Annotated in this window: 47 protein-coding genes, 2 tRNA genes, 3 pseudogenes and 1 other annotated feature (1 of these 53 running past the window's edge); of the genes and pseudogenes, 23 read left to right on the forward strand and 29 right to left on the reverse strand. The window is 69.3% G+C overall.

From position 1 onward, the window contains the following. Window positions 1-196 precede the first annotated feature (196 nt). Together KPL60_RS18520 and KPL60_RS18525 are read left to right on the forward strand one after the other, a co-directional pair. Complete coding sequence (locus KPL60_RS18520) at window positions 197-1,168, forward strand: DUF3048 domain-containing protein (protein ID WP_226366619.1); 972 nt, start codon at window positions 197-199, stop codon at window positions 1,166-1,168. A gap of 418 nt (window positions 1,169-1,586) precedes the next feature. Then, window positions 1,587-3,062: an SLC13 family permease gene (locus tag KPL60_RS18525; RefSeq protein ID WP_226364772.1), complete on the forward strand. Its 1,476-nt coding sequence runs from the start codon at window positions 1,587-1,589 to the stop codon at window positions 3,060-3,062. Between the two features lie 6 nt (window positions 3,063-3,068). On the opposite strand, the gene KPL60_RS18530 is transcribed toward KPL60_RS18525, so the two are convergent. Next, on the reverse strand, window positions 3,069-3,926 hold the full coding sequence (locus tag KPL60_RS18530; protein WP_226364773.1) for an alpha/beta fold hydrolase: 858 nt from the start codon (window positions 3,924-3,926) through the stop codon (window positions 3,069-3,071). Between the two features lie 509 nt (window positions 3,927-4,435). On the opposite strand from KPL60_RS18530, the gene mbhE reads away from it, so the two are divergent. From mbhE to KPL60_RS18560, 6 genes are read left to right on the forward strand one after another with little or no spacing between them, the layout of a single operon-like run. After that, window positions 4,436-7,261, forward strand: coding sequence for a hydrogen gas-evolving membrane-bound hydrogenase subunit E (gene mbhE, locus KPL60_RS18535; RefSeq protein WP_226364774.1), 2,826 nt, complete (start codon window positions 4,436-4,438; stop codon window positions 7,259-7,261). After that, entirely contained in the window at window positions 7,258-7,680 is a 423-nt protein-coding gene (locus KPL60_RS18540) for a sodium:proton antiporter (protein ID WP_226364775.1), read from the forward strand. Before mbhE ends, KPL60_RS18540 begins: the two co-directional genes overlap by 4 nt. Beyond that, window positions 7,677-9,188, forward strand: coding sequence for a monovalent cation/H+ antiporter subunit D family protein (locus tag KPL60_RS18545; protein WP_226364776.1), 1,512 nt, complete (start codon window positions 7,677-7,679; stop codon window positions 9,186-9,188). Before KPL60_RS18540 ends, KPL60_RS18545 begins: the two co-directional genes overlap by 4 nt. Beyond that, window positions 9,185-9,538, forward strand: a complete 354-nt coding sequence (locus KPL60_RS18550) for a Na+/H+ antiporter subunit E (RefSeq protein ID WP_226364777.1) — start codon at window positions 9,185-9,187, stop codon at window positions 9,536-9,538. Before KPL60_RS18545 ends, KPL60_RS18550 begins: the two co-directional genes overlap by 4 nt. After that, on the forward strand, window positions 9,535-9,792 hold the full coding sequence (locus KPL60_RS18555; RefSeq protein ID WP_226364778.1) for a monovalent cation/H+ antiporter complex subunit F: 258 nt from the start codon (window positions 9,535-9,537) through the stop codon (window positions 9,790-9,792). Before KPL60_RS18550 ends, KPL60_RS18555 begins: the two co-directional genes overlap by 4 nt. Next, window positions 9,789-10,130: a monovalent cation/H(+) antiporter subunit G gene (locus KPL60_RS18560; protein ID WP_226364779.1), complete on the forward strand. Its 342-nt coding sequence runs from the start codon at window positions 9,789-9,791 to the stop codon at window positions 10,128-10,130. Before KPL60_RS18555 ends, KPL60_RS18560 begins: the two co-directional genes overlap by 4 nt. 20 nt (window positions 10,131-10,150) lie before the next feature. Here KPL60_RS18560 and KPL60_RS18565 read toward each other — a convergent pair whose 3' ends face one another. After that, the gene (locus tag KPL60_RS18565) at window positions 10,151-10,315 is read right to left on the reverse strand and encodes a hypothetical protein (protein ID WP_226364780.1); all 165 of its coding nucleotides are present in this window, start codon (window positions 10,313-10,315) and stop codon (window positions 10,151-10,153) included. A 344-nt stretch (window positions 10,316-10,659) separates the two neighbouring features. Here KPL60_RS18565 and KPL60_RS18570 point away from each other — a divergent pair, with 344 nt between their 5' ends. Further along, complete coding sequence (locus tag KPL60_RS18570; RefSeq protein ID WP_226366900.1) at window positions 10,660-11,523, forward strand: alpha/beta fold hydrolase; 864 nt, start codon at window positions 10,660-10,662, stop codon at window positions 11,521-11,523. A 278-nt stretch (window positions 11,524-11,801) separates the two neighbouring features. Here the strand turns inward: KPL60_RS18570 and KPL60_RS18575 are convergent, their stop codons facing one another. The 5 genes from KPL60_RS18575 to KPL60_RS18595 form a co-directional block, all read right to left on the reverse strand. After that, window positions 11,802-14,456: a LuxR family transcriptional regulator gene (locus KPL60_RS18575; RefSeq protein WP_226366620.1), complete on the reverse strand. Its 2,655-nt coding sequence runs from the start codon at window positions 14,454-14,456 to the stop codon at window positions 11,802-11,804. Between the two features lie 70 nt (window positions 14,457-14,526). Further along, window positions 14,527-17,325 (reverse strand): benzoate 1,2-dioxygenase electron transfer component BenC, encoded by a 2,799-nt coding sequence (benC, locus tag KPL60_RS18580; protein ID WP_226366621.1) that lies wholly within the window; start codon window positions 17,323-17,325, stop codon window positions 14,527-14,529. 14 nt (window positions 17,326-17,339) lie between these two features. Beyond that, on the reverse strand, window positions 17,340-17,882 hold the full coding sequence (benB, locus tag KPL60_RS18585; protein WP_305080695.1) for a benzoate 1,2-dioxygenase small subunit: 543 nt from the start codon (window positions 17,880-17,882) through the stop codon (window positions 17,340-17,342). Window positions 17,883-17,888: 6 nt separating this feature from the next. After that, window positions 17,889-19,433: a benzoate 1,2-dioxygenase large subunit gene (gene benA / locus KPL60_RS18590; protein WP_305080696.1), complete on the reverse strand. Its 1,545-nt coding sequence runs from the start codon at window positions 19,431-19,433 to the stop codon at window positions 17,889-17,891. A gap of 181 nt (window positions 19,434-19,614) precedes the next feature. Continuing rightward, window positions 19,615-19,845: a hypothetical protein gene (locus KPL60_RS18595; protein WP_226366622.1), complete on the reverse strand. Its 231-nt coding sequence runs from the start codon at window positions 19,843-19,845 to the stop codon at window positions 19,615-19,617. 888 nt (window positions 19,846-20,733) lie between these two features. Here KPL60_RS18595 and KPL60_RS18600 point away from each other — a divergent pair. From KPL60_RS18600 to KPL60_RS18610, 3 genes are all read left to right on the forward strand, one after another. After that, window positions 20,734-21,237 carry a hypothetical protein gene (locus tag KPL60_RS18600; RefSeq protein WP_226366623.1) on the forward strand — a complete coding sequence of 168 codons (504 nt, stop codon included), beginning with the start codon at window positions 20,734-20,736 and terminating at the stop codon, window positions 21,235-21,237. Window positions 21,238-21,585: 348 nt separating this feature from the next. Then, the gene (locus tag KPL60_RS18605) at window positions 21,586-24,273 is read left to right on the forward strand and encodes an ATP-binding protein (RefSeq protein WP_226366624.1); all 2,688 of its coding nucleotides are present in this window, start codon (window positions 21,586-21,588) and stop codon (window positions 24,271-24,273) included. A 107-nt stretch (window positions 24,274-24,380) separates the two neighbouring features. Beyond that, entirely contained in the window at window positions 24,381-24,836 is a 456-nt protein-coding gene (locus KPL60_RS18610; protein WP_226366902.1) for an SLATT domain-containing protein, read from the forward strand. 774 nt (window positions 24,837-25,610) lie between these two features. Here KPL60_RS18610 and KPL60_RS18615 read toward each other — a convergent pair. Further along, window positions 25,611-26,867: pseudogene (locus tag KPL60_RS18615) on the reverse strand (IS3 family transposase). Continuing rightward, window positions 26,452-26,583, reverse strand: a sequence feature (AL1L pseudoknot). Its footprint overlaps the pseudogene before it by 132 nt. A gap of 53 nt (window positions 26,868-26,920) precedes the next feature. Here KPL60_RS18615 and KPL60_RS18620 point away from each other — a divergent pair. From KPL60_RS18620 to KPL60_RS18630, 3 genes and pseudogenes are all read left to right on the forward strand, one after another. After that, a pseudogene (locus KPL60_RS18620) lies at window positions 26,921-28,090 on the forward strand (DUF3631 domain-containing protein); the annotation flags it as partial. Further along, entirely contained in the window at window positions 28,087-28,296 is a 210-nt protein-coding gene (locus KPL60_RS18625) for an excisionase family DNA-binding protein (RefSeq protein WP_226366625.1), read from the forward strand. The pseudogene KPL60_RS18620 and the gene KPL60_RS18625, both read left to right, overlap by 4 nt. A 41-nt stretch (window positions 28,297-28,337) precedes the next feature. Continuing rightward, entirely contained in the window at window positions 28,338-29,504 is a 1,167-nt protein-coding gene (locus tag KPL60_RS18630; RefSeq protein WP_226366626.1) for a site-specific integrase, read from the forward strand. A 98-nt stretch (window positions 29,505-29,602) separates the two neighbouring features. Here the strand turns inward: KPL60_RS18630 and KPL60_RS18635 are convergent. Further along, window positions 29,603-29,673 (reverse strand) — tRNA-Gly (locus tag KPL60_RS18635). A gap of 119 nt (window positions 29,674-29,792) precedes the next feature. Here KPL60_RS18635 and KPL60_RS18640 point away from each other — a divergent pair. Next, window positions 29,793-30,362: a sigma-70 family RNA polymerase sigma factor gene (locus KPL60_RS18640; protein WP_226366627.1), complete on the forward strand. Its 570-nt coding sequence runs from the start codon at window positions 29,793-29,795 to the stop codon at window positions 30,360-30,362. After that, a complete protein-coding gene (locus tag KPL60_RS18645) occupies window positions 30,359-31,027 on the forward strand; it encodes an anti-sigma factor (protein WP_226366628.1) in 669 nt (222 codons plus the stop codon). Before KPL60_RS18640 ends, KPL60_RS18645 begins: the two co-directional genes overlap by 4 nt. Here the strand turns inward: KPL60_RS18645 and KPL60_RS18650 are convergent. The 6 genes and pseudogenes from KPL60_RS18650 to KPL60_RS18675 all read right to left on the reverse strand — a co-directional run bounded on the left by KPL60_RS18650 (window position 31,020) and on the right by KPL60_RS18675 (window position 41,521). Further along, window positions 31,020-32,186 (reverse strand): FtsW/RodA/SpoVE family cell cycle protein, encoded by a 1,167-nt coding sequence (locus KPL60_RS18650; protein ID WP_226366629.1) that lies wholly within the window; start codon window positions 32,184-32,186, stop codon window positions 31,020-31,022. The two genes, KPL60_RS18645 and KPL60_RS18650, sit on opposite strands and share 8 nt — an antisense overlap. A 67-nt stretch (window positions 32,187-32,253) precedes the next feature. Then, window positions 32,254-32,862 carry a sortase domain-bontaining protein gene (locus KPL60_RS18655; protein ID WP_226366630.1) on the reverse strand — a complete coding sequence of 203 codons (609 nt, stop codon included), beginning with the start codon at window positions 32,860-32,862 and terminating at the stop codon, window positions 32,254-32,256. Between the two features lie 193 nt (window positions 32,863-33,055). Next, window positions 33,056-33,550, reverse strand: a pseudogene (locus KPL60_RS18660) (CHRD domain-containing protein); the annotation flags it as partial. A 73-nt stretch (window positions 33,551-33,623) separates the two neighbouring features. After that, entirely contained in the window at window positions 33,624-34,502 is an 879-nt protein-coding gene (locus KPL60_RS34290) for a ChuX/HutX family heme-like substrate-binding protein (protein WP_308016777.1), read from the reverse strand. 15 nt (window positions 34,503-34,517) lie between these two features. Further along, a complete protein-coding gene (locus KPL60_RS18670) occupies window positions 34,518-36,248 on the reverse strand; it encodes a sulfite reductase flavoprotein subunit alpha (RefSeq protein ID WP_226366632.1) in 1,731 nt (576 codons plus the stop codon). Next, window positions 36,245-41,521 carry a glutamate synthase-related protein gene (locus KPL60_RS18675; RefSeq protein WP_226366633.1) on the reverse strand — a complete coding sequence of 1,759 codons (5,277 nt, stop codon included), beginning with the start codon at window positions 41,519-41,521 and terminating at the stop codon, window positions 36,245-36,247. Before KPL60_RS18675 ends, KPL60_RS18670 begins: the two co-directional genes overlap by 4 nt. A 144-nt stretch (window positions 41,522-41,665) precedes the next feature. On the opposite strand from KPL60_RS18675, the gene KPL60_RS18680 reads away from it, so the two are divergent. Further along, window positions 41,666-41,739 (forward strand) — tRNA-Pro (locus KPL60_RS18680). A 110-nt stretch (window positions 41,740-41,849) separates the two neighbouring features. On the opposite strand, the gene KPL60_RS18685 is transcribed toward KPL60_RS18680, so the two are convergent. The 4 genes from KPL60_RS18685 to KPL60_RS18700 form a co-directional block, all read right to left on the reverse strand. Continuing rightward, entirely contained in the window at window positions 41,850-43,076 is a 1,227-nt protein-coding gene (locus KPL60_RS18685) for a protein rep (protein ID WP_308016778.1), read from the reverse strand. Beyond that, window positions 43,073-43,873, reverse strand: coding sequence for an FtsK/SpoIIIE domain-containing protein (locus KPL60_RS18690; RefSeq protein ID WP_226366635.1), 801 nt, complete (start codon window positions 43,871-43,873; stop codon window positions 43,073-43,075). The genes KPL60_RS18685 and KPL60_RS18690 overlap by 4 nt, the downstream gene beginning before the upstream one ends. A gap of 371 nt (window positions 43,874-44,244) precedes the next feature. Continuing rightward, window positions 44,245-44,616, reverse strand: a complete 372-nt coding sequence (locus KPL60_RS18695) for a hypothetical protein (protein WP_226366636.1) — start codon at window positions 44,614-44,616, stop codon at window positions 44,245-44,247. Between the two features lie 240 nt (window positions 44,617-44,856). Then, window positions 44,857-45,387, reverse strand: a complete 531-nt coding sequence (locus KPL60_RS18700; RefSeq protein ID WP_226366637.1) for a hypothetical protein — start codon at window positions 45,385-45,387, stop codon at window positions 44,857-44,859. Between the two features lie 145 nt (window positions 45,388-45,532). Here KPL60_RS18700 and KPL60_RS18705 point away from each other — a divergent pair, with 145 nt between their 5' ends. The 3 genes from KPL60_RS18705 to KPL60_RS18715 all read left to right on the forward strand — a co-directional run bounded on the left by KPL60_RS18705 (window position 45,533) and on the right by KPL60_RS18715 (window position 47,539). After that, a complete protein-coding gene (locus KPL60_RS18705; protein ID WP_226366638.1) occupies window positions 45,533-45,724 on the forward strand; it encodes a helix-turn-helix domain-containing protein in 192 nt (63 codons plus the stop codon). 304 nt (window positions 45,725-46,028) lie between these two features. Beyond that, the gene (locus KPL60_RS18710) at window positions 46,029-46,706 is read left to right on the forward strand and encodes a hypothetical protein (protein ID WP_226366639.1); all 678 of its coding nucleotides are present in this window, start codon (window positions 46,029-46,031) and stop codon (window positions 46,704-46,706) included. A gap of 389 nt (window positions 46,707-47,095) precedes the next feature. Then, a complete protein-coding gene (locus KPL60_RS18715) occupies window positions 47,096-47,539 on the forward strand; it encodes a hypothetical protein (protein WP_226366640.1) in 444 nt (147 codons plus the stop codon). 15 nt (window positions 47,540-47,554) lie between these two features. Here KPL60_RS18715 and KPL60_RS18720 read toward each other — a convergent pair whose 3' ends face one another. From KPL60_RS18720 to KPL60_RS18745, 7 genes are all read right to left on the reverse strand, one after another. After that, the gene (locus tag KPL60_RS18720; protein WP_226366641.1) at window positions 47,555-47,788 is read right to left on the reverse strand and encodes a hypothetical protein; all 234 of its coding nucleotides are present in this window, start codon (window positions 47,786-47,788) and stop codon (window positions 47,555-47,557) included. 28 nt (window positions 47,789-47,816) lie between these two features. Beyond that, complete coding sequence (locus tag KPL60_RS18725; RefSeq protein ID WP_226366642.1) at window positions 47,817-48,197, reverse strand: hypothetical protein; 381 nt, start codon at window positions 48,195-48,197, stop codon at window positions 47,817-47,819. Between the two features lie 1,046 nt (window positions 48,198-49,243). Then, entirely contained in the window at window positions 49,244-50,101 is an 858-nt protein-coding gene (locus KPL60_RS18730) for a hypothetical protein (protein WP_226366643.1), read from the reverse strand. 235 nt (window positions 50,102-50,336) lie between these two features. Further along, complete coding sequence (locus KPL60_RS35155) at window positions 50,337-50,663, reverse strand: helix-turn-helix domain-containing protein (RefSeq protein WP_374228717.1); 327 nt, start codon at window positions 50,661-50,663, stop codon at window positions 50,337-50,339. 226 nt (window positions 50,664-50,889) lie between these two features. Continuing rightward, complete coding sequence (locus KPL60_RS18735; protein ID WP_226366644.1) at window positions 50,890-51,519, reverse strand: hypothetical protein; 630 nt, start codon at window positions 51,517-51,519, stop codon at window positions 50,890-50,892. A gap of 291 nt (window positions 51,520-51,810) precedes the next feature. After that, window positions 51,811-52,854, reverse strand: a complete 1,044-nt coding sequence (locus KPL60_RS18740; RefSeq protein ID WP_226366645.1) for a bifunctional DNA primase/polymerase — start codon at window positions 52,852-52,854, stop codon at window positions 51,811-51,813. Window positions 52,855-52,960: 106 nt separating this feature from the next. After that, window positions 52,961-54,187 carry an ATP-dependent RecD-like DNA helicase gene (locus tag KPL60_RS18745; RefSeq protein ID WP_226366646.1) on the reverse strand — a complete coding sequence of 409 codons (1,227 nt, stop codon included), beginning with the start codon at window positions 54,185-54,187 and terminating at the stop codon, window positions 52,961-52,963. Window positions 54,188-54,443: 256 nt separating this feature from the next. Between KPL60_RS18745 and KPL60_RS18750 the strand changes: the two genes are divergently transcribed. Then, window positions 54,444-54,965 (forward strand): hypothetical protein, encoded by a 522-nt coding sequence (locus tag KPL60_RS18750; RefSeq protein WP_226366647.1) that lies wholly within the window; start codon window positions 54,444-54,446, stop codon window positions 54,963-54,965. Here the strand turns inward: KPL60_RS18750 and KPL60_RS18755 are convergent. Then, on the reverse strand, window positions 54,958-55,197 hold the full coding sequence (locus KPL60_RS18755) for a hypothetical protein (protein WP_226366648.1): 240 nt from the start codon (window positions 55,195-55,197) through the stop codon (window positions 54,958-54,960). The two genes, KPL60_RS18750 and KPL60_RS18755, sit on opposite strands and share 8 nt — an antisense overlap. Window positions 55,198-55,752: 555 nt before the next feature. Further along, window positions 55,753-56,703: a tyrosine-type recombinase/integrase gene (locus KPL60_RS18760; protein ID WP_226366649.1), complete on the reverse strand. Its 951-nt coding sequence runs from the start codon at window positions 56,701-56,703 to the stop codon at window positions 55,753-55,755. Window positions 56,704-56,783: 80 nt separating this feature from the next. Here KPL60_RS18760 and KPL60_RS18765 point away from each other — a divergent pair, with 80 nt between their 5' ends. Beyond that, entirely contained in the window at window positions 56,784-57,302 is a 519-nt protein-coding gene (locus tag KPL60_RS18765) for a hypothetical protein (RefSeq protein ID WP_226366650.1), read from the forward strand. A 41-nt stretch (window positions 57,303-57,343) separates the two neighbouring features. Here KPL60_RS18765 and KPL60_RS18770 read toward each other — a convergent pair whose 3' ends face one another. Then, a protein-coding gene (locus KPL60_RS18770) for a DUF4870 domain-containing protein (RefSeq protein ID WP_226366651.1) crosses the window boundary here: on the reverse strand, window positions 57,344-57,671 show its 3' portion. 62 nt of this gene lie beyond the right edge of the window; 328 of the gene's 390 nt are visible here — the last part of the coding sequence; its start codon lies off the right edge, out of view; it ends in the stop codon at window positions 57,344-57,346.

Genomic DNA, 57,671 nt, shown 5'->3' on the forward strand with positions numbered 1-57,671 from the left:
GGTCGCCCCCTTCGGCGGGGTCGGGGACTCGGGCAACGGATCGCGCCACGGCGGCGCCGAGGCCAACATCGAGGCGTTCACCGAGACCCAGTGGGTCACGGTCCGCGGTGACCTGCCGCAGTACCCGTTCTGAGGACCGGCTCGCGCTCGGCCGGGTAGCCGGAGGACGCACGATGGGGCGGAGTACGGTGCGCCGGTGCGTGGGAACCCGGCGGTGAGAGCCCTCGTCGGGCTGGTGCTGGTGGGCGCCGTCGGATGCGCTCCGTCCGTGCCGGTGCCGCCACCGGCGACCACCGCTCCGGCGCCGCCGGCACCGCTCCTGTCACCGCTGACCGGGCTGCCCTCCGAGCCCGGAGCGAGAGTGTTCGCCGTGAAGGTCGACAACACCGCGAAGGCGCGCCCGTGGGACGGCGTCGAGTTCGCCGACGTCGTCTACGTCGAGCCGGTCGAGGGCGGCCTCACCCGGCTGCTCGCGGTGTTCGCCTCGCAGCTGCCGGGCTCGGTGGGGCCGGTGCGCAGTGCCCGGGAGACCGACATCGGCGTGCTCGGCGCCTACGGCCGCCCGGCCCTCGTCTTCTCCGGCGCCGCGCCGCCGGTCCTGGACCGGCTCGTCGCCGCGCCGCTGGTCCCGGTCGTGCCCCGTGGGTTCCCGGCGGCGTTCCGGCGTGACGAGCGGCGACCGGCGCCGGTGAACGTCTACGTGGACCTGGCGGACCTCGGCGGCCGGGTACCGGAGGCGGGGCCGGTCCAGGACATCGGCCTGCGCTTCGGGCCGGCGCCGGACGGGGGTGCCCCCGCCCCGGAGCGCACCGTCCGGGTGGGTTCCACCGCCGTCACCGTCACCTGGAGCGCGCCCGACGACGCCTGGACGATCGCGACCGGCGGCGAGCTCGCCGTGGCCGGTCCGGACCGGCGGCCGGTGCGGGCGGACACGGTCGTCGTGCAACGGGTCGGGGTCGTCGAGTCCTCCGTCCGGGACAGCGCCGGCTCGGCCTCCCCGATCGCGCTCACCGTCGGTGCGGGCGATGCCGAGGTCCTGCGTGACGGCCGTTCGTTCCCCGCCCGGTGGTCCCGCCCCGCCGTGGGCGACCCCACCCGTCTGACCGCGCCCGACGGCCGTGAGGTGCCCCTGCACCCGGGGCGGACCTGGGTACTGCTCGTCGCGTAGGCGGTCCGGTCGGGCATCGTGCGGCGTCGTTCCACGGTCGCAGGGCGCAGGTGCCGTGACGGCATCGTCGATCGCAGGGATTCCCGCTGGACGCCGCCCGGGTGACCCGCGTCGTGGCCGTCCCGTCGTACCACGCCGTCTAGCCCGTGCCGTTCCTCCGGTCGTTCGGTCGTTCGGTCGTGCGTTCGAACGAGAACAAACGACCCGAATGGGGGTAATTCGGGTACGGTCCGCGACGCAGCACAGCGGCCGTACGACGGGGGTTCCGACGATGACGACGAACGACAGCGGTCCCGAGCCCGGTACGGCCACGGCGGATCCGCCGGCTCCGGGAGCGGCGACCGCGGCCGACGGCAGAACCCCGCGGGCGACGTGGTCGCTGCGTCTGCTCGGCGTGGCTCTCGCCCTGCTGACGTAATTGCTGCTCGGGGCGGCGCAGGACCTGCCCGCCGAGGCGCGGATGGTCGCGGCGATCGGTGTCCTGATGGCGACGTGGTGGGTCACCGAGGCCATTCCGCTGTCGGCGACCGCGCTGCTGCCGGTGGTGTTGTTCCCCGCGTTCGGGGTGGTGTCGGTCGGGGACCCGATCGTCTTCCTGTTCCTGGGCGGGTTCCTCATCGCGATCGCCATGCAGAAGTGGCACCTGCACCGGCGGATCGCGCTGCTGACGCTGCGGACAGTGGGCACCACACCGACCCGGATCGTGCTCGGCATGATGGTGGCGACGGCGTTCCTGTCGATGTGGGTGTCCAACACCGCGACCACACTGATGATGCTGCCGATCGCGCTGTCGGTCCTGGCGCTGGTCGCCGAGCGTGCCGGGGGCGGCGGCGACGAGGTCCGTCGCGGCGCCCCGCTCAGTGAGACCATCCGCGACCCGGCGGTGCGCTCGTTCGGCATCGGACTGGTCCTCTCCGTGGCGTGGGCCTCGTCCATCGGCGGACTCGGAACGCTGCTGGGCAGCCCGCCGAACGCCATCGTCGCCGGCTACGTCCAGGACGAGCTCGACCGCGACATCAGCTTCGTCGGCTGGATGCAGCTCGGGGTCCCGATCGTCGTGGTGTTCGTGACCGTCGCGTGGTTGCTGATCACCCGGGTGCTGTTCCGGACCACACTGACCGAGATCCCCGGCGGCCGGGAGATGATCGACGAGCAGCTGCGCGAGATGGGCCCGGCCAGCACGGCCGAGAAGCGCGTACTCGCGGTGTTCGCCTCCGCGGCGTTCCTGTGGATCGTGCCGGGCCTGCTCACCGAGTTCGACGCCGTCGACGCCGCGCTGCCGTGGCTCGGCGGGCTCAACGACACCGCGATCGCGATCGCAGCGGGCATCGCGCTGTTCTTCCTGCCGTCGGCGACCACCCCGCCCGACGAGGCCGCGACCGGCCGGCGGGGTGGCGGATACCGGATGCTGCTGGCCTGGCCCGACGCCCAGGCGGGCCTGCCCTGGGGCGTCCTGCTGCTGTTCGGGGGCGGGCTCGCCCTGGCCGGGGCGGTGGCCTCCAGCGGGCTCGACGAGTTCATCGGTACGAGCGTCGCGGGCCTCGGCGTGCTGCCGGTGCTGCTGCTGGTCGCCGCGGTGGTGACGATCGTGCTGTTCCTGACCGAGGTCACCAGCAACACCGCGACGGCGGCGACGTTCATCCCGGTGCTCGGCGGGGTCGCGATCGGCATCGGCGCCGACTCGATGACGCTGCTCATCCCGGCGGCGCTGGCCGCGACCTGCGCGTTCATGCTGCCGGTCGGCACCCCGCCCAACGCCATCGTCTTCGGGTCCGGCGTGGTCACCATCGGTCAGATGGCCCGCGGCGGGCTGCTGCTCAACGTGGTCGGCGTCCTGCTGATCACCGGGTTCGCGTTCCTGCTCGGCGGGTGGGCGCTGGGCCTGCAGTTCTGAGTCGCCTCACCCCGCCCCGGGGCCGGCCGGCGCGGTGATCCCGCGACGGACGGCGTCGGGGTGGGAGTGGGCGAGCAGGTGCCCCGCGTCGGCGACGAACTCGACGCGGGCCCCGAGCAGCATCCGGGCGGGGCGGGTCAGCTCCTCCGCCGGGAAGATCGGGGCGCGGCGGCCGGCCAGGACGACGCACGGGGTGTCGCGCCAGGCGGTGAGGACCGCGTTGGGCAGGGGGGCCGGCGCCAGCGAGCTGCGGGCGTGCTCGGGGACCAGCGTCATCCACTCGACGAGGTGGCGCCGGTCGGGCAGCGGTGCACCGCCGGAGAGGAAGGACAGCACCCGCTCGGTGCGGGCCTCCGTGGGATGCCACAGCCAGGGCAGGGCCGGGCGCAGACTCGCGGTCACCCGCGCGGGCACGAGACCGGCCGGGGCGACGAGGAGGAGCCCGGCGACCGCCGGGCCGGGGCCGGCGCAGAGCGCGACAGCAGCGCCGAGGGACTCACCGACGATCGTCGCCGGCTCGGTCCCGACCGCGGCCAGCACCTCGTCGATCCAGGCGCGGTACCGGCCGACGAGATCGTCGGCGGGCCTCTCGCCGTGGCTGAGTCCGGGCTGTCCGGGGACGTCCACGGCCGTGACCCGGTGGTCGGCGGCCAGAGCCCGCACGACGTACGCCGATGCTGCGACGCCGAAGGTCGTACCGGGCAGGAGCACCACGGCCGGCCCGGAGCCGACGGTCGTGAGGTGGGTCGCCCCCAAGGGGGTGTCGATCCACCGGCAACGCGCGTCGGGCAGCAGCCGGCTGATCTGCAGGCTGCTCCAGTCGCGCAGCAGGGCACGGCCGGGTTCGGAGCGGTAGATGTCCATCGCGGGGCTGCCCTTCGTCGAGCGTGCGTGTTCTGCTCGCCGACCAGGCTTCCCGGCACACCGAGGCCACCGTAGGCACGTCGAGTCGCGTGGGTGAACGAGGGGCCCGTAAAGATCGCGCAAAGACAGTGCTCACGGATCGTCGCCGCAATTTTTTCGCCATGCAGCGAGAACGGTGGCGTGGATCGCATCCGTCCCGCGCGACGACAGCCGCAAGAATCGCGTATTCTCTGGGCGTGATTACTCGATGCGCCAACCGGGCCCTGCAGTGGCTCGTGCCGCATCCGGGCACCAATGGTCATCCCTCGTCGTGGGGAGCCATCCTCGCCGGCGTCGCTCCCGACGCCTGAGCTCGCGACTCCGCACCGACAGGCGGCATGTTGCCGCGACCTGACCGCATGCGCAGCATCGCGGTGCGCGGGTTGCAATGTTTCGACACGTCGGCGATTCCCATTTCGGGTTTCGTCTGATACTTGTGCCCGAAATTCGCGCGAGGAGCTCTTTCTCCGATGTCGTTGTTCTGTGTTCTGGCGGCCCTGTGGCTGCTCGTTCCCTCGGTCGCGGTACTCGCGAACCGGGTCGGGGCGCGCGGCGGATGGCTCGCCGTCGTGGTGCTCACGGCTCTGACCTCCGTCGTCGCCGCCCGCGGACCCGGCACGCGCACCGAGGCGGTGCCGTGGATCCCCTCGCTGGAGATCGCGCTGCGGCTGCGGGTGGACGGGCTCGGCTGGCTGTTCGCCCTGCTCGTCCTCGGAGTCGGCGCGGTGGTGCTGGCGTACTCGACCTCCTATGTCACCGAGGAGCGGGCGGGCGGCTTCTTCGCGCTGATGACCGCGTTCGCCGCGGCGATGCTGACCCTGGTCCTCGCCGACGACCTGGTCGTGCTGTTCGTGGCGTGGGAGATCACCACCCTCTGCTCCTATCTGCTGATCCTGCGGGTGGGATCTGCGGGGCGAGCACCGGCGGCACGGACGTTGCTGGTGACCGTCGCCGGCGGCCTGGCGCTGCTGGGTGCGGTGTGCGCGATCGTGGTGCGGACCGGGACCACGCAGCTGTCGGCCGCGCTCGCCGACCCGGCCTGGACGCAGGATCCGGTGTTCGCCGGTGTCGTCGCCGTCCTGGTCGCCGTGGCCGCGATGACCAAGGCGGCGCAGTTCCCGTTCCACTCGTGGCTGCCCGACGCCATGGTCGCCCCGGCACCCGTCAGCGCCTACCTGCACGCGGCGGCGATGGTCAAGGCCGGCATCTACCTGCTGATGCGCTTCGCCGGCGCGGCGTCGTCGTCGCCGCTGTGGCCATGGCTGCTGGTCACGGTCGGCGTGGTGACGGCGCTGCTGGGCGGCGTGTTCGCGTTGCAGCGGAGCGATCTCAAGGAGATGCTCGCGTACTCCACGATCAGCCAGCTCGGTCTGCTCGTGGCCGTCATCGGCGTCGGGACCGCGACCGCGCTGCTGGCCGCCAGCGCCCACGTCGTCGCGCACGCCCTGTTCAAGTCCGCCGGCTTCATGACCGTGGGTCTGGTGGAGCGCCGTGCCGGGACCCGCGACCTGCGTGAGTTGCGCGGCCTGTTCCGGTCGATGCCCTGGACCGCCACGATGATCGCCCTGATCGCCCTGAGCATGGCGGGCGTACCGGTGACGCTGGGCTTCGTGTCCAAGGAGTACGTCCTCGACGCCGCCCTGTCCGGGGACGGGGGCGCGGCACTGCTCGCTGCCGTCGGGCTCGGCGCCGCCGCGGTGCTGACCGTCGCCTACAGCGCACGGATGGTGTTCCCCGTGTTGTTCGGGTCGACGACCGCGCTCGGTCCCCCCGGCGGTGCACGGACGATGGCCGGGGCGGTCACCGTCACCGCGCTCGCCGGTGCCCTGCTCGGGCCGGCGGTCTCGCTGCTCGACGGCCCGCTGCGGTCGTCGGCGGCAGCGGCTCTCGGGGTGGCCCCGGCGGCGGTCCCGGTCATCTCCGTGTGGCACGGCGTCACCCCGGCGCTGGTGGTCTCGGCGATCGCCATCGCCCTGGGGACAGTGGTGGCCGTCGCTCACCGGTGGGTGGACCGGGCACTGGACCGGGCGCTGTTCCCGGTCACCGGCGTGGCGGTCGTGGAGCGGCTGCGCAGCGGTGTCGTCGACCTGGGCCGGGCCACCGGCCGCCCCTACCGTGGTGACGCCCCTGCCCGGCACCTGCTCGTCCCCCTCCTGCTGGTTGCGGCCGGCGGCGGCGGGGCTGTCGCGGCGCAGACCGGCGGACTCGCTGCAGCGCCGGGCACGTCGCGTCCGTGGGACGTGTTCCTGCTCCTGCTCACCGCGGGTGGGATCGTCGCGGTCCTCGCGGCCCGCACCCGCCTCGCCGCCGTCGTCGCGTCCGGGGTGATCGGCTTCGCGGTCGCCATGTGGTTCTACGAGCTCGGTGCCGCCGACGTCGCGCTGACCCAGCTGCTGGTCGAGGTGCTGACCGTGGCCGTGATCGTGCTGGTGCTGCGTCGCCTGCCCGCGCCCTTCGCCGCCCGCAGCGCACACCGCGGGCGGGCACGGCGGGCCCTGCGGATCGTGCTGGCAGCAGGGGCGGGGGGCGCCGCGACACTCGCCACCCTCGCGCTGACCGGGTGGCGTGCCCCGTCGCCGGCAGCGGAGTGGTTCCTGGCCGAGGCCGAGGACCGGACCGGTGGCACCAACGTGGTCAACACGATCCTGGTCGACTTCCGCGCCCTGGACACCTTCGGCGAACTCGTCGTGCTGGTGCTGGCCGCACTCGTCGTCGCCGTCCTGCTCGACGCACGCCGTCCGCAGCCGGTCCGCGAGGCCGAGGGCGTCGCCACCGCTGCGCCGGTACGTGATCCGGAGGCGAACGCGGTGTTCCTCGCGGCTGCGGCGAAGGTGCTGGTGCCCGTGCTCCTGGTCGCCTCCGTACTCGTCCTCCTGCGTGGGCACAACGCCCCCGGCGGGGGTTTCATCGGTGCCCTGCTCGGCGCCGCCGCCCTGGTCCTGGCCTACCTCGCCGCCCCGTCGGACTCCTCCGGCCGGGTGCGGCTGCCGTTCCTGCTCGTCGCCGGGGCCGGTGCCGTGGTGGCCGCCGTCGTCGGTCTGCTCGGCCTGGCCGACGGGTCCTTCCTCCGGCCCCTGCACATGGACGTTCTCGGCGTGCACCTCACGACCGCCCTGGTCTTCGACGTCGGGGTCTACCTCGCCGTGCTCGGCGTCGTCGTCGCAGCCCTCAACCTGCTCGGCACCCCGGGGGCCGGCGCACCGGGCATCCATCCACATCCCGGCCGGTCCACACCCGGACAGCACACCGAATCCGATGACCGGCACGACCCGATGCCGGAGGAGGCCCTCCGATGATGCTCGCCCTGACGATCGGCGCCCTCGTGTCCGGCGCCGCCTACCTGCTCCTCGACCGCAGCTACCTCCGCTCCGTACTGGGGTTCCTCATGCTCGGCCATGCCGTCAACCTCGTCCTGTTCTCCGCGGGCGGTGTCCGGCGTCGCGGCGAGCCGCTGGAGGGCACCGACGCCGTGTCCGCCGCGGATCCGCTCCCGCAGGCGTTCGCGCTCACCGCGATCGTGATCGCCTTCGCCGTCACCGTCGTCATGCTCGTCCTCGCCGTGACCGGCCGGTCGGGCGACGACACCACCCTCGATGCCGGGGACCCCGCTCACCCGTCCGGTGACGGCGACACGCGGGACGGCGCCGCAGACGACGACCACACCGGTGCGTCCGGCAACGGTGCGGCGCCGGCGCGGGCGGAGGTCACGCGATGACCGCATCCCTGCTGCCGCTGCTCGCCGGCCTGCCGCTGCTGGCCGCCGGCGCCACCGCTCCGGCCCGGACCGGGGCCCGCTGGGCGTACACCGTCCTGCTCGTCACGCTCACGGCCAACGTCGCCGCCGGCGTCGCGCTGGTCGTCGCCACCTCCGACGGGACCGTGCTGTCCGAGCAGGTCGGCGGCTGGCCCGGCGGGATCTCGATCCCGTTCGTCGCCGACACCCTGGCCGCGTTGATGCTGACGGTCACGGCGCTGCTCGCCCTGCTGTGCACCGTGTTCGCACTCATGACCGCCGTCGGCGGCGCCAGGTTGTTCATCCCCCTGGTCCTCGCGCTGGTCGGTGGGGTCAACGGCGCACTGCTCACTGCGGACCTGTTCAACCTGTTCGTCTTCATCGAGGTCATGCTGCTGCCCAGCTTCGGGCTCCTCGTCCTCGCCCGTACCGGGCGAGGCACCCTGGGGCAGGTCACCGGCACGCGGCTCTACGTGGCGTTCAACCTGTTCGTGTCCACCCTGTTCCTCGCCGGCGTCGCGCTCGTCTACGGCACGGCCGGAACGGTCAACCTCGGCGAACTCGCCGGCGCGGCACGGGAGTCGACCACCGTCGCCGTCGCCGCGGGCCTCTGCCTGGCCGCACTGGCCATGAAGGCGGCGGTCGTGCCCGTGCACGGCTGGCTCGCCCGCGCGTACCCCGCCACCACACCCGCGGTCACCGCTCTGTTCTCCGGGCTGCACACCAAGGTCGCGGTGTACGCGATCTACCGGATCTACGCGGTCGTGTTCGACGGCGACACCCGGTGGCTGTGGTTGGGGGTCGTCGTGTTCAGCGCGACGATGCTCGTGGGGGTGCTCGGCGCGGTCGGGGAGACCACGATGCGCTCCATCCTGGCGTTCCACATGGTCAGCCAGATCGGTTACATCCTGCTCGGCGTCGCCCTGTTCACCCCGCTCGGACTGGCCGCGGGCATCTTCTACCTGCTGCACCACATGATCGTGAAAGCGGCGCTGTTCCTGTCCGCCGGCGCGGTCGAGGAGCGGCACGGCACCGGCGCGCTGGACCGGATTCGCGGTGTCGCGCGCCGCGACCCGCTGCTCGTCGCCGTCTTCGGCCTGGCCGCGCTGTCCCTGGCCGGGATCCCACCGTTCTCCGGGTTCGTCGCCAAGCTGACCCTCATCCTGGCCGCGCTCGACGCGGATCAGGTCGCCGCGGCCGTCGTGGCGATCGTGGTCAGCCTGCTCACCCTCCTGTCGATGATCAAGGTCTGGACCGCGCTGGTCCGGCGATCCGACGAGGACGACCAGGACGGGAGCGGTGGCGGCACCGGCGTCCTGGCGCCGACCGTCCCCCGCGTCGGTATCCGGCTCACCCTTCCCGCCCTCGTCCTGGCCGCGGTCACCCTCGGTCTGGGGCTCGGCGCAGAACTGCTCTACGGGCTCTCGGCCACGGCGGCCGCCGGCCTGCTCGAGACCGACACCTATGTGGAGGCGGTACTCACCTCATGACCGACATCCTCACCCGCCCACTACGCGTCGTGGCGTTCCTGACCTGGTTCGCCGGGCAGATCGCCCGCTCCGCGCGCGACGTCCTCGGAGACGTCCTCACTCCCGGCTCCTCGGCCACCCCGCGTCTGGTCCGGCTGCCGTTGACCGGCGGCAGCCGGACCACGGCCGCGGCTCTCGGAGCTCTGATCACCATGACACCGGGCACCCTGACCCTCGGCGTCGTCGACGGTCAGGACGTCCTGCTCGTGCACTCCATGCACCACGCCGACGACGGCATGGCACTCACCGCACTGCACGACCTGCAGGCCCGGCTCCTGCACGCCCTGGGCCGCAGCGAGGGGCACACGTGATCGGCATCGACATCGCCCTGGCCCTCTGCGGTCTGGTCGCCCTGCTCGCCGTGATCCGCATCGTGCGCGGGCCCGACCGCGGATCCCGGGTCGTCGGCGCTGAGCTGCTCACCGTCGCCGTCGTCGCGATGATCGCTCTCGGTGGTGTCCGGACCGCCAGTACATCGACGTTCGACATCGTCCTGGTCGCCACCATGGTCGCGTTCCTCGCCACCGTCTCCTTCGCCCGTGCCCTCACCGGAGGTGCCCGATGACCGTGTTCGGACAGATCCTCACCGTGTCGGGCGCACTGGTCCTGCTGCTCGCCGCGGTCGGGCTGCTGCGCTTCGGCGACGTCTACATGCGGGCATCCGCCGTCGCCACCGCCACCGGCGGCGGCATCACCCTCGTGCTCGTCGGCGCGTTCCTGGTCTCCCCCGGTGTGGCCGACGGCCTCATGGTCCTGCTCGCCGTCGTCCTGCAGCTGGTGACCTCCGCCGTCGGCGGCGTTCTGCTGGCGCGCTCCGCGGTCCTGACCGGGCACCGGTTCCGCCCCGACACCGCGTCGACCGCCTTGGCCGGCCCGGCCCGGCCCGGAGACGACCCGTGCTGATGAGCCGGCCCTCGTGGTGGTCACGCAACGGCGGACTGCTCGTTCTCCTCGCCGCGATCCTGCTGATCGCGCTCGTCGCAGCCGTGCTCCGGCTGTGGATCGGCCCGCCGGGACCCTATGACGGTGAGCTCCTCGTCAGCCTCGTCAGTGCCGAAGCGGCAGCGCTCATCCTCGTCCTCCGGCACGTACGTACCGACCGGCGGCACACGATGACCGGACGACGAACGCAGTCGGGGTGCCCGCCTTCCGAGCGGGGCCTCGTCGACCCGGAGCCCACAGCGTGTGCCACGGGCGAGGCGGACCCCGGGGTGACGGTCCTCGTCGGCTCCAGCGGCGGAGGCGCTCGTGGTGCCGGGTGACGAGCCGCCTTGCCGTTGTGCGGGAGTGGCCTGATCTCGACGGTTGTCGTCCGTCCAGCCACTAGAGTTCGCGGAAGGCGGTCCTCGATGCTGGGCTGCTCGACGTGCGAAGGCGTGTGTCGCTCGCGGCTCGGGTCGCAGGCAGACGTTCTGGAAGGAGCGTGTTCTCCATGCCGACGGGCGCCCGGGTCGATGGGTTCACCCTGAGCTTCGACCGTCTGGGATCGGTGGGTCGGACGCCGGTGGTCCTGCTTCATGGTTGGCCTGGGGACCGGACGGACATGGCGTCCGTCGCCGAGAGGCTGGGGGACGAGTTCGACGTCGTCGTGCCGGACCTGCGCGGTTTCGGCGCCTCGGACAAGCACCTCCGCGACCCCGGCGACCACTACAGCCTGGTGGCCCAGGCCCGCAGCGTCACGGGACTGATGGAGGAGTTGGGGCTCTCCCGAGTCGTGCTGGGCGGTTACGACATCGGCAGCAGGGTCGGTCAGCAGATCGCGAAGGACAGGCCCGACCTGCTCAGCGCCATGGTCATCACGCCACCAGCTCCGGGCGTCGGGTCACGCATTCTCAGCGAAGATCCGTTTCGCGAGTTCTGGTACCAGTCATTCCATCATCTCGACCTGGCCGAGAAGCTCCTCGACGGGAAACCCGACGCTGTGCGGGACTATCTGGAGTACTTCTGGACCCGCTGGTCCGGCCCTGACTTCATCATGGACGCCGCCCGGCTCGAGCACCTGACGTCGGCGTACGGCCCCGCCGGCGCGTTCGTTGCTTCGATCGGGTACTACCGAGCGGCCGGAGACGTCGTGGCGCGCTACCTGGGCGAGACGGTCCCCGACGAGAAGATCACGGTCCCCACGACGTTCCTCTGGGCCGAGCACGACCCCCTGTTCCCGGGCGCCTGGTCCGACCGTGTCGGAGAGTTCTTCGCGCAGGTCACCGTGCAGCCCGTGGACGGGGTCGGCCACTTCGTCCCGGTCGAGGCGCCCGACACATTCGCCGGCGCCATCGTGCAAGCACATCAGCCCTGAGGGGCAGGTAGTCGGAGCCGTGTGAGACCGCGAGACACGGGCCGTCGCGCCGAAGCCCGTCGCCCACACACCGCAGGTGATGCCGGCCGTGTGCTGCCGCTGACGGGAGCCGCACACGGTCAGCAGGGCGTTGGTCGGTCCGGGACCGCCGCCATCGCAATCCTGATCCAGCCACTCGAGCCGAGCACCAGGACCACCCCGGCCCACGAGAGGTGCCGGAGAGCGGGGCCGGTCAGCACGCCGTGGACAGGGCGGATCGGCCGCCCGGGCGGGCCGGCTCACCCGGGGTCGTGCCGGGCGATGAGCTCGGCCCGGGTGCGGACGCCGAATTTCGCGTAGATGCGGGTCAGGTGGTACTGCACGGTCTTCGTGGACACGTGAAGCTCCGCTGCCACCTCACGGTTGGCCATGCCGCGGGTGACGAGCTCGGCGACGGCGGTCTCCTGTGGCGTCAGGTCGACCGCGGCCCGGTCGTCGCGGCCGGCGCCGATCCCACCGGCCCGTACCTCCCGATCGCACCGCGCGACGTAGGTCGTCGCCCCGAGGGAGTCGAACAGCTCGCGCGCCACGAGCAGGACGGTGTCGGCATCGCGCCGCTTGCCCGCCCTGCGGAGCGTCTGCCCGTACGCGAAGTGGATCCGGGCCCGGTCGTAGCGCAGCGCCATCCCGTCGAGGGTGCGCAGGGCCGCCTCGAACGACGACGTCGCGGCGTCGATGTCGCCGTGCGCGCCGAACCACCGGCCGCGGGCGTAGCCGAGCCGGGCCGCGGTGGAGCGGTGGCCGCGCTCGGCCGCGCGGCTCTCGTGCGGGCGTAGGAACCGGTCTGCCTCGTCGAGCCGCCCGGTCATCACCAGGGCGTTCGCGTAGACGTCCGTCCACGGCCACCACCCGGGTTCCTCCAGGCATCCACCGACGCCGGGCCGGTCGAGCGGCGCCAGTACACGCACGACGCGTTCGTAGTCGGCGGCCGACTCGGCGATGTGCGCCCGCGCGAGCACCGCGGGCACTCGCATGATCTCGTACGCCGTGCCCCGCGACTCGCTGCGGCGGGCGGCGCGGTCGGCGGCGTCGGACTCGCCGCGCAGGGAGTGCACCTGCGCGGCGGTCCACTCGATGAGCGGCATCGTCAGGGCGATGCCGGTGCGCTCCCCCAGCGCGCGGCCGCCGTCCACCGCGGCGAGCGCGCCGTCCCAGTCGCCGCCGAGGAAACGGGCGCGGGCCAGCCAGCCCCAGGCCCACAGGGAGATGCGGGACGAGCCGCCCAGCTGGGTCGTCGGCGTGGCGCTCTCCAGCTCCGGCCGGGCCTCGTCGACGTCGTCGGTCACGACGGCGAGCCAGCCGCGGCCCATCGTGACCCGCTGGTGCTGGGCGCCATGGCGGATCTGGTCGGCGGCCAGCCGGTAGGCCTCGACCGCTCCGGCGGGATCACCCGCGGCGGCGAGCCCGAGACCCCGGATCGCGGCGGCCTCCACCGCTTCGGGTGAGCCGGGCTCGGCACGATGTGCGACGCGGTCGGTCCACTCGATGACATCGGTCCCCCGGCACCGTCCGAGCGCGTGGAGCACGTGGCGTTGCGCGACCAGTGCGGCGGTGCGGGGGTCGGCGTCGGCGTCGGTGAGTTCCCAGGCCCGGCTCAGCCGGGCACCGGCCTCACCGGCCTTGCCCTCGATGATCGCGAGGTAGCCGAGAACGGCATTGCGCAGCGGCGTCTCCCGCAGGCTCTCCACCACCGGGACGAGAGCCTGTGCATCCAGGCACTCTCCGGCGCCGATCATCGCGTCGACGGCCCGGGTGAGGCGGCTCTCGCGCAGGGCCCGTTCGTCGGTCAGCCGGCTCGCGTCGAGCAGCAGGCCGGCCACGGTGCTCCACCGGCCGTCGGCCGCCGCCTCGCCCGAGAGTGCGTCGAGGCGTTCCGCGAGTTCCGGGTCGCGACCGGTCGTGGCGGCTGCGAGGTAGCGCAGGCACCGTTCCGGCTGCTCGACCAGGGTGGCGGCGAGCCGCCGGAGCTCGGCGGCGCGGGCCGGGCCGAGGTGGTCGAGCACCGCGGCGCGCACCATGGGATCGGGCGGGCCGACCGTGGGTCCCAGCTGCCCGCCGCCCCGGGTCACCAGCCGGGCGGTGGACGCCTCGCCCAGCGGCCCGAGGACGTCGTCGAGCCGGGCCAGGCGGGCCACCTCGTGCAGCTCGACCCGTTCCCCGAGGACACAGACGGCCTCCACCAGGGTGCGCGCGTCCTCATCGAGCAGATCGAGCTCGGCGCGGACGGCGACCGACACCGCCGCCGGTGGAGGGAGCCGCAGGAAGGGGTCCGCCCACTCGTCGGGGTCGACCTCGTCGATCAGGGCCGTGACGTGGCGTGGGTTGCCCCGGGTGTGGCGGCGCAGCCGCTCGGCCGCCAGCGGCGTCAGCGGGCGACCCCGCGCGGCGGCGATCGCCGCGACGCTGCGCACGTCGAGCGGGTCGAGGCGCACGGTGCCCTCGACGTGTGCCAGGACCTCGTGGTGCTCCCGACCTGCGCGGGCGGGGTCGAGCGCCAGCACGACGAGGACCGTCGTCCGGGGGTGATGGGCGACCAGCGTGCTCAACGCCTGGAGCGACAGCAGATCGGACTCGTGGGCGTCGTCGACGACGACCAGCCCGGCTCCGTCGCCGATCCGCCCGGCGAGGCGCCCGGCCCACTCGAACGCGGTCCCGCCCTCGTCCGGCGTCCCGAGGAGCTGCGCGACCACTCCGCCCGCACGCGACTGCTCCCAGCGCGCCGCACGTCCGCGGAGCACCACACCGTCGGACGTCCGTGCGACGGCGTCGAGCACGGCGGTCCTGCCCGACCCCAACGGGCCGGTCAGCGCGACCATGCACGCGGCGGTGGCCGCGCGCCGCCGGTACACGGACAGCCGGGTGACGACGGTGTCACGCCCTTCGAGCAGCATCATGCATCCGATCCTCGTGGTCACGACACCGGGCCGGGACGCGCGACATGACGTCCCGGCACCGGCTCCGGGCTCACCCCAGGTCGCCGCCGGCCACCGGCAGGATCGTCCCGGTGATGTAGGACGCCTCGTCGGACGCCAGGAACGTGAGTGCGGCTGCCTGCTCGTCGAGCGTGCCGTAGCGCTTCATCAGCGACGACTCGGTCGTCTGCTCGACGATCGTGGCGTACCAGTCACGTTCCTGCTCATCCTGCGGGGCAGGGCCGCGCGGGGTCCGTCGCGGCGGGGCGTCCGTGCCACCGGGGGCGGTGGCCACGACCCGGATCCCGTGCGGGGCCAGCTCCAGGGCCAGGGCCGATGTGATCGCGTTGACCCCGCCCTTCGCCGCCGCGTACGGCACCCGGTTGAGCCCGCGGGTGGCCACCGAGGAGACGTTCACGATGGTCCCGCCACCCTGCTCGACCATGTGCGGGGCGACCGCGCGGCAGCACCACAGGGTTGGCCACAGCGACCGGTTGATCTCGGCCCGGATCTGCTCGGGCGGGTAGTGCTCGAACGGCTTGGCCCAGATCGTGCCGCCCACGGTATGGATCGAGACGTCGATGCGTCCGAACCGTGCGATCGCGGCGTCGACGACCACCGAGGCACCCTCCCAGGTCTCCAGGTCGGCGGTGACGCCGATCGACGTCGACTCCTCGGACCCGTCCCCGGCCAGTTCGTCGGCGAGCTCGTGCACGTGCTCGGCGCGGTCGGCCAGCACGAGCGTGCCGCCCTCGGCCGCGATGCGCCGGGCCGTGCACTCCCCGATACCCTGTGCCGCGCCGGTGACCAGCACGACCTTCCCGGCGAAACGGCCCGGCGTGACGAACCGGGGCCGCCGGCGCTCCTCGGCGTCGCGCATGGCGCGACGCATCGTGTCCTTCGAGTTCTGCGCGTGCTCGACGATCAGGGCCCGCGCGGCCTCACGGTCCCCGGCCTCGAACGCGTCGACGATGTCGAGGTGGTCCTGCGCGCAGTTCGGGTGGCACCACACCGCGGACCGCAGCGTCTCCGCCATCGCCCCCTTGACCCCGAGCGCCTGGTAGGCGCGCAGCAGGTGCTCGTTGCCGGTCAGGGTGAACAGGTAGTCGTGGAACGCGGCGTTCGTCTCGGTGTAGGCGTGCGCGTCGGTGAAGCGCGCGTTCTCCCGGTCGACGTAGGGCACGGTCGCCTGGGCGAGCAGCCGGTAGCCCGCGATCTGCTGGGTGTCGATCCGCCCGATGACCAGCTCGAGCGCCCCGAGCTCGAGGCCCTGACGGGCGTCGAAGATCGCGTCGGACTTCTGGATCGACGGGTGCTCCTCACCGATCTCGTAGCCGTCGGCAGCGACCACGACGGACTCCGCGGGGCGGGACGCGGGCGCGGGCTCGACCAGCGGCCGGAGGTCGTCGGAGCGTCCGAGCTCCTGGGCCTGCATCGACCGCGCGTCCGCGCTGACGATCAGGTCGGCGTCGTCGTCGAGGTCGGTGAGGTCCCCACCGGCGCCGAACGCGGCGCTGATCTGCTGACCGGTGATGCGCCACACCGCGTCGGCGGACCCGACCGACTCCGGCCGGCCCCCGCCGAACAGGGGCTCGGGGTCGCCGAACATCGTGACGGCCTGCCCGTTGATGCCACGGCCCTCCCGGCCACCGAGGGTCTGGAAGTGCCCATCCACATCGGACGGCGCGGCCACGGTGGTCTCGGGCTCGGCCGGTTCGTCGGTCTCGGCCTCCGCACCGTCGGTGTCGGGTGTCTCGGCCGAGGGCTCGGGGGCGGCCTTCTCCCCCGCCTTCTCGTCCGGGGAGGCGGCCAGCGCGAACTTCTCGAAGTAGAATCCGGCCGGCTCGTGCCCCTCGTCGGAGAAGAACGTCCGCACCGCCTCCACCATCGGCGGGGGGCCGCACAGGTACACCGCGGCGTCACCGTGGTGCAGGTGCTCGGCCTCGATCAGCGCGGTCACGTAACCCTGGTTCGGCGCCGCGGTCTGCTTGTCGGCGACGCAGTAGTCCCAGGTGAGACCGGTCTTCTCGGCCAGGCCCCGCAGCGTGTCCAGCTCGACGACGTCGTCGTCGGTCGTCGCGCCGTAGAACAGGTGCACCGGCCGCTCGCTCCCGGTGGCCGCCAGCGTGCGCAGGATGGACAGGATCGGGGCCAGCCCGGTCCCGCCGGCGAGCAGCAACAGCGGCGCCTCGGACTCGCGCAGGAAGAAGCTGCCGTGCGGGCCGGTCAGCTCGATCTCGTCGCCGGCCGCGGCACGCTGGTCGAGGTACTCCGACATCGTGCCGCCGGGCGTGATCTTCACGAGGAAGCTCAGCTCGGTCTCGTCGGGCCCGTTGGAGAACGAGTACGACCGGGTGACCTCTGTGCCCGGCACGGCGATGTTGACGTACTGGCCGGGCAGGAACGCCAGCTTGTCGCGCTGCTCGATCTCGATCCGCAGGTCGACGGTGGTGTCCGACAGACGGTTCACCGCGGTGACGGTGCCCCGGTGGGTGGTCGCCGAGGTCTTCGCGACGGCCGAGGTCGTGGCGATCTGCACGACCATGTCCGAACGCGGCGTGGCCTGGCAGGCCAGCAGGTAGCCCTGTTCGGCCTCGTCGTCGGTCAGCGCGTCCTCCAGGTACGAGCCGCCGTCGTAGCTGCCGGACTCGCAGAAGGCCTTGCAGGTGCCACACGCCCCGTCGGAACAGTCGACGGGAATGTTGATCCGGGCCCGATAGGACGCGTCGGCGACGCTCTGGTCCTCGCGGCACTCGATGAACCGGGTGACCCCGTCCTCGAACGACAGCGCGACCTTGTGCGCCGCCGTACCGGTACCGGTGGAGGACGGAGCGTCAGCGGTGACGGTCATCGCCGTCCTCCCTTCTAGAAGTGGTAGATGTCGACGACGTGGTGGATGTAGTCGTTCTTCAGCACCACGGTCTTGCGGCGGATCAGCGGGGCGTCCCCGGAGAAGTCGATCGTGTAGAACGACGTGCCGTAGTACGGGTCGATGGTCTTGTACCGGAAGTACATGGTGTGCCAGTTGAACCGGATGTCGACCAGGTCACCTCGGCGCTCGATGACCTCGACGTTGGAGATGTTGTGGCTGGTCCGCGGCTCGGGGATCGACGTCGCCGACGACCGTTCGGTCCGGATCCGGAACACCCGGTCCTCCAGGCCGCCCTTGTTGCCGTAGTAGATCAGTGAGATCTCGCGCTGCGGGTCCTCGGTGAGCCGGTCGTCGTCGTCCCAGGACGGCATCCAGTAGACGACGTCGTCGGCGTAGCACTCGAGCCACTTCTCGAACTCGCGGTCGTCGAGGTAGCGGGCCTCGCGGTAGAGGAACTGCTCGATCATGTTCTGCGTGATGAGCTTCCCGCCCGTGGTCGGTGCGGCGGCGCCGTTGCGCTTCTCGGTGGTGGTCATCGCGTGTCAGCCCTTCGTCGCGGCGGTCGTCGACGTGGCGCGGGTGGTCCGCTCGGCGGTGCTGCCGGAACCGGTGGACGTTCGCCGCCGCCCGTTGCTCTTGGCGGAGCCGTTGCCCTTCGACCTGTCGTCCTCGCCGTTCGCGGCACGACGGTCCTCGGCGGTGAGCGAGCCGTGCCCGTGCGCGTCGTGCCCGTCGCCCGCGGCCTCCTTCGCCGCGGCGGCACGCATGATCCGCTGCCAGTAACAGTGCTGGACCGGGTAGAGGCCTTCGTCCTCGTTCTTGAGCCCGGAGGAGACCACGCCGTTCATGTCGAGGGCCGTGGCGACCTCGTCGGGGCCGGCGAGCCAGTGCTCGGCTCCGCGGGACATGTCGTTCCACGGCGCAGTGGTGGCGTGGAAGGTGAGCTGGCAGGAGCGGAACTCCTCCAGGTCGTCCGGGGTGGCCATGCCCGATGCGTTGAAGAAGTCCTCGTACTGGCGGATCCGGTGGGCGCGGGCGGCGTCGCTCTCCCCCTTGGGTGCGATGCAGTAGATCGTCACCTCGGTCCTGTCCGGCGCGATGGGCCGGAACATCCGGATCTGGGTGGAGAACTGGTCCATGATGTAGACGTTCGGGTAGACGCACAGATTGCGGCTGCCCTTGACCATGAACTCGCCCTTGGCGTCGCCGAACTGCTCCTTGAGCGTGTCCATCTCGCTCCACAGCGGGCGGTCCTGCGGGTTCGCCGCCCACGTCCACAGGCACAGGTGGCCGTTGGGATAAGACCAGTAGCCCCCTCCGGACTTGCCCCAGCCGCCGGCGTCGAGTGCCTTGGTGTCGTTCTTCGACTCACCCGAGCTGCGTCGTGACGTGGTCGCGGCGTAGTTCCAGTGCACCGAGGAGACGTGGTAGCCGTCGGCGCCGTTCTCGGCCTGGACCTTCCAGTTCCCGTCGAAGGTGTAGGACGAGCTGCCGCGCAGCACCTCCAAGCCCTCCGGGGACTGGTCGACGAGCATGTCGATGACCTTTGTGGTGTCGCCCAGGTGCTCGGCCAGCGGCACGACGTCGGGGTTCAGCGACCCGAACAGGAACCCGCGGTAGGACTCGAAGCGCGCCACCTTCGTGAGGTCGTGCGAACCCTCGGTGGCGAAGTTCTCCGGGTAACCGGCGCCGTCGGGCTCCTTCACCTTCAGCAACTTCCCGTCGTTGCGGAAGGTCCAGCCGTGGAACGGGCAGGTGAGGGTCAAACGATTGTCGGTCTTACGACGGCAGAGCATCGCTCCGCGGTGGGCACAGGCGTTGATGAGGCAGTGCAGTTCACCCTGCTTGTCCCGGGTGATGAGAATCGGCTGCCGGCCGATGTGACCGGTGAGGTAGTCACCATTGTTCGGGAGCTGGCTCTCATGTGCGAGAAAGATCCAGTTCCCCTCGAAGATGTGCTTCATCTCCAAGTCGAAGATCTCCTCGTCGGTGAAGATCCGACGGTTGGCGCGATAGATGCCGGCGTCCCGGTCCTCGACGACGGCCGATTCCAGCAGGGTGTCGAGATGCGCGAGGTCTTCGGTCATGACGTCCTCCGTGGTGGTCACTCCGGTGTGCGCCGGATGGCAGCGTCACAGGCAAGTTCGCACGCGCCTCTCCTGCGCACACTGGGTGGATGCCCAGTCCTGACCCAGGGGGGTGCGCCGAATCCGTCGATGCGGACCCGGTGCGTCCCATTCGAGACGGACATGGTGAGAAAACGACCGATCAGACATCAGCTCCCTGCGACCGGAGCCGGGTCCCGGATCGCCGGCCGTCGCACGGACGGCCGATGGTCCGCCGAACCACCCAGGTCAGCAGTCCACCGACGACCGCGGGGGCGGCGAGTACGTAGAAGATCGAGTCGAGCACGCGCCCGGAGGCCACCACCAGCCCACCGACCGGCGGACCGCCGACACCGCCGAGCCCGACGCACCACGCGACTCCGGCGCTGCGCACGCTCGTCCGGTAGTACGTGGCGACGACGCCGTGGATCAGGGCCTGGGTTCCGCTCGTGCCCAGACCGGCGACGGCGACAACGGCCGGCAGTGCCCCGGCCGCAGATGATCGTCATCAGCACGACGGCGGCGGCCCCCGACCGCGAAGCCTCCCCCCGACCACCCGCTCGGGACCGAAGCGGTCACCTTGCGGCGGCCGTCGATGTCCGCCACGCTGCCTGCCATCAGTGCACCGACCAACACTCCGACCAGCGCGTAGCTGCCGAGAGCTCCGGCCGACGTCAGGTCGTGCGCGGGCTCCGGCCCTCCCCGATGTCCCGCAGCATCCGGTGCGCACCGCGTACGCCTGTTTCCCGGCGTCCGGGCCGGCGGGCACGATCCCGACAGAGGTTGTGCCCGAGATTGGTGATCGGGTCCTGGCCGGCGTAGGCGCGCACGCGCGACGCGCCGCTCGGGAGGACGTCGATGCTGCCCTTCTGGCGCCCCGCGGGCCTGGGCTGGAGACGAGCCATGCCACGAACGCCACGGGCGCTCGTGGCATGTTCTGTGTCACGAGTCTGTCTGTCGATCTTGCGTCAGATCATGAACTCGCTGGTCAGAGCGTGGAGCGGGCGACGGGAATCGAACCCGCGTAGCCAGTTTGGAAGGCAGCCGCGACCTCTCACCCAGACCTCTGACCTGCGACGACAGCAACACAGACGGGAACAGGAGGTGCAGGAATCTCTACCCTTCGCCGGTAGTTCGCACCATGCTTGATGGCACGTCCGGCGCCATGAGCCCTCATGACCGTCGATCGTCAGTACTGATGAGCGACGTTAACAGCCGGCCCGCCTCGATCGTCTTCATGGATGCCACCGACTCGGCGGCATGAGCCTCAGGAGAGAAGACCGTGAAGAAGATCAGCCGTCGCACCGCCGTCGTCGTGGGCGTGCCCCTTGGCCTCCTGCTCGCCGGCGGGATCGCCTTCGCCATCGTCGTACTCACCACCACCATCGGCGGCGCCACCGGCTTCACCGACTCCACCGCCTCCGCGAAGGTCGCGAGCGCGACGGGCACGAAGTCCTCGGCCGACTGCTCCAACGTCACCGTCGAGGGCTCCTCCGTCACTATCAACCCGGTTGTCAACCGTATCGTCGTGGTTGGTAAGTCCCCCGAGGTCATTCCCGGAAGCTGCAGCGTCTCTATCCGGATCGAGAACACCGGGCAGGTACCGATCAACTCCTGGCAGTGGACCGCCGAGAAGCTGCCGACCGGCTGGGCCATCACACAGCACTACTCGAACGTCTACGCGAACATCGCTCCCGGCCAGACCGCCACCGTCCAGCTCTCGGTCTCCGCTGACTCCAGCGCCACTGCCGGCACCATCACTGGCCGGATCGTTTCCGCAACCTGAGTCGGCCTCTCTTCGGTCTCCGCCGTGTTCGCTAGAGATTCTTATACGCCCTCTAGCTGACTCGGACTGACCGAGCGGCCGGCGTCAATACCGTCCGCCTCTTTGAATCCAGCTCGGCGACCACACACAAGCGCCTGTGGTCAAACTTCTTCCTACCAACTGTCGATCCGCTTAATGCAACCCGAGCATGACACCTGGAAGCTTTCGCGTACTCAACGAGCATGGAGCCAGCTAATGAATGCAAGTTATGACTATCAAAACGGACTCCTATTCTCCGGAGCCCTCGCTGCCCGCGAGGACGACGCTAACGCGAATCAGCGGGCTCGCCTCAAGAGTTCTCTCGAAACAATGCGCGCCAACGCTGCAGAGATCGCTTCGGAGACGCTGCGGTCCGCGCCCGACCTTACGGTGCACGATATATCCCACTCCGATGCCTTGTGGGACGTGGCAGACGAAATCTGTACGCCCGAAATGAGTTTCACGCCGTTAGAGGCGTTCGTCTTTGGGGCAGCGGCCATCATTCACGACCTCGGCCTCTCTCCGCTCGGGACTGACTCCACTCAGCTAGAGGGTCGGGCCGACCTTATTTCGTTGAGTTTGCGCAAGCACCTCGGTCGCACTCCGTCTAAGAACGAGATCGAGAACCCTCCCGAAGAGGTGACGTCCAGCGTTGATCAACAATTGCTTCGCGAGAATCATGCACGTAAAGCAGAAGTTCTCGCGAAGGAGGGTTTTGAGACCTCTTCAGGGCAGATCATATACATTCTATCGGACGCCGAACTTCGAACTCGCCTCGGTGATCTCATCGGTAAGCTCGCCCACAGCCACTATTGGCCGGTGGATGACCTGCCATCCCAGTTCGACCAGCGCCCTCTTTCCCTCCCAGGCTTCCCTCGAGACTGGGTAGTCGATCGTCTCAAGCTCGCATGCATCTTGCGCCTTACGGATGCAGCTCAGCTCGATATTCGACGCGCACCGATATTCAGTCGGATAGTTCGACAAGTTCGTGGCCTTTCCGCGCTGCACTGGGAGTTTCAAGAACGGCTCGAACGCCCGACCCGCGTAGGGACCCGTCTGTCATACGCATGCCTTCGTCCATTTCAGCGAGATACCTCACAGGCATGGTGGCTCGCCTACGACTACCTCCGGGAAGTCGATGGAGAGTTTCGCCGAGCTGACTCCCTCCTCCATGATCTAGACGTCCCGTCATTTCCAGTAACCGGTGTTACGGGAGTCGAGACTCCGGAACGATTCCGCCGCAGCATTCCCACAGACGGCTGGGTTCCGATTGATGCACGGCTACGCGTTAGCGATATCCCTCGGCTCGTGCAGCAGATTGGAGGCGAGGCACTTTACGGCGACCAGCCCCATGTTGGGCTTCGCGAGCTAGTGCAGAACTCAGTAGATGCTGTCGCTGCTCGACAGCAGGTCGACCCGACATTCACTCGTGGTCAAGTATCTGTACACCTACATGAAGACGAAGATGGCTGGATCCTGCGCGTCGAGGATAACGGTATTGGGATGTCGCGATCGGTCTTGACCGACACTCTTCTAGATTTCGGATCCTCACTATGGCGGTCCAATGACGCACGATCCGAACATCCAGGACTGCTGGAAACCGGGTGGGAGTCGATTGGCCGATACGGCATCGGATTCTACGCTGTCTTTCTTCTAGGCGATCAAGTTCAGGTCTGCACGAATAAGTACGACGAGGCAGCAGTCGACACGTCGGTACTAGAGTTCGATCATGGAGTTCTTGTCCGCCCCCTTCTCCGAGAAGCTTCTCGTCAGGAACGATTAACTCATGGCGGGACTTCCGTTTCCGTCAGGCTCCGCCGAAACCCGTACGATGACCGAGGACTACTCGGCGACCCCGACATACGCGGGGGCTTCATCGGAGACTTATGCGAGTCTCTTTTTCCCGCAATCGAAGTAAGTCTGAACGTCTGCGACCCCCAGTTCTCTCGTGCGTATGAGTTAGACGATGATGCAGACATTGCGCAAGAAGCTCGGAACGGCGAATTGGGGTGCGACACAGATACGGTCATTGTTGGACGCGACTGGTCCTCCCTCAGCTCCGCCGAACTGTTCGTTCGTCTTTACGGCCCCACTATGATGAGAGAAGTCGATGAGCAGCAGTCCCTCCTGTCGCTTGAACGGTTCGCCATGCTCGAACGACCACTCTACGTAGAATCAGAAGTAGTCGGACGACTGGCCGTTTCGACCACAACACAAGAGGAGATTGGCTACTACCCCCGCACAAGCGACGCCGTGGTGTGCGTCGGCGGCGTAAGGACCGACTCGAAGCAAAACTTCACCGGCGTTATATTCGGAGTACCGGACCGAGCATCACGAGACCTAGCGACGGTCGCAGTACCGAGCGAGGAGATTACTCGCTGGGCGAACGAGCAGTTCTCACTCTTAATTGATATCGAAGGAATCAGCAAGAAGAGTTTGCTTAAAGCCTGTGACTCACTTCGCGCGCTCGGTGCAGAATGCATGCGAATGCCCGGAGCGATAGCCAGAGATCGGTTGATTAACTATGAAGAGGTTAAAGACCTCGCTAGTCAGCATTCGACGCTCTTGATTCTTCGAGAGGAAGACCTATCTTGCTTCGAAACAGAGGGCGGTGGAATTGAGATTCGAAGCAAGCAGACAGGTGAGCGTCTGCTGTTAAACGAGAACGTGCTAATCGCATCGACTACAAGCTGGTCGGATCTCATGAGTTCTGTTGTAGTCAGTAGCAATCTGCGACCGAAATCCGACTTCTCGCCACGCGAACATTATCCACACTCAGAGGTTGGCTGGCGAAGGCACTGGTGGTACATGTGCGACACAGCTCAGGGCGACCTCGTTCGAATTGTGAGCTCCGTCTGGGATATAGAACCTGAGCAACTGATGGCGCGAGACCGCTACGACCCAAGACGAGCCTACGATCCAGTCTTTCGCACGATTGGGCAGTGGCAAGGAGGCAAGCCCGCGACGCTATCTGCACTGACGCTAAGCAGAGACTTGCAAGATCAAGACGCCGGGTGAGTCGGAAACTCCGCCCGACAGAAACCATTAGCAGGGAGATGCACATCACTACCGAGGATCCTGCGAATGTTCTCGCAGATACGCTGAATCTGTTCAACAGACATCGAATGCGAGTCCACCGCAAGGGTCGCGCCCAGTATCTTGCCTCACGCCGACTGTCAGGACTGAACACTCATCTCGGGGTGCCAGTCGTGGCACTAACTACCGTCGTTGGCACGGCGACATTCTCCTCCCTGAACGAGTCACCTGACACGAGTATCGTAATCATCGTTGGCCTCGCCTCGATACTTGCAGCCGTGCTTTCAGCACTTCAGACGTTTCTAGGTTTTGCTGAACGCGCAGAAAAGCACCGCATCGCCGCGAATGCCTACGCAGATCTGAAACGTCGCATGGATATCGGAGTCATCGACATAGCCCGCAACGGCAGCTTGAATAGCGCTGTCGAAATCGCCAGCAGCTTGATCAGAGAGATCGCCGACATTGACAGAAATAGCCCGGAGGCGCCGGATAAGTTCTACGACCAAGCGAGACGTGAGCAAGAGCAAGACTCGGAAGGTGTTTAGATTCCACAGACCCACTGTCAGACTATTGGTTCGCGATCCGCTTCTAGGCCGGCGGACGCGCTACGGTGGCCGAGCCATATACACCGCGCGTAGCGAGGCTAGCTGCTAAGCCGCTGGTGAACGTCACCTACACGCGAAGAACAAGGCGAGGAGGGTATCCAGGAGGTCTGAGGCCAAACTCCTCACCTGGCCACCCTATGCTCGAACTCTAAACTCACTTTCCTGAATAGCGATCATCAGCCACGAGACGCTCCTTTCGCGCATAGAAGCTGATCCACTCCCCGGGCACCCACTCCTGTGATCTCTGGACCTTCGGCGAACGGGACTAGATCCAGCAACTCTTTGATGCTGGTACTCCGCTAGCGTCGGCGGAAACGGGCGGTGCGGCGATAGCGCTCCTTCCCACGGTGGTAGCTCGCGCCATCTCGTCGACCTGGCGCAGCCCGATCACGCCCAGGGCAGGGGGCAACCGCCGCGCGTACTCGACCACCTACAGCCGGCGCCCGGGGTTTGGGCGCCGCTGCAACCCTGCCACCTCGTCAAGCTTGCCCCCTGTTCTGGGTGTGATAGCCCTTCGGGAGGTCGTCGAGATGGCACGAACCACCGCCTCCCACGACCGGACCGCAACCGACCGCGGGTGCCCATCTCGGAGACCTGCCTGCCCGGCGAGGGCCGGGGTGTGGGGCGGAGCCCCACGGTGTTGTCCCGGTTCTGTCGGTGCTCGGTCGCATACTCGGGTCATGAGCCAGAGCGTCGGTCTGAACCGCCCCGGGTTCAGTGGAGGCTGGGTTCTGCCCGTTCAGCATGCTGCTGCGGGGCGTGATTGCGGTAGTAGGTGGCTTCGGCTTCGGTCGGTGTGATCATCCCGAGTTGGCCGTGCAGGCGCCGATGGTTGAACCAGTCGATGTACTCAAGGGTGGCGATCTCGAGGTCGTCCACGCCGCGCCACGGGCCCCGCGGACGGATCAACTCGGTCTTGAACAGGCCGTTGAAACTCTCCGCCAGAGCATTGTCGTAGGAGTCCCCGCGACTACCGACCGACCCGACCGCGCCTGCCTCGGCGAGGCGTTCGGTGTAGCGGATCGCCAGATATTGCACCCCGCGATCGGAGTGGTGCACCAGCCCCGAGATGTCGGCCTGTTGCAGCTCACGACGCCACAACGCCATCTCCAGAGCGTCGAGGGCCAGGTCGGTGCGCAGATGCCGGGCCAGTTGCCAGCCGACCACCATCCGGGAATACACATCGACGACGAACGCGGCATAGACCCAGCCCGAGAACGTGCGCAGGTAGGTCAGATCCGCCACCCACAACCGGTTGGGCCCTGGCGCCCGGAACCGGCGTTCAACCAGATCCGCCGGCCGCTGCGCGCCGTGCTCGACAACCGTGGTGCGCACCGTGCGGCCCCGGACCGCACCGCGAATCCCGAGCTCACGCATCAGGCGCTCGACGGTGCAGCGCGCCACCCGGGTGCCTTCCCGGTTGAGCGCGGCCCAGATCTTGTCCGCCCCATAGACCCGGTAGTTCTCGGCGAACACCCGCCCGATCTCAACCTTGAGGACCTCATCGCGGCGCGCCCGCAACGAGAGCGGACGGGTCTTGGCCGCGTAGTAGCTGCGGGGCGATCGGCACGCCGGCCGCGGCCAGCACTGTGCAGATCGGCTCGACCCCGAACCGGTCGCGATGGGTGTCGATGTAGTCGATCACTTGCTGCCGCTGGGGCGGTCGAGCTCCGCCGCGAAGAAAGCCGACGCCGTGCGGAGAATCGCGTTCGCCCGCCGCAGCTCAGCGTTCTCCTTCTCCAGAGCCCGGATCCGGTCCCGCTCCGAGGTCGACGTCCCCGCCCGCACGCCCTGATCGATCTGGACTTGTTTGACCCAGCCCCGCAACGTGTCCCGATTGATCCCCAGCTGCTCCCCGACCCGGGTGCACGCCGCGGTCACGTTCACCTGCTCCTCGCCCTCGACCAGGTCCAGGACCAACCGGACCGACCGCTCCCGAATCTCATCGGGGTACTTCTTCGGCGCTGGCATGACTCCAACCCTTCCGTGGGTTCAGAGCCTCCATCAAGACCGGGGCGGTTCACAGCGCCGAGCCCGGCTCCGGCAAGACCCGCGTCCTAGAAGTGGCGCAGTACCTCGTCCGCAAGCCCGAGATGACCATCTCGATCACCACCGCGGCCATCTTCCGGATGCTCTGCGACGGTCCGGTCACGCTGCTGTTCGACGAGATCGACGCCGTGTTCTCGCCCAAGGGCGGCGGGAACAACGAGGACCTGCGTGGACTGCTCAACTCCGGATACAAGCGCTCGGCCACCGTGTCCCGCTGCGTCGGCGACGCCTCCCGGATGAAGGTCGAGCGGTTCCCGGTGTTCGCCCCGGTCGCGCTGGCCGGGATCGCCGGGGCCATGCCCGCCACGATCACCACCCGAGCGATCACCGTGCACATGCGCCGCCGTGCACCGCACGAACGCGCCGAGGCGTTCCGCGAGCGTCGGGTCGAGAACGAGGCGACGCCGCTGCGCGAGCAGCTCGCCGCCTGGCTCGACAGGGTCGGCGAGGACGAGCTGGTCGGTGCCGAGCCGGTCATGCCCGAGCAGGTCACCGACCGCGCCGCCGAGGTCTGGGAACCCCTGCTCGCCATCGCCGACCTCGCCGGCGGGCACTGGCCCGACACCGCCCGCGCCGCCGCCGTGCACTTCGTCGGCCAGGCCACCGAGACCGGCACCTCGGTCGGCACCCGGCTGCTCGCCGACCTGCGCGCCCTGTTCACCGCCCACGAAGCCGAACGGATGGCGACCAGCGACATCATCGGCCGGCTCTGCGCCGACGAGGAAGCCGGCTGGGCCGACCTCGACGGCCGCCCCCTCGACGCCCGACGCCTCGCCCGCGAGCTGGCCCGCTACGGCGTCCGTCCCGGCCCACTGCGCATCGGCGGGCACGTCACCAAGGGCTACCACCTCGACGGCGCGCTCTCCGACGCCTTCGCCCGCTACCTGCCACCCGCCACCGAGCCCGACCCGTCAGGTGCGGTTACCGCAGTTACAGCGGTTACACCGCAGGTCAGAGGCGTAACCGATCCCGACCGCGTAACCGCGCCCACGGTTACGCCCCCTGTCGAGCCCCCACCCGACGACCCACCGGAGCAGGCCGCCGTAACCGACGCAGCGGTTACACCCCGTTCATCGGTTACGCCCCTGACCAGGCACGTAACCGCTGTAACCGCTGTAACCGACTCCGACGGGGGTGCCCGATGAGCGAGCGCTATCTGACCGTGGTCGAGGTCGCCGAGCGGCTCGGTACGACGGTGCGGTTCCCTCGTCGCCTGATCGCTGAGCGCCGGATCGCGTTCGTCCGCATCGGACGGCACGTGCGGATCGCGGAGAGCGTGCTCGACGAGTACGTCGCCCGATGCACGGTCTCCCCGATCCCTGTGCGCCGACGCGGACGGAGGGCTGCCTAATGGGTGGGAACAGCACCGGCCGCCGACGTCGGTTCGGGAGCGTGCGCAAGCTGCCGTCGGGAAACTGGCAGGTGCGCTACCCGGGTCCGGACGGCATCCTGCGCTCCGACGAGCGGACCTATCCGAGCAAGACGGAGGCGAACGAGCGGCTCGTCGACATCGAGGCAGAGGTTCGTCGGGGTGAGTGGATCGACCCGGACGCCGGCCGCGTCTCGCTGGCCGAGTATGCGGAACGGTGGATCGCCGAGCGCGATCTGGAAGCCCGGACCCGCGAGCTGTACGCCGGGTACCTCCGTAATCACATCGGCCCCACCCTGGGACAGGTCATGATCGCCGACCTCACCGCACCTCGCGTTCGCGCATGGCGCAGCGCGCTACAAGAGGTAGGGACGGGCGCGGCGACGATCGCGCGCTCCTACTCGCTCCTCCGCGCAGTGCTCAACACCGCCGTCGACGACGAGATCCTGCGCCGCAACCCGTGCCGGATCACGGGCGCGGGCCAAGCGGAGACACCGGAGCGGCCCACCGCGACGCTGACGGAGGTCTTCGCGATCGCCGCAGGAATCCAACAGCGGTACCGGCTGCTGGTGCTGCTGGCCGCATTCGGACAGCTCCGATTCGGCGAGCTGGTCGCCCTCCGCCGCTCGGACCTGACCGTGCCGCCGATGCGGAAGCCGACAGCTCCCGAGATCGCGGCAGGCGCGGACCCGGACTCGCCGATCGACGATGGCGTTCCGGTCCTCCGGGTCTCGCGCGCACTCGCCGAGCTGAACAACGGGCAGCGGGCCCTGAAAGGGCCGAAGTCCGCCGCCGGCCGGCGCACTGTGGCCCTGCCGGCCGCAATTCTCCCGGAGATCCGCGAACACCTGCGGCTGTACGCCGAGCCCGGTTCCGACGGCCGGCTGTTCATCGGTCCCAAGGGCGCGTCGCCCCGTCGCAGCGCGTTCAACAAGATCTGGAAGAAGGCTGTTCAAGCTGCCGGAGCGAACCCGCTGCTGCACCTACACGACCTGCGACACACCGGCGGGACGCTGGCCGCGCAGACCGGCGCGACGCTGCGCGAGGTGATGTCCCGAATCGGGCACGGCAGCGCACGGGCAGCGCTCATCTACCAGCACGCGACCAGCGAGCGCGACCACAGGATCGCCGAGGCGCTGGACCTCATGAGCCGCGAAGCGCGAGCGGCCGGAGAGGAGGCCGCGAGATGACCTCGCACCACTGATCTGGCACGAAACTGGCACGAACGCGGAACGGCGCCCCTCCCAAGATCGGGAGTGGGCGCCGTTTCTGCTGGTAGAACCACCTGAGCGGGCGACGGGAATCGAACCCGCGTAGCCAGTTTGGAAGACTGGGGCTCTACCATTGAGCTACGCCCGCATGCCCCGATCTCGTCGATCAGGACCCCCGCAGCGTATCCCACTCCGACCCCGTGAACATCCCCGCCCCCGGGTGCGTACACACCGGGGACAGGGACGTTCAGGAGGTTGCGGACACCGATGAAGGCGCCCCACCGCAGGTTGCGCTCCGTCGACGCGCGCGCCGCCGAACCCGGGCTCGACTCCGAGCCGGGGCTCCGCGCCGCGTACACCGCGCACGGAGCCGAGCTCTACCGCTATGCCCTGCGTCAGCTGGGCGACGAGGGTGCGGCCCAGGAGTCCGTGCAGGAGGTCTTCCTGCACGCATGGCGTCGTGCCGACTCCTACGACCCGTCGGTCGCCAGTCTGCGGGTGTGGCTGTTCGCCATTGCCCGCAACGTGGTCATCGACGAGATCCGTAGGGTCGCGGCGCGGCCCTGGCGCCGCAGGCTCACCGACGAGCCCGAGACCGGGAACGACTCCATCGGCCCTGCCGACGACGCCCTGGTCGACGGTTGGCTGGTCGAGGAGGCGTTGCGGCGGCTCCGTCCGGAGCACCGGCAGGCGATCGTCGAGGCGTACCTGCGGGGCCGTCCGCACGCCGAGATCGCGGCGGAGGCGGGGGTGCCCGTGGGGACGATCCGCAGCCGGGTCTTCTACGGGCTGAAGGCGTTGCGACTGGCGATGGACGAGATGGGGGTGGAACCGTGACTCCGGACGAGCACCGGGCGATGCGGGAGTCGTTGGGTGACCACGCGATGGGCCGGCTGGAGGGCGACGAGCTGGCGACCCTCAAGGCCCATCTGCAGGGCTGCCCGGCGTGCCGCGAGGAGCTGGCCGAGGTCGCGAGTGTGCTGCCCGCGCTGGGCCGGGTCGATCCCGACCGGCTCGACCACACTCCCGCTCCCCCGCCGGACCTGGGCGACCGGATCATGGCGGCGGCGCGGGCCGAGCGTCCGGCATCGGCCGCGGCCCGGGCACGGAACCGGTGGGCTCCGGTCGCGGCGGCGGCCGCGGCCGCGCTGCTCGTCGGCGGCGTCGCCGGCTACCTGGTCGGCGACCACGACGGGATCCCCCGCGAGCCGGTCGCGGTCCAGGCGATGGACCCCGCGGTGCAGGCCACGGCGGTCGCGATCCCGCACACCTGGGGCGTCGAGATCGTGCTCGACGGCGACGGGTTCCGCTCCGGTGCGACCTACCGCGTCGTCGTCGAGGCCGAGGACGGGCGTGAGGTGAGCGCGGGCGAGTTCATCGGGACCGGCGCCTCACCGATGGTCTGCAACCTCAACTCCTCGGTGCTGCGGGCCGACGCGGAGGAGTTCCGGGTCCTCGACGGCGCCGGGTCCACGGTGCTGCGCGGCAGCCTGGCTACCTGACGCGGCGGGCGGCGTTGGCGACCAGCCCGAGCAGGAACAGGGTGCTGACCAGCGCCGTCCCGCCGGCCGACACCAGCGGCAGCTGCTGGCCGGTCACCGGGAGCAGGCCGACGACGTAGCCGACGTTCATCACGGCCTGCACGACCACCCAGGTCGCGGTCGCCGCCGTCACCAGCCGCAGGAACGTGTCCCGGGTGCGGGCGGCGACGCGCAGCCCGACCCAGGCGATCAGCAGGTAGAGCGCCAGCACGGCGAGCCCGCCGACCAGCCCGAGCTCCTCACCGATGACGGCGAAGATGAAGTCGTTCGCGGCGTTGGGCAGGTAGTCCCACTTCGCGCGGCCCTGGCCGAGGCCGGTGCCGAGCAGGCCGCCGTCGGCGAGGGACAGCAGTGCCTGGCGGGACTGGTAGCCGGCGCCGAGCTCGTCGCCGGCGCCGAGGAAGGTGCTGATCCGGTAGCGGCGGTAGTCGGCGGTGAACCCCAGGACCGCGACGCCGAGCAGCGCCCCGCCGGACAGGCCCCCGAGCAGCACCAGCGGCGCCCCGGCGAAGAACAGCAGCGACAGCACGATGACGCCGAGCGCGACGGTCGTGCTGAGCGCGGGCTGCAGCATGAGCAACGCCCCGGCCAGCAGCGCGACCGGGACCAGCGGAAGGACGGCGTAGCGGCCGTGGCGCACGGCGCGACCGCGCAGCGCGAGCACGTGCGCGCCCCACAGCAGCAGCACGACCTTGGCCGCCTCGCCCGGCTGCACGGTGAACCCGGCGACCGAGATCCACCGGCGGGCACCGCCGCGGACCTCCCCGATTCCCGGGACCAGCACGAGCACCAGCGCGGCGAGACAGGCGAACAGCAGCCACGGCGTCCACCGGCGTAGCCGGACCGGTGACACCCACATCCCGAGCGCGAACGCGCCGACCCCGAGCAGCAGGAAGATGAGGTGGCGGACGAAGACGGTGAGCACCATCCCGTCGGCGACGGTCTTCCCGCCCGCCGACGCCGACAGCACCATCACGACTCCGACCGCCAGCAGCGCGCCGGTCGCACCGAGCAGCAGGTGCAGCGGCGGGACGCGGCGCAGCCGGGCGAGCCGCGACGCCCGGGGGCGTCCGGCTGCGGCGCCCGTCGGGCGCGGGTCGCGCTGTCGCGGCACCGTCACCCGATCAGTGTGGTCCCGGACCGGGCGTCCGGGGCGGAACCGGACGTCTCGGCGCGTCGGGCAACGGTCACAGCGCCCGGGCGTGCACGACCATGTTGTCGAGGTAGCTGAGCGCCCCCCGGTCGAAGTCGCCCGCACAGGTGACCAGGCGCAGCTGGTCCGGTGACGCACCGCCGAACACGGCGAAGGTCGGGAACGCGTCCTTGGGCATCTGCTCGGTCCGCTCGACGGCGTACCGGTCGACGGAGCCGTCGTCGCGGCCGACCTCGATCACGTCGCCCGGGGCGAGGTCGCGCAGGTCGATGAACACCGCGGGCCCGTCGCGCGAGTCGACGTGCCCGAGCAGGACGGTCGGGGCGGGCGCGGTGCCGCGGTCGAACCAGCCGACGCGGTCGTAGTCCTGCGGGACCTCGGCGGTGCCGTCGTCGGCGATGCCCAGCCGCAGCAGCTCCGGCTCGTCCACCCCGATCGCCGGGATGCGCAGCGAGACGGGCACACCGGCCGCGGCCGGGACCGCGGCAAGCGGCGCGCCGGCGGACGGTGCCGCAGGCGCCGGAACGGGAGCAGCGGGGGCGGGCGGTGCCCCACACCCCACGAGCAGGAACACCAGCGCGACGACGCCCGGGAGCAGCAGGGCTCCCGGGCGTCGGTCACGCGTGCGGTCAGCTCTGCGCACGGCCCCGGCGGGCCATCAGCACGCCCGCTCCGGCCGCGGCGGCCAGGCCGGCGGCGCCGACCGCGTAGAGCGCGGTCGAGTCGGAGGAGGAGCCACCGGCGCCGGTCTCGACGCCGCCCATCGGGACGGCGGCGAGCTGGCCGCGCACCGTGCCGGCCGCGAAGTCGGCGGTGTGGGTGTCACCGGTGAAGCCGGTCGGGTTCGCCTCGATCTGCTTCAGCGAGAAGCCGGTCGCGGTGTCCTGGCCGTTGTCGCCCTCGAGCCCGGTGGTGAACGGGCCCTGCATGCAGCCCGACGAGGTGCGGACGTCGCCGTCACCCTCGGGGTTCGGGAACGCCAGGCGCGGCGGGCCGGGCTTGCCGACGGCGGCCTCGTGGATGTGCGTCGCGGTCTTGGCCGGGCTCTGGTACTCGCCGGTCACGCCGCGCAGGGTGATGTCGTAGCAGATGATCTCGTCGTCGGAGTTGATCCGGAAGTTGAACTCACCGGTCGCGCCGGGCTCGCCGGGGACGGCCTGCCCGTCGTTGTTGATGACGGCATCCGGCGTCGCGCTCACGGTGTACATGCTGGTGAACGTCGACGGCTCGGGGACCTCGGTCTCCTGGGCGAACGCGATGCCCGCGGTCGCGGCGAAGCCGAGTGCGGTGGCGGCGGTGACGGCGGCGAGACGGGGCAGGGTGCGGCGCATCCCGGTGTCCTTTCTGACGGGTTCATCCTTGATTGCCCGTCTCTACGGCCACTGCGCCCACCGCGTTCACCACTCACCCGATCGGGTGCAGCAGCACGTCCCGGACCATGCGTTCCCAGGCCGTCACGACCTCGGTCGACGGCAGCCCGAACTGCCCGACCAGGGCCAGGCAGCGGCCGTCCGCGCCGGTCAGGAGCACCGTCGTCATCGGACCGTGTGGGCCGTGCGTACGGACCGGGCGCACCGCGTCGACCTCGCCGGGGGCGAACGCGAACTGCACCGCACCCGAGACCACGCCGACGACGTCGCCGGTCTCGACGTGGTCGACCGACCCCGTCCCGACCTGCAGGCAGCCACCGTGGGGCACGGCCAGCCCGGCCGGGACGCCGTGCTCGCAGAGCAGACACAGCAGGTCGACGACCCGGGCGACGTCGCACGGCGGGGTGGCCGGGACGAGCCCGTCGGGGACCCGGCCGCCGCCGTCGGTGAGCGCGTCGAGGAGGCCGAGGTGGTCGAGCTCGTCGGGGGCGGTGAGCGGCGGCCCGGCGGGCGGGTCGTCGGCGCGCGGGGCCAGCCGCAGCACCTCGGTGACCAGCGGAGCGTCGGGTGACAGCAGGTGCGCGCGGTGCACGGCCGCGCCGTCGCCGTCGAACAGCCACAGCGCGGCGGGCTCGCGACGCCCGTCGTCGGCCCGGGTCGCGACGACCGAGGCGACCGCAGGGCGGGACAGGCGCAGGGTCACCGCGCCGGGCCGGACCGGGAACGCCTCGCCGGTGAAGGTCGGCTCGGCGTAGGTGCCGAGCTCGCTGATCAGGGCGCTGCCGTTCGCGGTGGTCGCGACGACCTCGTCGAGCAGCGGGAGGTGCCGCGCCAGCGTGCCGGCGTCGAGGTCGAGCCGGTCGCCGGCGAGGTGGGAGAGCAGGACGTCGAGATCGGTGTGGGGCAGGGTCACGGGACACGCTCCGGGTCAGTAGACGTCACGCAGGTACCGCTTCCCGCGCTTGAGATCGGCGACGAACTCGGCCGCACCGTCCTCGCCCCCGGTGTGGGCGGCGAGGATCTCGTGCAGCGCGGCGTCGACGTCGCGGGCCATCCGGCTCGCGTCGCCGCACACGTAGAGGTGGGCGCCCCCGGCCAGCCACGCGTGCAGCCGGGCGCCGTGGGTGCGCATCCGGTCCTGGACGTAGACCTTCTCCGCCTGATCGCGGGAGAACGCCAGGTCGAGGTGGGTGAGCAGGCCGTCCTCGGCCCAGCCGAGCAGCTCGGACCGGTAGAGGAAGTCGTGGTCGGAGCGGCGGTCGCCGAACAGCAGCCAGTTCCGGCCCCGCGCCCCGCGGGCGGCGCGCTCCTGCAGGAACGCGCGGAACGGGGCGACACCCGTCCCCGGCCCGACCATGATCATGTCGACGTCGTCGGCGGGCGGCCGGAACCCGGTGTTCGGCTGCAGCGCGACGACGGCGGTGTCCCCCACCGCGAGCCGGTCCGCGAGGTGGGTGGAGCAGACCCCGCCGACCGCGCGGTCGGCGCACCGGTAGCGGACCGCGGCGACGGTCAGGTGCACCCGGTCCGGGAACAGCAGCGGGCTCGACGAGATCGAGTACGCGCGGTGCTGCAGCGGGCGCAGCAGCCCGACGAGCTCCTCCGGGTCGAGCCGCAGCCGCGCGGCGTGCAGCAGCCCGAGCAGGTCGCGGTCCCACAGGCAGGCCGCCCGGTCGTCGCGCAGGGCGGCGCGCAGCCCGGCGTCGGCGGCACGCTCGGCGAGCACGTCGAGCAGGTCCCGCGACGGGGTGACGATCTCGTGTGCGCTGGTCAGGAGCTCGCGCAGCGGACGGTCGCCGACGGGGGCGTCGCCGTCGTGGCCGAGGTGCGCCAGGAACGCCTCGACGAGCGCGGGGTCGTTGGCGGGCACGACGGTGAGCGAGTCGCCCGCGGCGTAGGTCAGCCCGGTGCCGGTGAGGTCGAACTCGTGGTGGTGGATCTCCTTGTCCGAGGCGGGACCGGACAGCCGCACCCGGTGCGCGAGCACGGCGGGCACCGGGGCGGGGCGGTCGCGGCGGCGGACCGGCTCCGGCTCGGGTGCGGGGTCCGGCGCGGTGGTCGCGGCCGGCGCGGCGGCCAGCATGGCGACGATCTCGGGGAACCACTGCGCGGAGGCGTCCTCCCACATCACGTCGCAGTCGCGGCGCTCCAGGATCCGGGTCGCCCCCAGCTCGGCGAGGCGGGTGTCGAGCAGCCGCCCGGCCGCGCAGAAGTCCTCGTAGGACTCGTCGCCCAGCGCGCACACCGCGAACGACGTCGCGTCCAGGCGCGGCGCGTCGTCGGCGGTGATCATCTTTCGGAACAGGTCGGCGTTGTCGGGCATCTCGCCGTCGCCATAGGTGGAGCAGACGACGACGACCCTGCTCATGGCGGCGAGGGCGTCGGCGCCGACGGCGTCGAGCTCGTGCAGCTCCCACGGCACCCCGGCCTCGGTGAGGCGCTCGGTGAGCAGGTCGGCGACGTACTCGGCGTTGCCGGTCTCGGTGCCGTACAGCACGTGCACCGGGGTCATCCCGGTCTCCTTCCGGACGGGTGCGGCGGCGGCGCTGCGGGCGCCCGCCAGGTAGCCGGACAGCCAGATCCGCTGCTCGGCGGTGAACGGGGCGTCCGGCGAGATCGCCAGGCTGCTCAGCTCGGCCGGGGGCGGCGGCGCGGTCACGGGGCGCCCACCAGGTCCGGTGCGGCGCGGGCCGCGAACAGCTCCTCGACGTCCGGGATGCGGCCGAGGCGCGCGGTGTTGGCGGCGTCCTGGGCGAGGATCCAGCCGTAGGTGCCGGGGCTGTCGGTGCCGTACACGTCGCGCTGCGCGAGGGAGCGCTTGAGGTCGCCGACGCGCTTGTCGGAGACCAGGACGGCGAGCTCGTCGTCGGCGTAGCCGGCCAGGGCGTCGCGGGCGTAGCGGACCAGCCGGGTGCGGACGGCGTGGTCCTCGGTGAGCAGCAGTGTGCGGGCGTCGACACCGCGGCGGGCGGCGACCTCCTCGGCGACGGTCTGCACGGTCAGGCCGTTGAGCAGGACGAACATCTCCTCCCCGGCGTCGCCGTCGGGTACCGCCCCGGATGCGACGGGGACGCCGTCGCGCTGGGCGAGCTTGTGCCGGCGCAGCTGGTGCGCGGCGAGGGATGCGGCGAGCTCGTCGACGAGCTCGCGGCGGGTGCGGGCGGCGAGGATCTCCCCGGCGTCCTGGTAGAGCCGCAGCGCCCGCGGGGTCGCGACGAGCAGGTGCGCGCGTTCGCGGTCCCAGTGCTCGAGCAGCCGGACGGCGAGCGGCGAGCCGGTGGCGTCGGCGTGCCACTCCAGCAGCAGCCGGACGGCGGTCGCGTGGAATCCCGAGACCGGTGCGACGTCGACCGAGTCGGTCGAGAACCCGACCGTCCCGGCCGGGTCGTACTGGTAGAGGAACCCGCCGGACATGCCGTTGCCCAGGCCGGACCCGGCGGCGCCGAGGTTCAGCACGGCCCCGCCGGTCATGTACTCGCAGCCGAAGTCGCCGAGCCCCTCGACGACGGCGCTCGCCCCGGAGTTCCGCACCGCGAACCGGTCCCCCGCCTCGCCGTGGACGAACAGCCGGCCGCCGGTGGCCCCGAACAGCGCGAAGTTGCCGACGAGCACGTTGCTGCCGGGCCGGTCGTCGTGCACGGTGCCGGGTGAGCGGATCGCGATGGTGCCGCCGCAGGCGGACTTGCCGACGCCGTCGTTGGCGGTGCCGGTGTGGGCGAGCCACATCCCGTCGTTGCAGAGCAGACCGAACGACTGCCCCGCCGCGCCGCGGGTGCGGATCCGCAGCCACCGCTGCGGCAGGAAGCGGCGGCCACGGTCGTCGACGAGTGCCGGTCCCGGGACGTGCTCGTGGTTCAGCATCCGCTCGACGTCGACGGCGAGGCGCCCGCCCACCGAGCGGTGCCGGTTGCCGAGCGCTCCGCCGTCGATGTCCACTCCGGACTCGCCGCGGGCCAGGGCGGTGCGGACGGTCGCCGACCAGCGCTCGTCGTGGTCGTGGTCGGCGCCGACCCGCACCGGGTCGGCGACCTGCGGGGTCGTCACCCGGTGCAGCAGGCGGCGCAGGTCCAGGCGCCCGACGAGCGACGGGTGCCGCGCCAGGTGCAGCAGGTCGGCGCGGCCGCGGGCCTCGCGCAGGCTGCGCAGCCCGAGCGAGGCGAGGATCTCGCGGACCTCGTGGGCGACGCCGAGCAGGTACTGGGCCAGCGCGCGGGGGTCGCCGTCGAACGCGTCGGCGTCGGTGGTGATCCCGGCCGGGCACTTCACGTTGCAGTTCTTCGCCATGACGCAGCGGAGCATCATCAGCGCGGTCGTCCCGAACTCGAAGCCGTCGGCGCCGAGCAGCGCGGAGACGACGACGTCGCCGCCGGTCTGGTGCGCCCCGGAGCACCGCAGCTCGACGGCGTCGCGCAGGCCGTGCGCGGACAGCGCCTGGTGCACCTCGGCGACGCCCAGCTCGGCGGAGCGCCCGGCGAACTTCAGGCTGGTGACGTTCGCGGCGCCGGTGCCGCCGGTGTTGCCCGCGACGTTGATGACGTGCGCGCCGGCCTTCGCGACGCCGACGGCGATCGTCCCGATCCCCTCCGAGGACACCAGCTTGACCACGACCTTCACCCGCGCGGCGGTGGCGTCGTGGATGAGCTGGGCGAGGTCCTCGATGGAGTAGGTGTCGTGGTGCGGCGGCGGGGACACCAGCTCGACCCCGGGCGTCGCGCCGCGGGCGGCGGCGATGTCGACGGTCACCTTGGCGCCGGGCAGCTGTCCGCCCTCGCCGGGCTTGGCGCCCTGCGCGATCTTGATCTCGACCTGTTCGAGCACCGGGTCGGCGAGGTAGCCCGCCCACACCCCGAAGCGGCCGGAGGCGAACTGCTTGATCCGGGAGCCGCGGATGGTGCCGAACCGGCTGCGGGACTCGCCGCCCTCGCCGCAGTTGGACAGCCCGCCGACCATGTTGGTGCCGTGCGCGACGGCCTCGTGCGCCCGGGCGACGAGTGCGCCGTGGCTCATCGCGCCCGAGGCGAGGGTGCGGGTGATCTCCGAGGCGGGCTGCACGTCGTCGAGAGCGACCGGGGCGGGGGCGGTGACCAGCAGGTCCAGCCAGTCCCCCGCCGTCCCGGCCGCGACCACCCGCAGGGTGGCGTGGTCGAGGCGTGCGACGGACGCGCCGAACCGCTCGGCCAGCCAGGACGCCAGCGGGGCGGCGTCGCCGTCGACGTGCAGCAGGTCGCCGTCGCGACGCAGGCCGCGTACGGCGATGCAGGCGTTGCCCGCCGGGTCGATCCGGTCGAGGACGTCGGCGGGGCGGCCGTCGCGCAGGTCCGGCGGGAGCATCAGCACGTCGCGCAGCGCGGACGGGCGTCGCGCACGCTCGGCGGTGAGGGACCGGACGAGCTCGCGGTAGCCGGGCGTGGGCGCGGACGCGTCGATCTCGGCGGCGGTCAGCGCGCCCAGTCCGGTGTGGACGTAGGCGTCGTCGTGCAGGCCGAGGGAGTCGGTGAGCGCGGCGAGCGGGAGCAGCCGCAGCTCACGGTCGGCCGGGCCGGCGGTGAGGCCGCTCCGTTCGTCGACCAGGCCGGTGAACGCGGTGACGGCGGCGGCGCCGTAGGAGTGCCCGGCTCCGTCGGAGCGTTCCTTGAACAGCCCGAGCTGCGGCACGTCCTCGGGGCCGCTGACGGTCAGCGCGCGGGCGTGCCAGTCGCGCACCGACCGCTCGATGTCGGCGAACCCGGCGCCGCCGACCGGGGCGTCGACCTCGGGGAGCCAGCGGGCGAGCACCGGGTCGCGGGTGTCGAGGTAGGCGGCCTCGAAGAACTCGCCGCCGACGTAGCTCTCCATCGTGCACAGCCCGATCCGGGCCATGGTCTTGAGCAGGGACTTCTCCGCGGCGACACGGAACCGGGCGAACGCCGCACCGGGGTCGCCGGGATGCTGCTGCGCGGCACGCAGGTGGGCGGTGTGCGGGTGCACGGCCGAGGCCCCGAACCCGAGGACGACGGCGAGGTGGTGCGCCGAGCACACCTGCCCGGTGGCGACGACCAGCGACACCGCCGGGCGCAGCCCGGCCGCGACCAGCGCACGGTTCACCGCGGCGACGGCGAGCACCGCGGGGACCGCGGCCCGGCCGCGGGCGACGGCGCGGTCGTCGAGGACGGCGATGCCACCGCCGTCGCGGGCGAAGGCGACGACCTCGGCGCACAGTCCCTCGACAGCGGCCTCCAGCGTGCCGGGCTCGTGCAGCAGCGCGAACCGGCCGACCGGGACGACGTGCTGGGCGCCGATGCGGGCGAGACCGTCGGCGTCGAGGACGGGCGAGTCGAGCACGATGCGGTGGAACGGGCCGTCGTGCACCGGGCGGGCGCCGAGCGCGACGCGCAGGGTCATGCCGTCGGCCTCGCGGATCGGGTCCAGCGGCGGGTTGGTGACCTGGGCGAAGCGCTGTGAGAAGTAGTGCGCGACGCCGCCCTCGCGGTCGCTCAGCGCGTTGATGGCGTTGCCGTAGCCCATGGCGGAGACGCGTTCGGTCCCCGTGTCGAGCATCGGGTCGAGCAGGACGCGGAACGCCTCGGCGTCCAGGCCGTAGGCGACGTAGCGCTGGTGGACGGCGAGGTCACCGGTCGCGGCGGGCCCGGATCCCGCGGGAGCGGGCGGCAGCTCGGCCGCCGGTGTCCGCGCGCCCGCCAGGAGGGCTTCGTGGTCGGCGCGGGCGGCGAGCAGCTCCAGGGTCTGCGCGGTGTCGTAGCTGCGACGCTCGCGGGTGCTCCACCACAGCATCCCGCCGGCCTCGATGCGGCCGCGGCGCAGCACGTCGTCGTCGGGGAACGGGAACTGGCCCGCCTCCGAGGAGACGGTCAGGTAGTCGGCGGTCTCGCAGGTCCGCAGTGGACGCAGGCCGAGCCGGTCGAGGCGGGCGCCGACGACCTCGCCGTCGGAGAAGACGAGCGCGGCCGGACCGTCGTTGATCTCCTCGACCAGCGACCGGTACTCCAGCATCGCGCGCACCGGCGCGGGCAGCGTGCGGTCGTTCTCCCAGGCCGGGGGCATCGCGGCGACGACGGCCGCGACGAGGTCGAGCCCGTCGCCCGCCACGCGCGCGTGCAGGGTCTGGTCGAACCGCGCGCTGTCGGACTGCCCCGGCGGGCGCACGATCCGGCGGCCCCGGGCGCGGGCGAGGGCCTCGTCGGCGATCCGGTTCTTGCGGTCGGTGTTGAGCTCGCCGTTGTGCGCGAGGAGCCGGAAGGGCTGCGCCATCGACGGGTGCGGGTCGGTGTTGGTCGAGAAGCGGGTGTGGAAGTAGAGGCTGCGCACCCGGTGCTCCGGGTCGGTCAGGTCGGCGAAGTACGGCACGACCTCCCACGAGTTCAGCCGTCCCTTGAGGACCTGGGTGCGGGTCGAGAGGCTGAGCGGGTAGAGACCGGCGACGGCGTCGTCGGTGTAGGCGACCGACTCGATGTCGAGCAGCGCGCCGTGCGCCAGACGCTCCGGGTCCGCGACGTCCGGGACCTCGACGATCCACTGCCGCACCGGGAGCTGCTGCGCGACGGCCGCGGGGCGCAGTACCGACGGGTCGACCGGCACGTCGCGGACGGCCAGGACGGTGCAGCCGTGCGCGGTGAGGGTGAGCGTGACCAGCGCTGCGGCCGCCGCGGCGCGGTCGGGGTCGGAGGGGAGGAAGACGTTGGCGACGGCGAACCGCCCCGGGGTCAGCTCGCGGCCGGCGAGCCGGGAGAAGAACGGCACCGACAGGTCCACCGAGACGCCGCCGCCGTCACCGACGCCCTCGGCGGACATCCCGCCGCGGTGCGGCACCGCGCAGAGGGCACGATGGGCGAGGACGAGCACGTCGTGGGTCTGCACCCCGTCCTTGCGGACGATCAGCCCGACGCCGCAGCTCGCGTGCTCGGCGGCGGGGTCGTGCAGTCCGGACGGTGCCACGTGACGCTCCTCCTTCACTAAGGGAAGGCTTACCTTAGGAAGGCGGGAGCGGAGGGAGCAACGCCCGGTCGTTGTAGCGCGGGACACACCGGGCGCCGACGGCGGCGCCGGGGTGCAGTCGGGACGGGGCTAGACTGCGGGCGACGGGGTGTGGCGCAGCTTGGTAGCGCACTCGCTTTGGGAGCGAGGGGCCGTGGGTTCAAATCCCGCCACCCCGACTGAAGCGGCCGTTAGCGCTGGTCAGAGCCTCGGAGCAGAGGCTATCAGTCGCGCTAACAAGATCGTTAGACCCTCGAATCCCCCTCGCTTCGACGCGTACGCGGATCGGCTATCGCCGTCCGCTTGACCGGCTCGGAGGGCCCGACCGGTCGGTGCTCTCCCCTTCTGCGCCACACCCCACAAGCCGATAGGTCAGACCCCGGCTGCGTAGCCACTGTTCGGCGCCAGGCAGACCGCCGGCCTCGATGGTGTCCAGGAGGTCTTCGACTTCGTGCTGGACTCGGTCCCAGGTCTCGGGCGGTAGGGCTAGCTGGTCTTCCCCGTGGCGGTTCTCGCTCACGATCTCCTCCTCTGTGCGTTCCCGGTGCAGGCCCGCCCAGGTGCGGAGGGACTGAGACCACGTGATCTTCTTCCGGCCGATCGAGGCTTGCTCGATCTCCCAGAACAGTTCGATGTCATCGGCGTTGCCGGTCGCCACGGCGTCGCGGAGGATCTGAAAGGGCGCCCGGTTGCCGCCCCGGGCGTGCTTGGTCGCTGAGGACACGGCTTCCATGGCGGCCTTGGAGACGTAGGCCGCTACGGCGTCGATCGACTCCGAGTTGAGCAGGACGGGCCGGACGTCGAGTCCTCCCCGGTCCATCACAGCGGTGAACCCCTTGCGGCCGATGCCGCGTTCCCAGCGACCGAACAGTCGGTCGCCCAGGGCGAACATGAGGTCCGGGGAGACCGGACCGTCGAACACGATCATGGCGTGGACATGGACGTGGAACCCGTTGGCTCCGTGGGTGATCTCGATGGCGCGGAGCCAACCGACCACCCCGAACTTCTCCTGGTCCTTGGTCCATGCGGCGCCGGAGGTGACCGAGCGCCACCCGGCCGTCAGGGCGTCCCAGGAGGCCCGCAGAGGCGTCCCGGCCCGGTGGGACATCGTGAGCGTCACGAACGCGACAGAGCAGCCCTGAGCCTGAGCCGCACGCAGGACGGCGGCCACCTCCTGAGCGCGCTCAGCGGAGATCGACCGGGAACACACCGGACAGGTCCAGGAACTACACGACTGCAATCCGGACACCCCGGCCCGCCGGCCGTCGTCGGTGTCCGACACCCGGATCACGGCACCGCCGCCGGTGCGGTGCGGGACCCGACCGCATTTGCGCTGACGCTTGACCGACGACCATCCCCACAGGGAGCGCCGGAGTCCCATCGCTTCCCGGCGCCGGGATCGCCGGTCGGCTTCGGGGAGTACAGATGATCGCCCTTTACCGAGAGGGCGGCCTTCGGCCGCCCGACCCGGCCCCCCGACCTCCGGCCGGGGCCGGGCCGCCGCCGTGGCCGTCATGCGGCCACCCGCTCGACGTACTCGCCGTAGGACAGGAACGGAGCGCGGATGCGCTGCGCCGGTGTTCCTGAGGTGGACAGCAGGGCGACCCCGGGAGCGGCCGTGGTGTGCTCGGCCGCGATGGTGGGGTCGGCCTCGGGGTGCAGGAGCTTGACGCCCTCGGCGTCGATCCGGAACGAGACCCGTAGTCCGAGCTGGGCTCGCTCGAATCCTCCGATCAGAGCGCTCTCGGGGCGCTGTACGAGCATGAACACCGACATGCGGACCTTGCGTGACTCGGCCAGGAGCCGGGAGACGTGTGCCCGTACTGCGGTGCCCAGCTTCTTGTCGAACCCGTCGGCGGCCTTGAGGACCGCCGGCCACTCTTCGAGGACGATCAGGTGCCACGGGTGGGTCGGGGACACCGGCAGGGTGTCCCGGTCGTGCGGGATGGCGGTCAGGCGCCGGTCCAGCTCGGCGACCAGCTCGGCCAGTTTCCGTTCGATCCGGCCGGGATCGGATAGACCCAGGACCGCGCCGGGGAACGGGCGCAGAAGCACCGATGAGGGGTCGATACCGGAGACCCGTGCGGGCTCGCCGGCCTTGAGACGGTCGGAGACCTGAGCGAGCATCGAGTAGGCGAACGAGCTCTTCCCGGAGCCGGTGGACCCGGCCGCGATCAGGTGCGGCAACGGGTCGTGGGCGGTGACGCCCTGGCCGTGTTCGTCGTGGCCCAGGAGCAGCGGACCGGTGATCGGTCCGATCGGGAGTGGGAGCGTGTCGGCGAGTGGGTCGGTGTCCAGGAGTTCCACGATCACGTGGGACAGCCCTCGGGGTTCCACCCGTAGCCCCACGGCGCCCATGGAGCGGGCCAGGCGCCGGCCTTGGGCGCTGATGTCCTCGGGGAGCATCCCCGGTGTCAGTCGGACGGTGAGCCGGGTCGGTGGTCCGAGAACCACGAACTCGATTCGGGGAACGATGTGCGTGACTCCGGAAACGGTGTCCACGTCGTGGGTGAGGCTGATCGCCTCGCAGGTTCGGTGCCAGGTGTCGACGATTTGGTCTACTTCCGCCTGATCGGCGGCCGTCTGCCGGTCACGGCGGCGGAACAGCATGATTCCTCTTTCGGGCATGAGAAAGGCCCCTGCCCCGGGGAAGCAGGGCAGGGGCCGGCGGATCAGGGACGGGGTCAGGCGGCCTTGTCGGCCGGTGCGGGCTTGGAGTGGCCCGCGATCCCGGTGGCCTTGAGGCTCACGGCGGGCTGACCGTCACGGCCGGTGTAGATGGTGGCGACCAGGCCGTCGAACGTGATCGGCTGGAACCGCGCGGCCGTCGGCTCGTCGTAGGAGGGCACCGTGACCCCGATCGCCTCAGCGCGGGTCGCGTTCTCGTCGTCCACGTAACAGTCCATGGTCCACAGCGGGACCCCGTCGTCGTTGGTCATCTGGGACCCGTCGCGCTTCGAGGTACCGTCCGAGAGCTGGACGTAACGGGGCTTCTCGACGCACAGGCCGGAATACACGAACTTCGTTCGGGACTGGTCGATAGCGATCTGGCGCATGGCAGACTCCTGGTGTGTTGTGAATTGTTGTGAGAGTGGACGGCGTCCACGCGGCTTCTAACCGCACCGGCATTGACGGGGCCGACCCGTGACTATGAGGAAAACAGAACGAACGCGATCAGCAGAAGAATCGCTGCCGCACCGGCGCCTATCAGAATCGCCGGGATCGGCTTGGGGTGCTTGGGTGGGACCTCAGGGGTCCAGCGTTGATGGCTTCCCTCGGGGTCGCCATCCCAGTGCTTAGCCAACGAGAGCCAACTGTTCCACCGGGTCCACACGGACCGGAGTCCCCGGCGGCATGATCAGGGTGCCTTCGTAGGTGCTGATCACCCGTTCCCCGTGTTCGGTCCAGGTCCCGAGCACTCGCCGGCGCTCACCGCGCCACACCAGGACATCACCGGAGCGAACAGCGTCCGCCGTCGATAGCGCGGTTCGCGAGGGCTCGTGCTCAGCCTCAGAGGGCTGATTCTCACCCGCACCGACCTCATCAGCGGTCACGGTGCGAGGCTCGATGACCGTGGGCAGACCCTGGGGTTCCCGGGGAGCAGGAACCTCCGGTTCGTCGGTCGTCAGGTTGTACAACTCATCGGCCACGTCCTGGCCGGTGCTGGTGAACCGGTAGCCGGAGTCGTCGGCACGCTCGGCCAGACCACGACGGATCAGAGCGGCCCAGGTGGACGGTCGCACCGTCCCGACGCCGAGCAGAGCCCAGACCATCGCCACCGTGAGGCGGTGCGCCTCCACGATCTCCGACTGCTCCCACTTGAACATGGCTACTCCCTCATCTCGTGCAACTCTTGCATCTCAAGCTACACCTACTCTTGCAACTCTTACAACTGAGGACTGTCGTGCAGCGCTGGCAACCCGCTGAACAGGCGCGTTCTCTGTCAGCGGACCTCTATGACAACCTGTGCCAATGGCGCAGGAGAGGCAGCTTGTTCGGACAGCAGAGGCCGCACGAGCCCTCGCTGTCGACCCCTCGACGCTCTCCCGATGGGCCCAGAAGGGCATCGTCAAGCCCGCACTCCGCACAGCGGGCGGGCAGGCCCGATGGGACCTGGACGACCTCCGGGCCCAGATTCAGAAGCTGCAAGAGCAGGACCGCTAGGCAGTCCCGTTGCCGGTCAGACGCCGGCCTTCCGTTGGTAGCCGTCCCAGGCTCTACTGCGAGCCTCCGGCGGGACCTCCGGTCAGGGCCTCTCTCCGGCCCGGCCCCGCGTGCAGACCATCGGCCGCCACCCACAGGGCTGCCGCACCGCCCGGCCCGAGCGCCAGGACGCCTACGGCGCCGCTACGCGGTGGGCCTACGGCCCATCCCGGCCCCCGGACCGATCGGCACGGCCGTACGGAGCATGTCGACCGACGGCCCGCCCGCTCTCTGAATGTCAGACCCTCCCGGCAGACTCCCTGACGTGCAGATGATGCCGTGGCAACCGGAGTGGTCCTCCTGGGTTATCACCCCTGTCGTCAGAGCTACGTGGTTCGCTATCCAGCTTGATTATGGCAACGTTCAGGAACTGATCACATGGGTTGTTGCTGCTGGTGCGCTCATGTTCGCAGCAAGAGCCGCCCGCGCTGCACAAGAGACGAACCGCCTACAGAACGAACAGCTATCCGCGTTGCGTGCCGACCAATCTAAGCGAGACCAGAAAGAGCGATCCGAACAGGCTGAATCCATTGCAGTGTGGTTCGGTTATGCCCTCTCTGAGCCGATGCACCCCGCATACGGCAGGCGCGCGAGGTACGCGGTCGTTCGAGTGAGAAATGCTTCTCAGCTACCGATCTATACGACTGCCATCTACGTCGAAAGTCCGCTCGACGGAGTAGTCAGTTTTAACGAACCGTCAGTAATCCCACCAGCCGTGGAGCCAAGCCAATACGCTATCAAAGATTTTCATGATATACCGCAGACGAACAGAGCAGTCCCGTTTGCTACGGGGATCTATTTCCGCGACTGTCAGAATCAGTTCTGGCATCGAGATTGTCTCGGAGCGCTGCACTCGTTGAGCGAGAGTGATTTCCATGCGGAGATCGAAGAAGTCGCCAAAAGATGGGGCGGACCACGACGTTTCCCAAACGCCGACGACTAACGGCCGATCCGTTGAACGATCTCGCTAGCCACTTGTAGGCCCAGTGGTGTGAGATTGCCCTGATCCGTGAGCAACCCTCGCTGGATCAGCCGGCGGTACGCGCCGACCGGGTACGAGCCCCGGAGCCCCGGGGCCTGTTTGCTCATCATGAGGTCAGGCCGCTGGTGGGACAGCAGCGTGACCAACAGGAACCGCTGAGACGGAGTCAAGATCACAGCCTGATGCTCTCATGGTTGCGCTCATAATGTGAATGCCGACGCCATACACAATCTTGATGATCTGCGATCAACTGCATATGCAATCGCCGTCGGATACAACAGGGGTGTAACTACGCCAAGGCAGTGACGTCTGTTCCTAACGTTGGCCGCTACACGTAGCGTTTCCTGCTCGTGGGGAAAACGAAGCTTCTGACCAAAAAGCGTAAGCAGTTCATCTGGAGATTCTGGGGCTATCTCCTGCTCCCTGTGATCGCTGTCGCGATCTGGTCCACTCAGGTTGGCGCGGCACCTATCGCGATCATGTCCGGCCTCGGAGCCGTGTATATGTTCATGCTCGCCCCGGTCCCGTGCGGCGCTCCGATCCGGGAGCGGGGACGCGACGGGGAAGAGCTGTACTGCCGGAGAAACGCGAGGGGCATCCTTGGTGGGTGCAACCAGAATCGGCAGCACGGTTGGGCCAACGCCAAGCTGCTCGCTAGTCGCAGCAAGTGGGGCGAGTTCCTGCGGCGGGTCCTGGCCGACGGGAAGGGCTTCGCGGCGAGCGTGAGCGCTCTCGCCACGTCCGGTGCCACGATCATTGCTCTGGGCGCTCTGATCGTCAGCCTGCTCAAGTAGGCCAGGGCGTAGTTGCTAGCGGGTCTGAAGCTTCCGGGCGACGGCCCGGAAGTGGGTCAGGGTGGCTCCGAGAGCGGTCATCACGTCCGGGGCTCGGTAGCCCGGAGCGTTGGCGTTCAGCCACGCTTCTAGGTCTCGGGCGTAGGCCCGGAACGACTGGAACGCGGCGTACTCGCGGTTCCCGGTGTCGTGGTCGGGGTCCAGCTCGATCACCGGGTTCAGGAACCGGTCGGGGAGCCCCGGAGGCACCCCGGGGGTCCCGTTGTCCGTCTGGCGCTTACGCATCGCGCCGGCGAACGTCCCAGGAAGCCCGTCCCAGGGCTGCCATGTCAGCGCTCAGCTGAGCGGCGCGCTGCCGAGCACGCTCCTCGTCCACGTCGGGGACTCCGAGCTGCTTGACGATCGACTGGTACCGCGCGGTCGCGGTGTCGATGTGCTTCACCAGTGGGTTGATCACCGGCTGGCCGGTGCTTCCCTTGACGATGTACCGGGGGTCAGAGGCGAACTCAGCTCGGAGCACGTCGATCAGGTCCAGGTTGCGGCACGCCTCGACCAAGAGCGGCCACTCATCAGGCCGCAGGACCAGGTTGAGCTCATCATCGGTAACGGCGTCCCAAGAATGAGAACCGCTCGTTCCGAAATCATCAGGCTTATCCATCAATCATCTCGTTTCTCCCCTAATTGGGGCCTAGTTCGTTTACTGGATGGCGGATCCGCAATACGCGCCGGGGGCCGAAGGCCCCGGGGGGAGCAGGCCCCCTGGGGGTGCGCCTGCTCCTGACCGTTCGTGGGTCGGGTCTACCGAGGGAGCGCCGGAAAAGCGCCGGCACTCCGCAAGCCCGCCGTTCCCGGCCCGCTCTGTGCTGTGCCGCTCTAGCGGCTGTGCTGTCCTACTGCTGTAGCTAGCGGCGGCTCTGCTGTCCTCGTACTCGCGAGGACAGCGCTGCTGTACTAGCCGCGCTACTGCGCCGGCCTAAGCCGAGCAGTCTGCTGCTGTACGCCGACCTGTGTCTCAGGGCCGGGGCTGCTCCTGCTGTGCCGTACTCCCAGCGCTGTAGCCGGAAGCGCCGGCCCGTGCAGAACCCGGGGCTCAGGCTCGCTGTCCAAGCGAGCGAGGGCCGCTGTGTTAGCCGGACCGCGAGGACCGCACTTGTGCGGGTTCCTCGCGCTGGGCACGAACCACCCGAGGCACCAGGCGTAGGGGCACTGAACGGCACCGGGGGTGGCTCTGACCCGGCATGGGGTGCATCGCACCTGGGTGGGGGTAGCCGTTGACGGGAGTCCGTCTCCGCAGTCTCGGCACTCGGAGCAGTCAGGACAGCGGCCGGCGGGTCCGAGGGCCCTTCCCGGGGGTAGCTCTCCGGCCTGGTCGCCGGGCAGGCCAGAGGGCGTCTCGCCGATCGGCGTTCCGCACCGCCGGCACTTATTATCGTTAGTCATTCGTGAAGGCTTGAGCTTATCGTGAAGGCTTGACCTACCGAGAAGCTTTGATCTCGGATTCGAGCCGGTAGAACTCGCTGATCCACAGGCCAGCTTCCTCAAGGGCGACCGCTTGAGCGTCCCTGAAAGCGATGGTCTCAGCATCGTTCGCTTTCGCCGCCCGTGCCTGGAAATCAACCTGCTCCCCGAATACTTTTGCACAGAACCGCCCGCAATGGGCGTATCCGGGAACCGCCGGGTTATGGCAATCTGTTCTCTTGCACTTCACCGGTACGCCTCCGTAGCGGCATCGTCCCGGGCGTCCTGGAACCCCTCGGTTCGCTCAGCCCAAGCGTCCACGGAGGCTGGAAGGCTCAGCTTGGCGCCGGCCTCCACGAGAGCCGGTGCCAGACCGAACGGAAGGTTCGCCTTGGGCTCTCCGGACCGAACCGAATCATCAGCGGAGGAGAGCCAAAGGACGTTGGCGTCCGCGAGATCGGCCATCAGCGCGATCCGCTGGTCGTAGTGCGTGGAGTATCGGGGCTTCTCCACGGCGAGAGTCATGACCGTGTTGGCGATCTGATCGAGGTCTACGGCAGCCGCCTTGGCTGCGTGCCAGCGGGCTACGCGCTCACCGTTGAAGTCACCTTCGGCCACGGCAGCGACGGTCATCGAACTGATGTCATGGCCCTCCAGGTACACCTTGACCGCGTCGTCGTAGCGGTCGGCGAGCTGGGTCAGGACGTCGTCCAGGCTGGACGCCAGAGCGTCCCTGAGCTGGGTCACCGCGAGGGACTGGACAACCGCCTTGGCCTGAGCATGAGCCGCCTGACGGCTCTTGGCCGTGACGTAGTCGTCGAGAACCTTGATCGTGTCCTCGGGAGAAAGACCCTGGATCGAGGGCACCTCCGCCGCTCCGTGGTGCTGGGAGACGGCGTCGAGGACGTCGAAAGCTCGGTCTACCTCAGCCGGGAGGGTCACGCCGGCGTCCCGGACGGTCGCGACGGCCGTTCGGTAGCTCTTGATCAGGAGAAGGTCACCCGCCACGTTGCTACCCACGTTGGGAACAGGACCCCTACCGTGGTTCGGGTTGTCCGCGCCAAAGCGCGCCTCGGACAGGTTCTCGGTATTCGTGATGGTCATCGGAAAAAGTCATCCTTACGTGCGTAGGCTTCGTTGAAAGCATCAAAGAAATCGTCGACAGGGCTACGGGTGATCACCTGGTCACCCGTTCCGTGTCCCTGGGAAGGGTCGAAAGCCCGATGGGCACCCGTGTTCGGGTCAATCGGGTAGGCATCGACGTCGATATCGTCAGGGCTCTCGATGCCTTCTCGGAGCAGTCTGGCGAGAGTCTGAGCAATAGTTTCCATTGGTGTCCTTAGCGGTTGGGGATCGAGGTCATGCGGAAACCAGGGTCCGCCTGATTGATGGAATCAACGGTGCCCGCGAAAGCATCGGGACCGCCCTCGCGGATGGTCTCCTGGTCCAGGCCACTCCTGTTGGCGATCCGAGCCATGTTCTGCTCGTTGGGCACGGCGACGCCGGCCCGCCACCTAGTGATGGTCGGGACACTCACGCCCAGAGCGCGAGCCTGGGCTGTCTGGGTAGTACCGATGAGCGATAGCGCGTATCGGAGTCCGTGCATGAAAGAGTCCGTCATGGTCATCCTTTCTGAGTTAGAGTTGGTGTTTATGGATATAGGCATAAGAAAAGGCCCGCTCCGGTGATCAACACCCGGGGTCCACCGGAACGGGCCAGGGCCAGCACCGGGAGAGGGACCGTGCTGGCCGAACCGTTCTGCTAGCCAACGAAGGAAACCGAGGCGAGAACGGAGGCATAAAAGAACCCCGGTGACCGTGTGGTCAACCGGGGTCCTGGTGATCTATTTGGCTGGTACCGATAAAGGGTCGATCAGGCCCTTACTATTAGTACTAGTTTCCCGTACGGATTCTTGCCTCTGCGACACGGACCTTCGGGACCTTGAGCATGCGTGCGATCTCGTGGTCGTCGAGCCCGGGGTGGGCCTGGATCGCAGCGCCGGCCATGGCGCGGTGCCGGGTGTTCGTGGCTTCACGGTTGGCCCGTGCTCGGTCCCGCTCGTCGAGCAGACGGCACGCCTCGCACCGCTCCGGCGGGCGTCCCTCACGGACGTCAGCGTTGACACAGCACCAGTTGCACTGGCATGGCTGCCCCGGCGTGACCATCGGGCGGGTGGTCACGTCCCCGGAGAACTCGCAGACCCACTGGTCGGCGGGACGCACGATCTCCGTCCCGCACCGACGGCACAAGAACTGCTTCTGAGCGGTCTTGGGCCCCGCCATGACCTGGAAGCCATGGCCGGCGGTGAAGAGGTCGAACACAGCCGTTCCCTCGCGGCTGTCTACGTGATCGTCGTACGGTCGATCGTCAACCCACAACGGGGTGGACCGGAAGTCCGGACCCTCCGGGGTGTCCCGGACGAACCCGGGTGCGCCCACGACGGCTTCCTCGCCGTCGACAGCGTCGTCGTACTCGGACACGTCCTCGGTGGCGTGCGCCGAACTGTTGATCTTAGCGTTCATGACAATGATCCTTCGTTTAAGGGCCGCCCTCACGGCCCGATTGTTGGTTGGCACCTGTTCTCCTGGTGCCTAGAAGTCACTCACAGTGGTTGGTTGATTACTCGGCTCTCGCCAACTGGTACACATATAAGGGCCGACCCTCAGCGTCGGTCCGGCCCTGATGACTTGGTGCGGGCACGCACCGCTACCGCTTGAGCGGTGACCCTGGCGGGTCAGTCGATGGGTCCCTGAGCCCATCGACCAGTCGCGGCTTGCCGCCCATACCTGGAATGATCTTGAACGGGTTTGTGCCTAGGGCTCTCTCAACGTCCAATGCGGGGTGTACCAGCCACTCAGGGTCCAGGCTCCGCCATCGGAGTAGAGGAGCCCGTTGCTCTCCAGGACGCCGAGGTTCCGGGACACCTTGGAACGGGACCCGACCCCTGGGTACCGATCGGCCAGCGTGGACGCTGACGTACTCATGTTGAACTCGGTTGTGGCCTCCACCGCCACGGCCGTGATCAAAGCCCTGATGTTCTTGGCCTTGGTCGGGAAGGCCGCTGTAGCTGCATCGGCCCACAAGCCGATCTCGTCGCGTCGAGTCTTGACGTAAGCCGAGACCGCAGGACGCGGACGCGGGTTGGTGACCGCGTACGCCTTGGTGTCCCTGATCATCTTCGCCAGGTCAGGGAAATCCTCGCCTCCGGAATCTTCGTAGGCATCACGGATCTGATCGTCGTAAGAGTCCAGCGGCTCACCCCGCAGGAGCGCCGCGTGATACACCTTGACCGCCATCCGCAGCGTGGTGTCATGGCGCGGACCGTTGGTCGACCGGATCACGTCCAGGGCGGACATGATCACGCCGTCCAAGGTGTCTGCCTCAAGCTCCGGCAGGACAGAGTCGTCGAATACTCGACTCTCGATCTCGTCGGAGCGCAGGGAGTCGACCGACGCCGGCGCCGTCGCTCTCCACGCTCGTTCCAGGCCCTCTGGAAGGGGCGCAGGGTCCAGGAAAGGCCACTGCGCCTTGTAGGCCACTTCCTCCTTGGTGTCCATGAGCCGCACGGAGCTAGCGCCGATCAGGTGCCCGCCGGCCCCGATGAAATCGACCCCTGGAAACCGCTTGGTCAACTCCTTGGACGTGCACACGGACCCGGAGGTCCGGAACACCAGGTGGAGGTTCTGAGGTCCCGACGGAGTCACCGTCGTCAGGGTCGGCGGGAGAGGGCCGTACTCGGCTTCCAAGCCGTCCAGGGACCCACCACGGTCGGCGTCGACATCGATTCCCACGAACCCGTTGCCCATGTGCACCCCGAACACCCGGGTGAACCCCAGGAGGTCCGTGTGCCCGCTCATCAGCGCAGGGTTGGGCCAGCCCCGGAACGGCGTGTCTTCCAGGTCGTACGGGAACATGGTGAGGCCGGCGGCTGTGTAACGCGACAGGGCCGCCGCCCGGTCAGCCTTACGCAACCGGAACACCGAACTCAGCTCCGACGACGTGCACGAGGTCCCGAGCACGGGTGACGGCGGTGTAGCGCCACCGCTGCTTCATGTCGAGATCCTTGCCGCCCCACTGGTCGGCCACGAGTACCCGGGACCACTCGGAACCCTGGGCCTTGTGGACGGTCAGGACATCCGCGTAGGACGCGACCAGGCGCCGCTTCCGCTTCTTCCAGTCGGCTTCTTCCTTGGCGAGCGCGGCTTGGCTCTGGAACCCGGCCAGTGCGACCGTGTGCCACGAGCCGTCATCGAACAGAGCACGGAACTCGTCCTTGGTCTCCCCGTACTCCATGTCCATGATCACGGCCGTGCTGCCGTTGAACAGGCCGTGGTCGTGGGCGTTCTTCCAGAGCATGATCTCGTCACCGACCACGGGTCGCGTGGTCGGCTTCCCCTGGGCCTGGCGCAGCTCTGAGATGACCTCCCACCGTCGTGTCTTCGACGCCACGAGGATCACGTCATAGTCCCGAAGATCAATGTCACGGCGGTCGGTCCCGACGATCGCCTCAGTCGGAAGACCGCGCCCGGCCCGAGCCGCGTTGACCACTCGCCCCACGAGATCATCGTTCGATCGGTGGTTGCCCATCAGGAGCTTGTCCGGGAACCGGTCCGCGAACAGCGGTGGCAGCCCGTACGACGATTCCACGGGAGGGAGCTGCATCGGGTCCCCGACTGCCAGGACCGGCCGTCCGAACTGCAAGATGTCCTCGGCTACCCGCCCCGAGATCATCGATGCCTCGTCCACGATGATCAGCTCATGACCGATCTCCGGCACCCGGACGTGCATCGTCTTGGCGAGCTGCTGCGACTCAAGGCGCAAGGTGCGGACCTCTTGCGGGTCCGTGACGCCCTGTAGCAGCCGGTCCACTTCCTGCTTCCTCGGCATGATGTCCGGGTCGGGCCGGTAGAACAGCTGATGCAGGTTGATCGCAGTGTCCACGCCCTTGTCGCGGAGCACCTGAGATGCCTTGCCAGTCAGAGTCGTGACCGCGACGTCGAGATCTCGATGCCGCTCTAGGATTTCCTTGATCACTGTGGTCTTGCCGGAACCCGCCGGCCCGCCTACGCGGAACATCTGAGGAACCTTCGGGTCCACCAGGCGCCGGGACAACCAGGAGCCCACCGCCGCAACAGCGGCAGCCTGGTCCTGGTCCATTTCGATAGCGCGGTTAACGGTCGTGCTGGTCATTGTTGTGGTCCGTTTCTGCGTGATAATGCTTAGTCTTACGGTGCTCAATGATTTCTAGGTCTTGCTCAGTTACTGCGGACGGGATGACGACCCGTCCGAACGTGCTCAGCGGTTGCGTTCGCCACGCCGGCCAGCGTGGGACGTCTCGGGGTGATGGCATCTCTCCTCCTGTCGACTGACCCGACGGATGTCGAGCTACCACGATTATAACAACTAGCTAGCTAGATGTCCAGCTCGAACGTGGTAGGATGCTGGGATGCGAGAGACCGAACGAGACGGGGCCACTGGGCCCGACAACAGAGGACGTGTTGTCGAGCGGGTCGTGAGCCCGTACGAACTGGACGTGACCAGGGAAGACGGCCGGATCGTCGAGGTGACGATCAGAGCCGTCGGCGAGGGTGCAGAGCTGGATCACCAGCAGCTACGGCAGGCTTGGCGGGCGCTGGGTGACCGCTTGCGACACGACGACCACAGGACCCGCCACGTTGTCCGGCACGAGGCCAACGACGTGCTCAAGGCGCTCTCAGCAGCATGGGAGCGCACCAGCGGGGAGATCACCGACGACTACCTAGCTCACCTGGCCGTCGCTTATGAGACGGTGTCCGCCCTACCCGGCCGAGGCATCCTGGACACTCTGGCCGGCGCGATCGACCGGCCGATGGCGACCGTGAAAGCTCATGTCGGCAGGGCCAGGGAAGACGGTTGGCTTGAGCCCACGTCCCGGGGTCGCAGCGGCGGGAAAGCTACGCCCCGGGCGCGGGAGAAGCTAGCTAGCTAGCTACGCGACTGATCGCCAGAGCGACCGCTTTCTCAGTCATCTCCTCAAGGTCCGGGCGGTCGACGACCAGAGGGCCGATCACGCCCATGAGTCCATCGTGGTGTCCGGACCAGTCGTGCCCCGTGGCGGGGTCGCCAGACCAGATATCAGCCTCGATCGCGAGAGCCATCGCTTCTGTCAGCATCTCGTTGTATCGCTGTGCCTCGTGCTGCGCCTGTCCGGGAATCGTCAACGGTGGTCCTCTCGCGCCGGATCAGTGGTTCTGACCCTGTACATTAGAAGACGTTTGCCAGCGGTTCCGGTTGCTCCGCACTGACGATTTCTGAGAATCGTCACCTTGTCCGTCTGTGCTCGTTGAGTGAGTAAGAACCGCTATTACTTGATACGGGACGAATCACCACGGTCTCGCCCGGCTCAACGGTCGTTGCCTCACCCGCGTCGATCGCGGACTGCGGGAGGCGACGCCCACGGGGAAAGTCGCCGAAGGCTTATCGCCAGATAGCCCGGTACTTGGCTACTGAGTTGCGTGAACCCAAGCCTCTGATGCCAAGTTCGGCGAACGCCGACACGCTGTAGCTGCTCACTTCTGAGCAGCTAGGGTCGAAACGATTGACCCCCGTGTACGTCCACGCCCACACGGCAGCGGCTACTAGAGCCCGTGAGGCTTTCCCCGTAGGTGCCTCACTGGGGCGGGTCCATCCGGTAGTCCTGCGGGGGCCGTGAGAGGCCCCAGGGCAAGCGTTTATGCCTTGGGGGTACCTCCGGGTACCCCTCGGGTTTTATCGCCTCAGAACCGGTCCCCCAGCGCCTTCCTGCGATGGGCTTCTCGGGCACGGTCAGCGGCAGCGCTGGCACCGTACCTGGACAGCATCTCTCGGCTTTTCCATCCGGCCAGGTGCATCAGATCCGTCTCGGAACCTCCGGAAGCGATCCACGCTGACGCGAGGGTGTGCCGGAACCGGTGCGGGTGTACGTGCGGGATTCCCGCTTGTTCTGCCCGCTTGTTCAGGATGCTCCGTAGTCCGGTGATAGCCATCGGTCCTTTTGTCCCGAGCAGAAGACGGTCAGTGGTCTCTGCCAGGCGGTGCCGAGCGCGAGAACGCAGGTACCGCCTGAGAGCCTGGGCTGTTTTGGTCCCGAACGGGATGATCCTCGGGCGATTGCCTTTCCCGACAACGTGCATACCGTTCGGGTTCAACTCGATATCAGAGAGCCGGAGATTCACGATCTCGGCGCGTCTGGCGCCTGTGTCAATTAGCAGTCTGACTATCAGCATGTCCCGGCGTGCGGTGAAGTTGGTCCCCTCACACGCCCGGATAAGGGCTCTCATCTCCTGGTCCGGGATCACGGGCACCAGCTTGTCCGGGATCTTGGGAGCCTTCACCTTGAGGAAGGGAGAGACCGGGATCTCTTCCTCGATCTCGGTCAACCATTTGAACAGAGCGAGCAGCGACCGGTACTGCTGATTGATATAACCAGGGGAAAGACCCTTCGACGGATCAAACCGGTTCGGGCGCTCTGCCAGGTGCGCCAGGTAGCGCTGGATATGCCTGTGGGTCACTTTCCTCGGGATCACACCGTCGCCCAGGAACGCGACCAGCTCACGTGCCGCCCTCGTGTACACCGCCACGGTGTTCGGAGACTTCCCCGACGCCCTGAGGTACAGGTCGTAGTCCGGCAGGAGGTCTGCCAGGGTGTCCGCGTCGGACAGACGCCGGTACCGGTAGTCGCTGTTCACGTGCACTCGCCTCCTCGGTTTGAGATAGGCTCGTCAGCACTGTTTCCGCTGGTCAACACTCCTAAGATCGAAGTTGATCTTTGGGAGCGAGGGGCCGTGGGTTCAAATCCCGCCACCCCGACCACGGACGACCGGCGAGATCAGATCGACCGTCGGAGACCCGCGGCGGCCGGCCGCGCTTCCCCAGATCCTGTTCGTGCGGGCCACACGAGGAGCTCGACCGGATCGTCGCTGTCCCCGCGCCGTCTTCGCCAGAGGATGCCGCCGTACCCGTCGACGTTCTCGCCGCCGAGGGCTCGCGGCTGGATGCCTGCGCCGATGCGCTCCGCCTCGTCGGGGCGACCGGCGTTCTCCTCTTCCTGCCCACGAGCATGTTCCTCGCGCGAGCCGCATACCCCGGGATCCCGCGCTACGTCCCGTGGCTCGGCCTCGCGTTCGCCGTCCTCTGGGCTGCCGACGCCGTCCTGACGGTTCGCGGGTTCGAAACCCCACTGTGGGATCTGGGCTTCACGATCGTCGAGGTGGGCGGACTGGTGGCGTTCGCCGTCGTCGGGATCCGAGTCGTACGCCGGCTCCGATCCTCCGGCGACCCCTCCTGAGGCCACGACCGGGCCGAGGGACGCCCGGTCTCACTCCGGACTCAGGACAGCACCCGCAGCTGGAACGGGTAGTCGTAGCTCCGGTTGTTCGACGCCCGCACCGCGCCCTTGATGTGGCACCACGCGGACACCACGAACAGCACGACCATGAGCGGGATCGCCACGACGATCCCCACCACGGTGAAGACCAGGATCCAGCTGACGATGAACAGCACCCAGAACGACAGGTTGAAGTTGAACGCCCCGGCGGCGGCCCGACGCGCGAACGGGTCGTCCTTCTTGACCAGCCAGACCAGCAGCGGGCCGAGCAGGCTCAGCAGTCCGGCGCTCAGCACGGCGGCGATCGGCGCGGACAGGTGGGCCAGGATC

Source organism: Pseudonocardia sp. ICBG162, from assembly GCF_020496225.1.
GTDB classification, from domain to species: domain Bacteria; phylum Actinomycetota; class Actinomycetes; order Mycobacteriales; family Pseudonocardiaceae; genus Pseudonocardia; species Pseudonocardia alni.

What these genes read in the sequence shown, in the direction of transcription:
- mbhE (WP_226364774.1), top strand. Translation starts at nt 4,436, where the DNA reads ATGTCGTTGTTCTGTGTTCTGGCGGCCCTGTGGCTGCTCGTTCCCTCG.
- KPL60_RS18550 (WP_226364777.1), top strand. Translation starts at nt 9,185, where the DNA reads ATGACCGACATCCTCACCCGCCCACTACGCGTCGTGGCGTTCCTGACC.
- KPL60_RS18575 (WP_226366620.1), bottom strand. Translation starts at nt 14,456, where the DNA reads ATGATGCTGCTCGAAGGGCGTGACACCGTCGTCACCCGGCTGTCCGTG.
- KPL60_RS18740 (WP_226366645.1), bottom strand. Translation starts at nt 52,854, where the DNA reads ATGAGCGGGCACACGGACCTCCTGGGGTTCACCCGGGTGTTCGGGGTG.
- KPL60_RS18560 (WP_226364779.1), top strand. Translation starts at nt 9,789, where the DNA reads ATGACCGTGTTCGGACAGATCCTCACCGTGTCGGGCGCACTGGTCCTG.
- KPL60_RS18735 (WP_226366644.1), bottom strand. Translation starts at nt 51,519, where the DNA reads ATGAACGCTAAGATCAACAGTTCGGCGCACGCCACCGAGGACGTGTCC.
- KPL60_RS18745 (WP_226366646.1), bottom strand. Translation starts at nt 54,187, where the DNA reads ATGACCAGCACGACCGTTAACCGCGCTATCGAAATGGACCAGGACCAG.
- KPL60_RS18695 (WP_226366636.1), bottom strand. Translation starts at nt 44,616, where the DNA reads ATGCGCCAGATCGCTATCGACCAGTCCCGAACGAAGTTCGTGTATTCC.
- KPL60_RS18610 (WP_226366902.1), top strand. Translation starts at nt 24,381, where the DNA reads ATGCGAGTCCACCGCAAGGGTCGCGCCCAGTATCTTGCCTCACGCCGA.
- KPL60_RS18605 (WP_226366624.1), top strand. Translation starts at nt 21,586, where the DNA reads ATGCGCGCCAACGCTGCAGAGATCGCTTCGGAGACGCTGCGGTCCGCG.
- KPL60_RS18700 (WP_226366637.1), bottom strand. Translation starts at nt 45,387, where the DNA reads ATGTTCAAGTGGGAGCAGTCGGAGATCGTGGAGGCGCACCGCCTCACG.
- KPL60_RS18545 (WP_226364776.1), top strand. Translation starts at nt 7,677, where the DNA reads ATGACCGCATCCCTGCTGCCGCTGCTCGCCGGCCTGCCGCTGCTGGCC.
- KPL60_RS18540 (WP_226364775.1), top strand. Translation starts at nt 7,258, where the DNA reads ATGATGCTCGCCCTGACGATCGGCGCCCTCGTGTCCGGCGCCGCCTAC.
- KPL60_RS18730 (WP_226366643.1), bottom strand. Translation starts at nt 50,101, where the DNA reads ATGACCATCACGAATACCGAGAACCTGTCCGAGGCGCGCTTTGGCGCG.
- benA (WP_305080696.1), bottom strand. Translation starts at nt 19,433, where the DNA reads ATGACCGAAGACCTCGCGCATCTCGACACCCTGCTGGAATCGGCCGTC.
- benB (WP_305080695.1), bottom strand. Translation starts at nt 17,882, where the DNA reads ATGACCACCACCGAGAAGCGCAACGGCGCCGCCGCACCGACCACGGGC.
- KPL60_RS18685 (WP_308016778.1), bottom strand. Translation starts at nt 43,076, where the DNA reads ATGACGGCCACGGCGGCGGCCCGGCCCCGGCCGGAGGTCGGGGGGCCG.
- KPL60_RS18750 (WP_226366647.1), top strand. Translation starts at nt 54,444, where the DNA reads ATGCGAGAGACCGAACGAGACGGGGCCACTGGGCCCGACAACAGAGGA.
- KPL60_RS18705 (WP_226366638.1), top strand. Translation starts at nt 45,533, where the DNA reads ATGGCGCAGGAGAGGCAGCTTGTTCGGACAGCAGAGGCCGCACGAGCC.
- KPL60_RS35155 (WP_374228717.1), bottom strand. Translation starts at nt 50,663, where the DNA reads ATGCCTATATCCATAAACACCAACTCTAACTCAGAAAGGATGACCATG.
- KPL60_RS18640 (WP_226366627.1), top strand. Translation starts at nt 29,793, where the DNA reads ATGAAGGCGCCCCACCGCAGGTTGCGCTCCGTCGACGCGCGCGCCGCC.
- KPL60_RS18625 (WP_226366625.1), top strand. Translation starts at nt 28,087, where the DNA reads ATGAGCGAGCGCTATCTGACCGTGGTCGAGGTCGCCGAGCGGCTCGGT.
- KPL60_RS18725 (WP_226366642.1), bottom strand. Translation starts at nt 48,197, where the DNA reads ATGGATAAGCCTGATGATTTCGGAACGAGCGGTTCTCATTCTTGGGAC.
- KPL60_RS18570 (WP_226366900.1), top strand. Translation starts at nt 10,660, where the DNA reads ATGCCGACGGGCGCCCGGGTCGATGGGTTCACCCTGAGCTTCGACCGT.
- KPL60_RS18530 (WP_226364773.1), bottom strand. Translation starts at nt 3,926, where the DNA reads ATGGACATCTACCGCTCCGAACCCGGCCGTGCCCTGCTGCGCGACTGG.
- benC (WP_226366621.1), bottom strand. Translation starts at nt 17,325, where the DNA reads ATGACCGTCACCGCTGACGCTCCGTCCTCCACCGGTACCGGTACGGCG.